Annotated in this window: 52 protein-coding genes and 1 pseudogene (1 of these 53 only partly in view); 24 read left to right on the forward strand and 29 right to left on the reverse strand. The window is 45.7% G+C overall.

Annotated features, from left to right (window positions below; all coding sequences use genetic code 11):
• The first annotated feature begins 146 nt into the window (after positions 1 to 146).
• The gene (gene tatC, locus QT998_RS09110) at positions 147 to 914 is read left to right on the forward strand and encodes a twin-arginine translocase subunit TatC (protein ID WP_333088407.1); all 768 of its coding nucleotides are present in this window, start codon (positions 147 to 149) and stop codon (positions 912 to 914) included.
• Positions 915 to 1,083: 169 nt separating this feature from the next.
• Here tatC and QT998_RS09115 read toward each other — a convergent pair whose 3' ends face one another.
• The gene (locus tag QT998_RS09115) at positions 1,084 to 1,392 is read right to left on the reverse strand and encodes a carbon dioxide-concentrating mechanism protein CcmK (protein WP_106149684.1); all 309 of its coding nucleotides are present in this window, start codon (positions 1,390 to 1,392) and stop codon (positions 1,084 to 1,086) included.
• Positions 1,393 to 1,734: 342 nt separating this feature from the next.
• Positions 1,735 to 2,052 (reverse strand): DUF3067 family protein, encoded by a 318-nt coding sequence (locus QT998_RS09120; protein WP_194009313.1) that lies wholly within the window; start codon positions 2,050 to 2,052, stop codon positions 1,735 to 1,737.
• A gap of 206 nt (positions 2,053 to 2,258) precedes the next feature.
• Here QT998_RS09120 and petC point away from each other — a divergent pair, with 206 nt between their 5' ends.
• From petC to QT998_RS09160, 8 genes and pseudogenes are all read left to right on the forward strand, one after another.
• Positions 2,259 to 2,801: a cytochrome b6-f complex iron-sulfur subunit gene (petC, locus tag QT998_RS09125; protein ID WP_333088026.1), complete on the forward strand. Its 543-nt coding sequence runs from the start codon at positions 2,259 to 2,261 to the stop codon at positions 2,799 to 2,801.
• A 158-nt stretch (positions 2,802 to 2,959) separates the two neighbouring features.
• A complete protein-coding gene (gene petA / locus QT998_RS09130; protein WP_333088029.1) occupies positions 2,960 to 3,949 on the forward strand; it encodes a cytochrome f in 990 nt (329 codons plus the stop codon).
• Positions 3,950 to 4,181: 232 nt separating this feature from the next.
• Positions 4,182 to 5,033 (forward strand): alpha/beta fold hydrolase, encoded by an 852-nt coding sequence (locus QT998_RS09135; RefSeq protein ID WP_333113909.1) that lies wholly within the window; start codon positions 4,182 to 4,184, stop codon positions 5,031 to 5,033.
• 58 nt (positions 5,034 to 5,091) lie between these two features.
• Positions 5,092 to 5,565 (forward strand): annotated as a pseudogene (gene psbQ / locus QT998_RS09140) (photosystem II protein PsbQ); the annotation flags it as partial.
• A gap of 148 nt (positions 5,566 to 5,713) precedes the next feature.
• Entirely contained in the window at positions 5,714 to 6,766 is a 1,053-nt protein-coding gene (locus tag QT998_RS09145; protein ID WP_333113911.1) for an NAD(P)/FAD-dependent oxidoreductase, read from the forward strand.
• A gap of 51 nt (positions 6,767 to 6,817) precedes the next feature.
• Positions 6,818 to 7,300, forward strand: coding sequence for a hypothetical protein (locus QT998_RS09150; RefSeq protein ID WP_333088039.1), 483 nt, complete (start codon positions 6,818 to 6,820; stop codon positions 7,298 to 7,300).
• A 26-nt stretch (positions 7,301 to 7,326) separates the two neighbouring features.
• Positions 7,327 to 7,476 (forward strand): hypothetical protein, encoded by a 150-nt coding sequence (locus QT998_RS09155; protein ID WP_333088040.1) that lies wholly within the window; start codon positions 7,327 to 7,329, stop codon positions 7,474 to 7,476.
• Positions 7,477 to 7,577: 101 nt separating this feature from the next.
• The gene (locus QT998_RS09160; RefSeq protein ID WP_333113913.1) at positions 7,578 to 8,408 is read left to right on the forward strand and encodes a HEAT repeat domain-containing protein; all 831 of its coding nucleotides are present in this window, start codon (positions 7,578 to 7,580) and stop codon (positions 8,406 to 8,408) included.
• A gap of 21 nt (positions 8,409 to 8,429) precedes the next feature.
• Here QT998_RS09160 and QT998_RS09165 read toward each other — a convergent pair whose 3' ends face one another.
• Positions 8,430 to 8,759 (reverse strand): hypothetical protein, encoded by a 330-nt coding sequence (locus QT998_RS09165; RefSeq protein WP_333113915.1) that lies wholly within the window; start codon positions 8,757 to 8,759, stop codon positions 8,430 to 8,432.
• A 274-nt stretch (positions 8,760 to 9,033) separates the two neighbouring features.
• Here QT998_RS09165 and QT998_RS09170 point away from each other — a divergent pair, with 274 nt between their 5' ends.
• Positions 9,034 to 9,660: a HEAT repeat domain-containing protein gene (locus QT998_RS09170; protein ID WP_333088043.1), complete on the forward strand. Its 627-nt coding sequence runs from the start codon at positions 9,034 to 9,036 to the stop codon at positions 9,658 to 9,660.
• Here the strand turns inward: QT998_RS09170 and QT998_RS09175 are convergent.
• Positions 9,649 to 9,942: a DUF2103 domain-containing protein gene (locus QT998_RS09175; RefSeq protein ID WP_194009322.1), complete on the reverse strand. Its 294-nt coding sequence runs from the start codon at positions 9,940 to 9,942 to the stop codon at positions 9,649 to 9,651. The genes QT998_RS09170 and QT998_RS09175 overlap by 12 nt on opposite strands.
• Positions 9,943 to 10,042: 100 nt before the next feature.
• Positions 10,043 to 10,513: a response regulator gene (locus tag QT998_RS09180; RefSeq protein WP_333088045.1), complete on the reverse strand. Its 471-nt coding sequence runs from the start codon at positions 10,511 to 10,513 to the stop codon at positions 10,043 to 10,045.
• A 352-nt stretch (positions 10,514 to 10,865) separates the two neighbouring features.
• Between QT998_RS09180 and QT998_RS09185 the strand changes: the two genes are divergently transcribed.
• The gene (locus tag QT998_RS09185) at positions 10,866 to 11,192 is read left to right on the forward strand and encodes an antibiotic biosynthesis monooxygenase (protein WP_194066796.1); all 327 of its coding nucleotides are present in this window, start codon (positions 10,866 to 10,868) and stop codon (positions 11,190 to 11,192) included.
• 440 nt (positions 11,193 to 11,632) lie between these two features.
• On the opposite strand, the gene QT998_RS09190 is transcribed toward QT998_RS09185, so the two are convergent.
• Both QT998_RS09190 and QT998_RS09195 read right to left on the reverse strand, forming a co-directional pair.
• Positions 11,633 to 14,998 carry a response regulator gene (locus tag QT998_RS09190; protein WP_333113917.1) on the reverse strand — a complete coding sequence of 1,122 codons (3,366 nt, stop codon included), beginning with the start codon at positions 14,996 to 14,998 and terminating at the stop codon, positions 11,633 to 11,635.
• A 681-nt stretch (positions 14,999 to 15,679) separates the two neighbouring features.
• A complete protein-coding gene (locus QT998_RS09195) occupies positions 15,680 to 16,762 on the reverse strand; it encodes a class I fructose-bisphosphate aldolase (protein WP_194009326.1) in 1,083 nt (360 codons plus the stop codon).
• 225 nt (positions 16,763 to 16,987) lie between these two features.
• Between QT998_RS09195 and QT998_RS09200 the strand changes: the two genes are divergently transcribed.
• A complete protein-coding gene (locus tag QT998_RS09200) occupies positions 16,988 to 19,606 on the forward strand; it encodes a M1 family metallopeptidase (RefSeq protein ID WP_333113919.1) in 2,619 nt (872 codons plus the stop codon).
• 360 nt (positions 19,607 to 19,966) lie between these two features.
• Positions 19,967 to 20,443: an NUDIX hydrolase gene (locus QT998_RS09205; RefSeq protein WP_228049859.1), complete on the forward strand. Its 477-nt coding sequence runs from the start codon at positions 19,967 to 19,969 to the stop codon at positions 20,441 to 20,443.
• Positions 20,444 to 20,692: 249 nt separating this feature from the next.
• On the opposite strand, the gene QT998_RS09210 is transcribed toward QT998_RS09205, so the two are convergent.
• The 5 genes from QT998_RS09210 to QT998_RS09230 form a co-directional block, all read right to left on the reverse strand.
• A complete protein-coding gene (locus QT998_RS09210) occupies positions 20,693 to 20,992 on the reverse strand; it encodes a phycobilisome linker polypeptide (protein ID WP_194066801.1) in 300 nt (99 codons plus the stop codon).
• 202 nt (positions 20,993 to 21,194) lie between these two features.
• Positions 21,195 to 22,064: a phycobilisome rod-core linker polypeptide gene (locus QT998_RS09215; protein WP_194066802.1), complete on the reverse strand. Its 870-nt coding sequence runs from the start codon at positions 22,062 to 22,064 to the stop codon at positions 21,195 to 21,197.
• A gap of 243 nt (positions 22,065 to 22,307) precedes the next feature.
• Entirely contained in the window at positions 22,308 to 23,123 is an 816-nt protein-coding gene (locus QT998_RS09220; protein WP_194066803.1) for a phycobilisome linker polypeptide, read from the reverse strand.
• 151 nt (positions 23,124 to 23,274) lie between these two features.
• Positions 23,275 to 23,763: a phycocyanin subunit alpha gene (cpcA, locus tag QT998_RS09225; protein ID WP_194061202.1), complete on the reverse strand. Its 489-nt coding sequence runs from the start codon at positions 23,761 to 23,763 to the stop codon at positions 23,275 to 23,277.
• A gap of 110 nt (positions 23,764 to 23,873) precedes the next feature.
• Positions 23,874 to 24,392: a phycocyanin subunit beta gene (locus tag QT998_RS09230; protein WP_193972088.1), complete on the reverse strand. Its 519-nt coding sequence runs from the start codon at positions 24,390 to 24,392 to the stop codon at positions 23,874 to 23,876.
• A 1,225-nt stretch (positions 24,393 to 25,617) separates the two neighbouring features.
• Between QT998_RS09230 and QT998_RS09235 the strand changes: the two genes are divergently transcribed.
• The 4 genes from QT998_RS09235 (at position 25,618) to QT998_RS09250 (ending at position 32,552) form a co-directional block, all read left to right on the forward strand.
• On the forward strand, positions 25,618 to 28,440 hold the full coding sequence (locus QT998_RS09235; protein WP_333113922.1) for a cation-translocating P-type ATPase: 2,823 nt from the start codon (positions 25,618 to 25,620) through the stop codon (positions 28,438 to 28,440).
• A gap of 252 nt (positions 28,441 to 28,692) precedes the next feature.
• On the forward strand, positions 28,693 to 29,925 hold the full coding sequence (locus tag QT998_RS09240) for a DNA replication/repair protein RecF (RefSeq protein ID WP_333088056.1): 1,233 nt from the start codon (positions 28,693 to 28,695) through the stop codon (positions 29,923 to 29,925).
• Between the two features lie 197 nt (positions 29,926 to 30,122).
• Positions 30,123 to 30,521 carry a photosystem II protein Psb27 gene (gene psb27, locus QT998_RS09245; protein WP_333088058.1) on the forward strand — a complete coding sequence of 133 codons (399 nt, stop codon included), beginning with the start codon at positions 30,123 to 30,125 and terminating at the stop codon, positions 30,519 to 30,521.
• A gap of 381 nt (positions 30,522 to 30,902) precedes the next feature.
• Positions 30,903 to 32,552, forward strand: a complete 1,650-nt coding sequence (locus tag QT998_RS09250; RefSeq protein ID WP_333113924.1) for a hypothetical protein — start codon at positions 30,903 to 30,905, stop codon at positions 32,550 to 32,552.
• Between the two features lie 35 nt (positions 32,553 to 32,587).
• Here the strand turns inward: QT998_RS09250 and QT998_RS09255 are convergent, their stop codons facing one another.
• On the reverse strand, positions 32,588 to 33,292 hold the full coding sequence (locus QT998_RS09255) for a Uma2 family endonuclease (RefSeq protein WP_333113925.1): 705 nt from the start codon (positions 33,290 to 33,292) through the stop codon (positions 32,588 to 32,590).
• Positions 33,293 to 33,393: 101 nt separating this feature from the next.
• Here QT998_RS09255 and QT998_RS09260 point away from each other — a divergent pair, with 101 nt between their 5' ends.
• The 3 genes from QT998_RS09260 to QT998_RS09270 all read left to right on the forward strand — a co-directional run bounded on the left by QT998_RS09260 (position 33,394) and on the right by QT998_RS09270 (position 36,442).
• Positions 33,394 to 34,290, forward strand: a complete 897-nt coding sequence (locus tag QT998_RS09260; RefSeq protein ID WP_333113927.1) for a polysaccharide deacetylase family protein — start codon at positions 33,394 to 33,396, stop codon at positions 34,288 to 34,290.
• A 124-nt stretch (positions 34,291 to 34,414) separates the two neighbouring features.
• Positions 34,415 to 35,038 (forward strand): restriction endonuclease subunit R, encoded by a 624-nt coding sequence (locus QT998_RS09265; RefSeq protein ID WP_333113929.1) that lies wholly within the window; start codon positions 34,415 to 34,417, stop codon positions 35,036 to 35,038.
• A gap of 132 nt (positions 35,039 to 35,170) precedes the next feature.
• Positions 35,171 to 36,442: a bifunctional sterol desaturase/short chain dehydrogenase gene (locus QT998_RS09270; protein WP_194066811.1), complete on the forward strand. Its 1,272-nt coding sequence runs from the start codon at positions 35,171 to 35,173 to the stop codon at positions 36,440 to 36,442.
• A 178-nt stretch (positions 36,443 to 36,620) separates the two neighbouring features.
• Here QT998_RS09270 and QT998_RS09275 read toward each other — a convergent pair whose 3' ends face one another.
• Entirely contained in the window at positions 36,621 to 37,220 is a 600-nt protein-coding gene (locus QT998_RS09275; protein ID WP_194009340.1) for a glyoxalase-like domain protein, read from the reverse strand.
• A 120-nt stretch (positions 37,221 to 37,340) separates the two neighbouring features.
• Here QT998_RS09275 and QT998_RS09280 point away from each other — a divergent pair, with 120 nt between their 5' ends.
• Positions 37,341 to 37,745 (forward strand): gamma-glutamylcyclotransferase family protein, encoded by a 405-nt coding sequence (locus QT998_RS09280; RefSeq protein WP_333113931.1) that lies wholly within the window; start codon positions 37,341 to 37,343, stop codon positions 37,743 to 37,745.
• 19 nt (positions 37,746 to 37,764) lie between these two features.
• Here QT998_RS09280 and QT998_RS09285 read toward each other — a convergent pair whose 3' ends face one another.
• Together QT998_RS09285 and QT998_RS09290 are read right to left on the reverse strand one after the other, a co-directional pair.
• Complete coding sequence (locus QT998_RS09285) at positions 37,765 to 38,484, reverse strand: response regulator transcription factor (protein ID WP_333113933.1); 720 nt, start codon at positions 38,482 to 38,484, stop codon at positions 37,765 to 37,767.
• Between the two features lie 54 nt (positions 38,485 to 38,538).
• Positions 38,539 to 38,823, reverse strand: coding sequence for an ATP-binding protein (locus QT998_RS09290; RefSeq protein ID WP_333113937.1), 285 nt, complete (start codon positions 38,821 to 38,823; stop codon positions 38,539 to 38,541).
• Positions 38,824 to 39,349: 526 nt separating this feature from the next.
• Between QT998_RS09290 and QT998_RS09295 the strand changes: the two genes are divergently transcribed.
• Entirely contained in the window at positions 39,350 to 41,818 is a 2,469-nt protein-coding gene (locus QT998_RS09295) for an NACHT domain-containing protein (RefSeq protein ID WP_333113939.1), read from the forward strand.
• Between the two features lie 169 nt (positions 41,819 to 41,987).
• Here QT998_RS09295 and QT998_RS09300 read toward each other — a convergent pair whose 3' ends face one another.
• The 4 genes from QT998_RS09300 to QT998_RS09315 all read right to left on the reverse strand — a co-directional run bounded on the left by QT998_RS09300 (position 41,988) and on the right by QT998_RS09315 (position 44,601).
• Entirely contained in the window at positions 41,988 to 42,593 is a 606-nt protein-coding gene (locus tag QT998_RS09300; RefSeq protein ID WP_333088069.1) for an anti-sigma factor family protein, read from the reverse strand.
• Positions 42,594 to 42,929: 336 nt separating this feature from the next.
• Complete coding sequence (locus tag QT998_RS09305) at positions 42,930 to 43,589, reverse strand: sigma-70 family RNA polymerase sigma factor (protein WP_194012629.1); 660 nt, start codon at positions 43,587 to 43,589, stop codon at positions 42,930 to 42,932.
• A gap of 156 nt (positions 43,590 to 43,745) precedes the next feature.
• Positions 43,746 to 44,234, reverse strand: coding sequence for a molybdenum cofactor biosynthesis protein MoaE (locus QT998_RS09310; RefSeq protein WP_333088411.1), 489 nt, complete (start codon positions 44,232 to 44,234; stop codon positions 43,746 to 43,748).
• Positions 44,235 to 44,355: 121 nt separating this feature from the next.
• The gene (locus QT998_RS09315; protein WP_333088072.1) at positions 44,356 to 44,601 is read right to left on the reverse strand and encodes a hypothetical protein; all 246 of its coding nucleotides are present in this window, start codon (positions 44,599 to 44,601) and stop codon (positions 44,356 to 44,358) included.
• A 272-nt stretch (positions 44,602 to 44,873) separates the two neighbouring features.
• On the opposite strand from QT998_RS09315, the gene QT998_RS09320 reads away from it, so the two are divergent.
• On the forward strand, positions 44,874 to 45,251 hold the full coding sequence (locus QT998_RS09320) for an SH3 domain-containing protein (protein ID WP_194012624.1): 378 nt from the start codon (positions 44,874 to 44,876) through the stop codon (positions 45,249 to 45,251).
• Between the two features lie 119 nt (positions 45,252 to 45,370).
• On the opposite strand, the gene QT998_RS09325 is transcribed toward QT998_RS09320, so the two are convergent.
• Complete coding sequence (locus tag QT998_RS09325) at positions 45,371 to 46,351, reverse strand: aspartate carbamoyltransferase catalytic subunit (RefSeq protein ID WP_333088075.1); 981 nt, start codon at positions 46,349 to 46,351, stop codon at positions 45,371 to 45,373.
• Positions 46,352 to 46,991: 640 nt separating this feature from the next.
• Between QT998_RS09325 and QT998_RS09330 the strand changes: the two genes are divergently transcribed.
• Complete coding sequence (locus tag QT998_RS09330; RefSeq protein WP_006631282.1) at positions 46,992 to 47,210, forward strand: DUF4327 family protein; 219 nt, start codon at positions 46,992 to 46,994, stop codon at positions 47,208 to 47,210.
• Positions 47,211 to 47,331: 121 nt separating this feature from the next.
• Here the strand turns inward: QT998_RS09330 and QT998_RS09335 are convergent, their stop codons facing one another.
• The 8 genes from QT998_RS09335 to QT998_RS09370 all read right to left on the reverse strand — a co-directional run.
• Positions 47,332 to 47,454 (reverse strand): hypothetical protein, encoded by a 123-nt coding sequence (locus QT998_RS09335; RefSeq protein ID WP_333113942.1) that lies wholly within the window; start codon positions 47,452 to 47,454, stop codon positions 47,332 to 47,334.
• Positions 47,445 to 48,686 carry a protein kinase domain-containing protein gene (locus QT998_RS09340; protein WP_333088079.1) on the reverse strand — a complete coding sequence of 414 codons (1,242 nt, stop codon included), beginning with the start codon at positions 48,684 to 48,686 and terminating at the stop codon, positions 47,445 to 47,447. Before QT998_RS09340 ends, QT998_RS09335 begins: the two co-directional genes overlap by 10 nt.
• A gap of 465 nt (positions 48,687 to 49,151) precedes the next feature.
• Positions 49,152 to 51,437: a serine/threonine phosphatase gene (locus QT998_RS09345; protein ID WP_333113943.1), complete on the reverse strand. Its 2,286-nt coding sequence runs from the start codon at positions 51,435 to 51,437 to the stop codon at positions 49,152 to 49,154.
• Between the two features lie 333 nt (positions 51,438 to 51,770).
• Entirely contained in the window at positions 51,771 to 54,335 is a 2,565-nt protein-coding gene (locus tag QT998_RS09350; RefSeq protein WP_333113945.1) for a single-stranded-DNA-specific exonuclease RecJ, read from the reverse strand.
• Between the two features lie 478 nt (positions 54,336 to 54,813).
• The gene (locus QT998_RS09355; RefSeq protein WP_333113948.1) at positions 54,814 to 55,629 is read right to left on the reverse strand and encodes a PD-(D/E)XK nuclease family protein; all 816 of its coding nucleotides are present in this window, start codon (positions 55,627 to 55,629) and stop codon (positions 54,814 to 54,816) included.
• 205 nt (positions 55,630 to 55,834) lie between these two features.
• Positions 55,835 to 56,503 (reverse strand): Uma2 family endonuclease, encoded by a 669-nt coding sequence (locus QT998_RS09360; protein WP_333113950.1) that lies wholly within the window; start codon positions 56,501 to 56,503, stop codon positions 55,835 to 55,837.
• 197 nt (positions 56,504 to 56,700) lie between these two features.
• Positions 56,701 to 57,285 (reverse strand): PAP/fibrillin family protein, encoded by a 585-nt coding sequence (locus tag QT998_RS09365; RefSeq protein ID WP_194068823.1) that lies wholly within the window; start codon positions 57,283 to 57,285, stop codon positions 56,701 to 56,703.
• Between the two features lie 243 nt (positions 57,286 to 57,528).
• Positions 57,529 to 57,671, reverse strand: the end of a protein-coding gene (locus QT998_RS09370) for a glycosyltransferase family 4 protein (RefSeq protein WP_194068821.1). 1,537 nt of this gene lie beyond the right edge of the window; only the last 143 of its 1,680 coding nucleotides appear in the window; the start codon falls outside the window, past its right edge; its stop codon occupies positions 57,529 to 57,531.

Raw genomic sequence — 57,671 nt, forward strand, 5'->3', positions numbered from 1 at the left:
GCATTGCACTCATCGCCGATGATTTAGTGGATGTCAGTAACTTAGAAGATAAAAAAGTTAGAGCTAAAAATAGCATTGCATCCATCGCCGATGATTTCGAGGGTGTCAGTAACTTAGAAGACAAAGCAGTTATCCCGGAAAATAACATTGCACTAATCGCCGACAGTTTTCTGGGTTCCCGCAACCTAGAAAACGAATTTTTAGACGAACTTCCTGACGAAGTTGAAATGTCTTTATTCGACCATTTAGAAGAATTGCGGCAGCGACTTTTCTACTCGCTAATTGCCGTAGCAGTCGCTGTAGTTGGTTGCTTTTTAACAGTTAAACCGATCGTACAATTGCTAGAAGTACCCGCCGGGCCAGTCAAGTTTTTGCAACTAGCTCCCGGCGAATATTTCTTTGTTTCTATCGAAGTGGCGGGATATAGCGGTTTGCTAATTGCAAGTCCGTTTATTTTTTACCAGATAGCGCTGTTTGTACTCCCCGGCTTGACTCGCAAAGAACGTCGGTTGCTAGGGCCCGTGTTTTTAGGATCGAGTTTCTTATTTTTGGGCGGGTTAGTATTTGCTTATATTGCTCTGATTCCGGCGGCGCTCAACTTTTTTGTTAGCTACGGGGCGGATGTTGTAGAGCAGTTGTGGTCGATCGACAAATACTTTAAATTTGTGCTCTTGTTAATGTTCAGCACCGGCTTAGCTTTTCAAATCCCGATCGTTTTAGTATTGCTGGGCGTTTTGAATATTGTTTCGTCCAAGCAAATGCTATCGGGCTGGCGCTATGTAGTGTTGGGAGCGGCTATTTTGGGAGCGGTGTTAACACCTTCTACGGATCCTTTAACGCAAAGTCTTTTGGGAGGTGCGGTGCTGGCTTTGTATTTTGGCGGTGTTGGTTTTGTGAAGCTTTTGGGGCGGTGAGGGCTCGAAAGTTTCTGGTTTGTTGGGCTGGGGGCGGGTTGTACTGAAAATATTTCTCGCTCATAAATGCGATCGACTCGCCATTAAAAAAATATAGAGATGCGATCGCCCGCGCCTCTATAATTACTAAAAGTTAAAACTCCACACCAAAGTTTTGTCAAAACTTTGTCTACATTCGGAACTGTTCGACTTCAGGTGTGTAGCCGATCGGCAAAATATAATCGAGATTCTCGTGGGGACGAGCAATTATGTGATAGGAAAGCAACTTTCCGCCATCGACCTTTTTAACTGATTCAATTCCAGCAGCAACGGCTGCTTGCACTTCAGAAATATCTCCTCGAACTATAATTGTCCAGTAGGCGCGGGTTATCTTTTCATAGCGAACTAAAGTAACTCGGGCTGCTTTCACCATTGAGTCTGCAACTTCTACGGCGGCGGGAAATCCTAAGACTTCAACCATTCCAACTGCAACACCCATTACAACATTCTCCTAAATTTCACAAGATATCTGAGGTTCATTGTATGTGAAAGTGTTGACAGAAAATGGTTCGGATGATTTTGGTCGGCTAGAAACCCGGATCGCCAAAAAAGCCGAGGCTGGCGAGCTCTAGAAGCGATCGCGCTGAAAGATGGTTCGGATTTAACTCGCAGCATCTGTGTTTTGCTTTAACGCCGTGGGATCCGCGAGCGAACTGTATAATATTTCGGAGCGGAGACAGCACTACCCAAAAAATGCTTTGCGACAAAAATAAAAATGAAATGCTCCCTGTAACTGGATTTGATATGACTGACAACAGTCAACTGACAACGGACAACGGACTCAAAACTCGTCAAGCAACCACTCCGAGGCTCTTTCGCCCAAATCCAGGGGGATGCTGACAGCTTTGCCCAAGCGCGGGCGATCGCGAGTAGTCACAATGTATTCTCTCACCTGTGCCGTGCTGCCCCAGCCGTTGAGGTAATTCGCCACCGCGTCCAAATGCTCGAAATAATCAGCCTCCGTCATCGGAAAAGACGCTTGTTCCAAATATTTCCACATCACCTGCACAAAAATCTTGCCCCGCGTCCGCCGCAATCTGATATCGTAAGACTTTCCCCATTTTTCTAGGAGTAGCTGGTGTAAATCCTTGCCCGTCATGGTTGCTCCTGAGTGAATCTCTTAAACAATAAAAGACAAAGTTCAAAAAATGTAATAATACTCTAATAAAGGCTGGAAGGCGCATTATTCAAAGGAATTTTCGCTGCCTGAAGTTGGTGCGAGCAGATTGGCTGCGACTACGCCAGTTATCTGCACGTACAAATTCCCTAACAAACAAACGTAACTTAAAACCGTAAAGGCAGGTCATGGCTCAATCTTCTGCTGGAAATCCCGATGTCCCCGATATGGGGCGTCGCCAATTTATGAATTTGTTGACGTTCGGTACAGTCACAGGTGTGGCACTGGGCGCACTCTATCCCGTTGTCCAATATTTTGTTCCTCCGTCGAGTGGGGCTGCCGGTGGCGGTGTCACGGCTAAAGACGCCTTGGGTAACGACATCATCGTTAGCGAATATTTGGCTTCCCACCCAGCGGGCGATCGTACCTTGGCCCAAGGCCTCAAAGGCGACCCCACTTATCTGGTGGTGGAAGAAGACTTATCTCTGGCCGATTACGGCATCAATGCAGTCTGCACTCACTTGGGTTGCGTCGTGCCTTGGAATGTTAGCGAAAACAAGTTTATCTGTCCTTGCCACGGTTCTCAATACAACAGTGAGGGCAAAGTGGTACGCGGCCCCGCGCCTTTGTCTCTGGCCCTGGCCCACGCCACTGTCGCAGATGACAAGATTGCTTTTACCACTTGGAAAGAAACTGATTTCCGCACCGGCGAAGAACCTTGGTGGTCTTAAACAATTTTGGATTTTAGATTTTAGATTTTAGATTGGGGTCAGCGGTGAAAATCAAAGATAATTTCATCCCTAAAACAGTCTAATAATCCCAAATCCAAAATTCAAAATTCAAAATCTAAAATTCACGCATTGTCTGACCTTTGAGATTGAATACTCTAATGCCACAAACTAATTTATCTGCGATAGTTCGCCGCAGTGTCGAGACGATCGCCAAAACTGCTTTAATTGCGATCGTCGCCGCCGGATTTTTTCTCACCAGCGACATCGCACTTCCTCAAGCAGCATTTGCTTATCCTTTCTGGGCCCAGCAAACAGCACCCGCTACTCCCCGTGAAGCCACCGGTCGCATTGTTTGCGCTAACTGTCACCTAGGTGCAAAACCGACAGAAGTTGAAGTACCGCAATCTGTTTTGCCTGACACAGTTTTTGAAGCTATTGTCAAAATTCCCTACGATGCTAACGTGCAGCAAGTTGTCGGTGACGGCAGCAAAGGCGGCTTGAACGTAGGCGCAGTTGTGATGTTGCCCGAAGGTTTCAAGATTGCTCCCGCTGACAGAATTCCCGAAGAAATGAAGGAAAAAGTCGGCGATCTTTACTTCCAACCTTACAGCGAAACCCAAGAAAATATTATTTTAGTGGGCCCGCTGCCAGGTGAACAATACAAAGAATTGGTATTCCCAGTTTTGTCGCCAAATCCCGCAACTGACAAGTCCGTTCACTACGGCAAATACCTAATTTATGTCGGCGGCAACCGCGGTCGCGGTCAGGTTTATCCTACAGGCGCTAAGAGCAACAATACTGTTTATAATGCTTCGGTAGCTGGCAGTATTTCTAAAATCACCACACCTGAAGATGGTGGTTATGAAGTGACAATCCAACCAGCAGAAGGTGCAGCGGTTGTTGATACAATTCCTGCTGGCCCAGAACTGATTGTTACCGAAGGACAAACAGTGGCAGCCGGCGAACTTTTGACGAACAATCCTAATGTGGGCGGCTTCGGTCAAAAAGATGTGGAAATTGTGCTGCAAAGTGCAGGTCGAGTTAAAGGATTGATGGCTTTTGTGGCTATAACCATGCTGGCTCAAATCATGCTGGTTCTCAAGAAGAAACAGGTCGAAAAAGTTCAAGCTGCTGAAATGAATTTCTAAGCGGGACTTTAATTATTTGGGTAAGGTACTCTAGAGCGCGTCTAAATCATTTGTACAAATATGTAGGGTACTGTCCCCGTGCCTACCTCCAACGCCAGGAGGGCAACCACGGGGCCAAGACTCCCTACAAGAATTACACAATTGATTTAGATGTGCTTTGTACACACCCAACTATTAGGTAAGTAGGGCGGGGAATACCCGCCTTATTCTTTGATAAATAATCAGTAAAATAATGTCAATAGATGAGAAAACAGTTGAAGTAGGCCCGCTAAAATGGTTTTATCGGGAAACAAATCCGGTTAACGAAAGTGATAAGCCGCCGGTGCTGCTGCTGCACGGTTTGCCGTCCCAAAGCTTTACCTGGACTGCAATCATGCCGGATTTGGCTGCTGGGGGATTTCGAGCGCTAGCGCCGGACTGGGTGGGCTACGGGCGATCGACCAAACCGGACAAACGCGACTTTGCTTACACTCCAGATGCTTTTGTAACCGCCCTGGCTGGCTTTATTCAAACTTTAGAAATAGACCGATTTTCCCTCGTAGTCCAAGGATTTTTAGCTTCGGCGGGCATTCAATACGCTTTGCAAAATCCAGATAAAATAGAACGTTTAGCGATCGTAAATACACCAGTTTCCGCCGATATCAAATTGCCTTGGAAAATGCAGCAGTTGGGACTGCCTTTTATTGGCGACATGATGACGCAAGACCCGCTTTTGGTAGACAGAACCCTCGAAGGCGGTTGTCGCAAAATCATATCAGACAGCGATTTAGATGTTTACCGCCGCCCGTTTTTGAAGAGTTCGGATGCGGGGCGATCGCTAATGAATACAGTCCGCAACATTCAATTACCGCAGTCAATGGCAGAAATTGAATCCGGCTTGCAAGGATGGACGCGCCCAACTTTATTTGTGTGGGGTTTGACCGATCCTTGGTTGAGTGTTGAACCCGCTCAAAAATTAGTCAGTTCCATGAAAAATGCCGAGTTAGTCACACTAGAACAAGCGGGGCATTATCCCCAAGAACATTGGTCGGAAAAAGTTGGCGAAGCTCTGATAACTTTTCTGCGACGTCAGGAGGTAAAATAATATTTTGTACCTAACTCTCGGTGCCTAGGGTCGGTGTCCCCGTGCCCGCCGGCAACGAGAAATCACAAATCAAAAATCAAAAATCGATATGACTCGTCCCCGTTCATTTTTTGCCTTGATGATGGCGTTTATGATGGCATTTCTGGTTAGTTGCAGCAGTGTCGAAGCCAAAGTTCCGACGACTTACACAGCAGCCCAGATCCAGCAAATTCAGCGCTATGCTCCTACCCTGACAGAATTCCGATCGCGCATGGATAACCTAGGGAACCTAATTCAAAACAGAAATTGGATTGATACCATAACTTACATTCACGGGCCTCTAGGCGACTTGCGTAACACCATGAGAGCCGTCTCAGCCACTTTGTTACCCAAATCTCAACAACAAGCTGTTGATTTGACAAAGAGTTTGTTTGCTGATTTGGTAAACATTGACAGCGCTGCTAAAGCGAATGACAATGCGAAAGTTATCGCTAGTTATCAAACAGCGGTGAATCATTTCGAGAATTTCTTGCAGCTAATTCCTCAAGACTAATTACTTGAGTTTTTAGGTGCGCGCTGCACACCGAGATGGTGCGTGCAGTTATTGTAGGGTGTGCGGTGCGCGCCCTACGAAAAAATTATATAAATTCTCAAGTCTAAAATCTAAAATCTAAAATCTAAAATCTAAAATCTAAAATTGAATGGTTCGCGTTGCAATTATTGGTTGCGGTATTATCGGGGCATCGATCGCCTTTGAACTAAGTAAATTCCCCGAACTCAAAGTCACAGTATTCGACAAACAACCGCCGGCACTGGGTTCTACAGGTGCGGCCCTCGGCGTTTTGATGGGAGTTATCAGTCACAAAACTAAGGGTAGAAATTGGCAGTTGAGGGAAAGCAGCCTTCAGCGCTACGAAACTTTAATTCCTGAATTAGAAGCAGTTACGGGGCGAAAAATTCCGTTTAACAAACAGGGAATTTTGATGCTTTGTGAGGAGGGAGAGGATTTAAGTAAATGGGAAAAACTAGCAGCAATTCGCGAATCTCAAGGTTGGAAATTAGAACTTTGGGATGTGCAACAAGTGCGCGATCGCAATCCTCACTTATCTGTCAACAATAACATAATTGCTGGGATTTATTCGCCGCAAGACCGGCAAGTCGATCCGACGGCGCTAACTTTGGCTTTGGTGGATGCTGCTGAACGCAATGGCGTAATTTTTGAGTTTGGAGTGGAAGTTGAAGGGGCCGCGATTGCTGCTAGTGGCGAGTTCGATCGACTAATTATATCCGCTGGCTTAGGTTCTGCGACAGTCACTGCATCCTTAAATCAATTAATTGACATTCGCCCGGTGTTGGGACAAGCGCTGCATTTGCGGTTAAAAAATCCGTTAGGAAACCCAGATTTTCGGCCCGTAATTACTTGCGACGACGTTCACATTGTACCTTTGGCAAATCAAGAATTTTGGATAGGCGCGACGGTGGAATTTCCCGAAAACGGCGGGGAAATTCAGGCGAATGCTGATATGTTGGAAAAAGTGATGGCGAGGGCGATATCACTTTGTCCCGCCTTAGCCGAAGCTGAAATCCTCAGAAAATGGTCGGGATTGCGCCCGCGCCCGGAAAAACGACCGGCCCCAATTATCGAGACGCTTCCGGGTAACAGCCGCGTTCTGATCGCCAGCGGCCACTACCGCAACGGTGTTCTGCTGGCCCCTGCAACCGCGCGATCGATCCGAGAAGCAATTTTGCAATAATTAACAAATGTTAATACAATCAATAAAGCAATTCATATTTTACCTCAAAAGATGTCCGACAAACCTTTAGGAAAACCCCGCTCCTTGTGGCGAGTGATTTTGCTTTCTGCAGTCAGTTTGCTGCTATATTACGGCTGGTATAAATGGATTATCCAAGAAGAATTGCGCCGCTATAACGGCACTGGTTGGTCGGGGACTCTTTGCTTGCTGCCCTTTGTTTTAGGAGTAGCCGTTCCCCAAGCTTTGCGAATTTTTGACCCCGACGTTCCCGGATGGTTTGGTTGGTTTTCCTTCGTAGGAATTGCTTGGATTTACATCGTGCAGTTCAAACTTTACAAGACAGTTAACGAACTTTACCGCCAAGAAGGAATCAAAGAACCCTTAACAGTTTGGTGGATTTTTGTCCCTGGTTTAAATTTAATTGTAGGCTTGCGGCAAATTCACTTTTTGAGCCAGTTCTGGGCGAGAAAACAGGGAATTGAAGTTAAGGACAACTTAGCAGAAAGCATTCCTTTTTTATCAGCTAATGCTTGATCGAGCAAGAATTGCTGGATTTGTGTATGTGTAGGGGTAGTGCCAAGATTGTCTACCCCCAGCATCAAGAGGACGATTCCCTAGGGGATAGCTACCCTTGGGTAACGCGATCGCGATCGCCGCGCATGGGGGTTTCCCCTACAAGAATTACACAACGGATGAACGAACTGCTATAGTTCTTTTGCCCTGATTGTGAAATGTTGGGTTTTACCTTTTTTTTGTAATTCGCCAACAGTCTTTTGAAATCATCCCCGAGTTTTCTTAATAACTAACGATTATGAATTATGACGAATCCGACTCACCGGCGGGCGTAGCTGACGGCGAGTCTTTAACAGTAGAACAGGCGATCGCAAATTTGCACTCCCAAGACTACAGTCTCCGGTATTACGCTGCTTGGTGGGTTGGCAGATTTCGAGTCAAAGAACCGGCGGCGATCGCAGCTCTTATTGATGCTTTGCAGGAAGAATCAGAACAAACAAAAATTGGCGATTATTCCCTATTGCGAAATGCGGCGCGGGCGCTGGGTAAATTGGGCGACAAACAAGCCTTACCGGCGCTGATTCGGTGTTTGGAATGTGCGGATTATTACGTGCGGGAAGCGGCGGCTCAAGCTCTAGAAATGCTGGGCGATATCGATTCCATTCCGTCGCTGATGAAACTCTTAGATGGGGGCGTGGCCAGGGCCGTGCGAGTGGCTGGTAAATCGCACTTGGTGCAGCCTTACGACTCGGTAATTGAAGCTTTGGGCACGCTGCGAGCGACAGAAGCTATACCCCTAATTGCACCTTTTTTAGAGCATTCTGTGGAGCGGGTGCAGTACGCTGCGGCGCGGGCGATGTATCAGTTGACTGGCGATCGCATTTACGGAGATCGCTTGGTAAGGGCTTTGAATGGGGATAATTTGCAGTTGCGGCGATCGGCTTTGATGGACTTGGGGGCGATCGGCTATTTGCCCTCAGCGCCAGCTATTGCTGAAACTTTAGCAGAAAATAGTATGAAATTGATTGCCCTCAAAGGAGTTTTGGAACATCACCTCAATCAACAAGAATCACTATCTTTGTCAGATGAAGCTATCCAAGTTATGAACTTAATGGATAGTCTTTTGTAAATAACCCCGGTAACTATTAACTTAATTGTTAATACCCAATCCGAGCGCTGTTTTCTTAGTAACTTCTAGGGAGGCACATATTAGCTGTTCCCCAAATTTCTTCACTTGCTCAACTAAAATATCTCCAGCACTTTCGGGGGAACCAGCATTAAAAGGTGGCGTGGGATTGTATTCTAAAAGTAACTGAATCATTTTGGCCGTTTCCTCGCCGCAGAGCTTGCCGGCAAGCACCAATCCAAAATCGATGCCAGCAGTTACGCCGCTTCCTGTAATCCGATCGCGATCGACAACAACTCTTTCGGTTCCAACTTCAACAGCATTGCTAGCTGGTCGCGAAATGCCCAATGGCAAGCAGCGCGGTATCCTTGAAGCAGTCCAGCAGCAGCGTTGGCTCTCGCACCGAGATGATAGCGCGACTTTAAGAGTTTTTGAGTGTATCTGCAATATTCCAGGACTTACACATCAAGACCAAAGAAACCGGGTTTTTTACATAATCTGCGGATTACAGCGAAGAATTTTCGCAAAAAACCCGGTTTCTGGCCATCCGTGGATCAGCCCTATATTCTTAAAATCAAAAATCTCCACTCTAAAATTTTGTGTAAACTGTTGTAAATTATATAAATCAATGGCATTAGAACTAATTCGCGCAGTCGAACAAGCAGATTCTTCCGAAGGCTTGTTAAACGCAGTCAAAGCACTGGCGGAGGCTCCTTCCAAAGAAGCAATTCCTACCTTAATTACAGTCCTCGGCTACAACAACCCCGGCGCCGCAGTTGCCGCCGTTGACGGGCTGATTCAACTCGGAGAACCCGCCGTACTCCCGCTTCTAGAACAGCTTGACGGCTACAATTACGGAGCGAGGGCTTGGGCTGTTCGAGCTTTGGCGGGAATTGGCGATCCCAGGGGTTTGGAGATTTTGCTCGATGCTGCGGCGAATGACTTTGCTTTGAGCGTGCGGCGGGCGGCGGCTAGGGGTTTGGGGACGATTTGCTGGGAACTTATGCCCGCAGAACAAGTTTTAGATGCTCAAATTCGCGCAGTAAAAACCCTGCTGCAAGCGTCCCGAGACCCGGAATGGGTGGTTCGCTACGCAGCAGCGGGGGCTTTGCAAGCTTTGGCGGTTGCTGCGACTGTTCAACCGGATTGGTTAACGGAAGTTTTGGCCCAACTTGAGGAAATTGCCCAAAGCGATGAAACTTTAGCAGTTAGAGCTCGCGCAGTGCTTGCTAAGAAAAAATTGTCACCTGGCTAGGGTTTGGGCGATCGTCTCTTCCAAGTCCCCTTGACTGAGAGTGGTTAATATAAAGACTTCTTGTACGGTTTTGCCCTGTCTGGCAATGATTTTAAATCCCCCCCGGATGGGTACTGACACTCTTAATGTCATGCGGGGGATGTGTCCTTTAACTTTGTTGATGACCCCTGGCGTAACAGTTTGAATGCCTATTTTTAGGGTGAGGCGCTCTAAAATTGGTATCAAACCGGGAAGGTGGGTAGAGTGATTCCAAACTAGGCGGCCTTTAGATTGTGGGTTCATGACTTTTGTACCAAATTCAACATACCCAGTCTAAGTCACCTCTGGCTGGAACCAATTTGAAATTCCCTCAACTTATGTATCAAGAACGTTACAGTGCCTGTCATTGAGAGCAAAGCGACGCCATCTCCAGCCGATATTTTTGATTCCGGGTGCCCAAGCTGAGATTTTCTTTACCAGAATTGTCCTGTACTTTTTGATGTTTTGGGTTGGTAATTTTCGGTTTTTCTAGTTGAGTTGCGATCGCTCGGAACATTTCTGTGGCGCTGCAAGGTTTCTTGAGATAGCCGTCGGCTTTGAGTTCGATCGCTTTTTCTATTTCTGAACCCGTCATAAAAATAAACGGAATGCTGGCGGTTGCAGGGTGCGATCGCAAAATCGCGAAAACTTCCAAACCGTTGAGTTCCGGCATCATCACATCAGACAAGATTAAATCGGGAATTTGGGCGATCGCTAACTGGATACCGACTTGTCCGTTTTCTGCGCCTATAGCTTCAAAACCGTGCAATTGCAAGAGTTCTATAACGGTTGCTCGGATAAAGTTATTGTCTTCAATTACTAATATTTTTGGCATTTATTTTAGTTGCCTCTCTACTTTATTTGTCTTGATACCTGATAATCTTTGCAGGTAAATTTTGTAAATTCAATAGGGTTATTGCAAAAAACCGCTTTTTTCGGGTAAAGCGCGATCGCAGCTAGGTGCAGTATCTCATCAATTCGCCGCTGGGATGAGCGCGCCACTCCAAAAATCACTAACCTGTTGCGGTATTTAGATTAAATTTTTAGGGCACCGCTCAAAGCAACGCCCCACTCCTTGTTTCCAGAAACATATTTGTTAAAACTAGACGCGCACCAGCTTATTCACAAATTTCGGGCGATCGGGTAAAATATAACCTGGTGTATAGCGATTTATTCAGGAACAGGATATGTCAGAATTTTTAGACTTTCTCCGACATCAGTTTGCCTACGTTGCCCTTGGCGAATTTAAACCAGGAAAATTCAAAGAAGCAGAAGAACTTTTTGAAAAAGCCGTTGCCACATATGCTACAGGTTTTAAGGGAGCGTACCTGCTGCAATTGCCCAATACAGACAAAGGTATTGCCATCATTTTTTGGGAAAGTGTAGAAGAGATGACCGCCAATCAAAGCGAAGCATATCAGGAAATATTGAAGCAGATGACTCCTTTGTTCGCCAAAATTCCCGACACAGATATTTACGAAATAGTTAGTGAAATTAAGCCGAAAAGTGCATAATTAAAAATTAGGCAACTGGCGCATCATTCCCATTCCCATCGGCATTTTTCGCCCTACTCCGCTGTCAAGTGCAAAATCTGCTAAACTATTATTTGCTTGATAGTAATCGGATCAATATAGCGGTTATCAAGCATTGTGAGGTATGCCCTATGCCCGGTTTGGCCTATGCCACATAGTACCTCCTATGAGAGCACAGAAAGGCTATATAGAAATTAGAGTCGATCTTATGTAGGAAAACGGGCCGACTGCATCCGGCGGGGAGCTAGGCAAATAAAAAATTATTTGTCTAATACCATTTTTGTAAAGATGTGCTATTGATGAAGTCTTAGCCCTGCCGAACTCGCGGGGGCTAATATCTAGCGCTACTTTATGAAATTTGTCTAACATTAATCATTGTAGCAAGACTTATTCACATTTCCATTACATTTTTGGAACTGCAATTACTTAAAATCTAAATCTGCCACACCTTCCCATCCTTCCGGCACTTCATATTGTTGATATTGCTGACAGCGTTTTACGTAAAGTAGAGCAGCCCTATCCTCATAGTTTATAACTAATATCTCTTCAAATATTGATTGAGCTAGGGCAAAATCTTGACAACTGTAAGCCCTGATTCCTTCCTCAAAAATTGCCTGAGTCTGAGTCTTTAACTGGTTAGACAATCCGAGTTCTTCATCATAAACTTCATAAACAGCAACCGATTCAGTTTTCCCTTTCACCCTCACTCTATCGAGAAAACGGGACTTAAAATTTGGTAAACCTTCCAGCCGAGATAGAGTATGTTCGCTAATCAAAATTCCCACTCCGTACAGCTTCGTTAAGCCTTCCAAACGAGAGGCCAAATTAACAGCATCAGCAATCACCGTCGTATCCATGCGTTCTGATTCGCCAACGGTTCCCAGCATTAAATTGCCTGTATGCAAGCCAATACCTATAAAAATCGGAACCTCACCTCCCAGTTGCCGCTGTTCGTTGTACAGTGCTACTTGTTTCTGCATCGCAATTGCAGCTTGCACAGCATCATTAGCTGACTCAGGAAACAGCGCCATAATCGCATCGCCAATATATTTATCAATAAAGCCTCGGTACTGCCGAATAACTGGGCTGACTTGACTGAGATAAGAATTAATAAATTGAAAATTTTCTTGAGGTGTCATCGCTTCTGACAGAGTTGTAAATGAGCGAATGTCAGAAAACATTACCGTCATTTCTTGCTGTACTTGGTCGCCAATTTGAACATCAATAATACTTTCCTTTCCTAAAAATTTGAGAAAATTGCGCGGCACAAAACGCCCGTAAGCTGAAGTTATTTTTGCCAGAGAAATATGCGTTCTGATGCGGGAAAGCATTTCTTGTTTTTGAATCGGCTTCGATAAATAATCATTAGCTCCCGATTCAAATCCCTCCACAATATCTGCCACTTGATTTTTTGCAGTCAGCATCACAATCGGAAGTTCATAAGCTGGAAACTGCTCGCGGATTTTTTGACAAACTTCATAACCGTTCATGTGCGGCATCATCAAGTCTAGCAAAATCAAGTCAGGAATAAAACCGCCTTCCATTACGGCCAATGCCTCTTGTCCGTTACTAGCTTCTGTAATGGCGTAATTGTACAGGGAAAGGTTATTGATGAGTACCTGACGGTTAATGGGTTCGTCATCAACAATCAAAACTTTGAACTGTTTTTCATGATTTATTGTCAGCGGTAACTCTTCGACCACTATTGGGATTGCTAACTCGTAAATCTGATTTTTTTGAAGCTCAGCAGACGGCTTGGATTCAGTTTCGACAGTGGAAATAGGCAAGGTAAATGTAAATTGCGAACCTTCCCCTAGTTGAGACTCAACCAGAATTTTACCGCCATGCAATTCAACCAATTTTTTGGTGACAGCTAAACCCAATCCTGTACCGCCATATTCTCTGGTGCTAGCTCCTTCTGCTTGTTCAAAAGATTCAAAAATTCTCTCAAATTGACTTTCGGCAATGCCAATTCCGGTATCAGAAATTGTCACAGCCAAGAGAGAGTTTGTAGTTTGTGATTTTGGGAAATTTACTGCCGATAGCTGAGGCTCGATAACCACTTTTGCTGACACTGTTACCGTTCCTGACAAAGTGAATTTAATCGCATTACCCACAAGGTTGTGCAAAATCTGTTGCAGGCGCTCTTCATCGGCTAAGGCGGAGGGAAATTCCGCAGGAATCGAGTTGATTAATTGCAATTTTTTAGCCGCAGCTAGGGGTTTACTCATGGTCAAAATTACATTGGTTACTGCTCGTAAGTCTACGGGTTTGAGTTGCAGTTCCAAATTTTTGTGCCTCAATTTAGAGAAGTCAAGAATATCGTTGACTAAATTAGACAAACGCCTACCGCTGGAGACAATTAAAGTGAGGTTAGCTTGAGTTCTTTGGGGAAGTTCTCCGGTTGCTCCGTCAATCAGGGATTCAGCGATGCCAATGATGCCGTTGAGGGGTGTGCGGAGTTCGTGAGATGTGTTGGCAAGGAATTCATTTTTGAGTTGATCAAGGTCTTTTAAGTCTTCATTTTGCTTTGCTAGGGCGGCAAAAGATTCTTGAAGTTGTCTTGCCATGCTGTTGAATGAATGTGCTAGTTGTCCGATTTCAACTATCCTGCTGAGCGGGACGTGCTGCTCTAAGTTTCCCGTGGCAATTTCTGCGGATGCTTGAGAAAGTTTAAGCAGTGGTTTCGCAATCCAGGCAGCGGTGAAAATACCGATAATAATTGCCACAATTAAAGTTACAATACATAGCAGGATCGTAGTTTGGTTATTGGCATCAATTTCTGCTGTAAAGTCTGATTCGGGGACAACTACGATAACTAACCAATCTAAAATACCTAATTCATCTCGAAAAGGGGCAGCTTGCAGAAAATGTTTCTCGCCGTCGAGCAGAAATTCCATCTGCTGAGGGGTATTTATTTTATTTAAATTTCCAAATTGCTCGAATAAATATTGAGTTGTTTTTCGGGTTAAATGGTCGCTAATTTTTTCGGCGTGAAGACGCTCGGTTTTACCGCTGGCAGCAACTGTAAAAGGTTTGTTGATTGTGGAGCTAGCAACTAAAAGTCCGCTGCGTTCGACGATGAAAATTTTCCCTGATTTGCCAACAGTGAAACTGTGCAGGAAGTCGCTAATTTGTCCGAGGGAAATATCGGTCAGAAAAACGCCCTGAAGTGTTCCTGTACTGTTGTAGAAGGGGTAGACTGCTGAAAGGTCTAGCCTGTCACCTAAAGCGGAAGTATCTATGGCGCTCCAAGTTGGGCCGCCGGCCCGGACAGCAGCTTTATACCAATCGCGAGTTCGAGCATCATAATTGGGTTTTTCTCGAATTAATTTGATGCGATTGCCTTGATTGTCAACTGCATATCTGCGGATGGCGTTACCAGTTGTTTCGTTCGCTATTACTGTGTAGCCTTCTGGTTTATTAGCGCCTACAAATTCTCCTTTTGGATTGGCAAAGGCGATGGTTCCAATATTAGGATTAAGGGATTGGCTTTGCTGCCAAAAATAGCCTTCTATTTGCTTAAAATTGGTGGGGTCGAGTAACTTTTGCCGAATTGTATTGATGTGAATTTGCTCAATTAAATGAGGTTTAGCTAAGTAGCTTGTTAGGTGAAGTTGGACGCGGGCTACCACTTCACGCCGCAACTGGCTGGCAACATTGTTGACCGCTTTTTGTCCGTTGCGGAAGGATAGATAGCCCACTAGCCCAACCGCTACAAAAATTTGTATTACGAAAGGAACGACGAGGGTGGCACGGAGGCCGAATTTGCCGGGATTATTACTCATAAGGGGGCGCGATCGACAAATGTGAGGCTAAAGGGGGTATAATCCATTATTACAAAAATTCATTTTTGAAGAGATACAGTTAGGGTTATAGGATTTTAGTTGGAAGAATTGAGAATTAATGATTAAGCTTGTGGTTGAGAGTTGACCTAGAGTTGCATTGTATTTTAGATATGCTATTATTTTGGTAGCGAGTTAGAAGGTAGAGGGAATCACAAATAAAAATTTATGCCTTCTATTTTATACTTACAAAATCTCTAAGATCCGAGCAATTTAATAAAAATTGACAATTTACAACTTAGTAATCGCAAAGTTTAGATTTTTTTGGGTAAATTTAGTATAAGTTATTTTAACAAAATCGGTGCATTGTAGGGGCTTGATGAAGATATGATTTGGTTTTAAACAAGGCTGTGGGGTATTTTAATACCATCTTGACAAATTGTTGCTACGGTTATTAATCCTATATAAATTATCTGTTATATCGTGTTCGGTTGCATCGGAATGATTTAACCGCAGAGAACACAGAGTACACAGAGTCCGAGAATATATATCTGAATTATTCCGATGCTACCGAATTTGATATCCTATCGTGTTCGATCTACGATCGCAACAAAAAGGGTCTGCACTACGAACCGGATAGCATCGGGTGCGCTGCACACCCTAATTTTAATAGGCTGTGAATGTTTAGGCGATCGCAATTTCGGACGACAAATAAACGTCTTGAATGGCGTGGAACAATTTTACGCCTTCTTCAAAGGGACGCTGAAAAGTTTTGCGGCCGGAAATTAAGCCGCAGCCGCCAGCGCGTTTGTTGATTACTGCGGTGCGAATGGCTTCGGCAAAATCGTTTTTTCCCGAAGCACCGCCGGAGTTGATTAAACCCATTCTTCCCGCATAACAGTTGAGCACTTGATAGCGTGTTAGATCGATCGGGTGATCCGTTGTCAAATCGGAATAAACGCGCTTGTCGGTTTTGCCGTAACTGTGGCCGCTAGCTTTAGCAACTGCTGCGTAGCCGTTGTTGCATTCGGGCAATTTTTGCTTGATGATGTCAGCTTGAATTGTCACTCCTAGGTGATTTGCTTGAGCTGTTAAATCCGCTGCTAAGTGATAATCTTTGTCTTGTTTGAAGATATCGTTGCGGAGGTAGCACCACAGAATTGTTGCCATTCCGTATTCGTGAGCTTGGGCAAAAGCTTGACTGACTTCTTGGATTTGTCGCGTCGATTCTGGGGAACCAAAATAAATTGTTGCTCCGACTGCAACTGCTCCTAAATTCCAAGCTTGTTCGACGGAAGCAAACATTATTTGGTCGGCTTGATTGGGATAAGTCAGTAGTTCGTTGTGATTTAGTTTGAGAATGAAAGGAATTTTGTGGGCGTATTTACGAGATACGCTGCCCAACACTCCTAGGGTGGTGGCGACAGCGTTGCAGCCTGCAGAAATTGCTAGTCTGATGATGTTTTCGCTGTCAAAATAAATGGGATTTGGTGCAAAAGAAGCGGCTGCTGAGTGTTCGATTCCTTGGTCTACTGGTAGGATGGATAAATAGCCGGTATTCGCCAAGCGTCCGCTAGAATAAAGTTGCTGGAGCGATCGCAAGACTTGAGGAGATCGATCGGTTTGAGCGAAAATGCGATCGACCCAATCCGGGCCTGGCAGGTGCAACAAATCTTTAGAAACTTTTGCTTGATGGGTGAGCAAGTCTTCGGCTTCGTCGCCCAGCAAAGATGCGATCGCACTGGGAACTGATACTGTAGCTGTCATGCTGATTGCCCTCTCAATTTCAATTTCAGGCTGATGATTGCAGATATTAGCCTTGCTGATATTGTAGCAAACAATTCATATTTTCGATCCAGGCAATTATCAGCCAAGTTTTTAATAAGATTAGAGACAACAGCAGCGGGACGCGCTACTCTAGAATAAGCTGGCAGTTTAGCTTTCCTCGCTGCTGCCTGCGATCGCCGATCGACACACAACTCTGCCATCATAATGTCACACACTTACTTTGATTCTGAAAACGGTCACAAATCCTTCGAGATGCCCGGTGCCAGACCCCACTACAACCCCGATCGCCCCGGACAAGTAGAGCATATTTTCCTCGATTTAGTGCTGGATATTCCCAAACAAAGTTTTCGCGGCACTTGCAGCATCCGCATCAATCCAGTCCGCAGCGGTATTGACAAATTAACCTTAGACGCTGTAAACCTGAACATTAAATCAGTCAAAATTGGCGAAACCGAACAAAATTTCGACAGCGACGGCGAAGTGCTGCAAATTCAACTGCACGAAGCAACAAAAGCATACGAACCAATTACAATCGCGATCGAATACTCGGTCGAAAAACCCCAGCGGGGTCTCTATTTTGTCGGGTCAGACAAACACTATCCCGACAAACCAACACAAGTTTGGACTCAAGGCGAAGACGAAGATTCCCGCTTCTGGTTTCCCTGTTTCGACTATCCCGGACAACTCGCAACTTCCGAAATTAGAGTACAAGTTCCGAAACAACTTTTTGCAATATCTAACGGCGAATTAATTAGCACAAAAAATGAGGGCGACGATAAGATTTATCACTGGTCGCAAACCCAGATCCACCCAACTTATTTAATGACCTTAGCTGTCGGAGATTTTGCCGAAATTAAAGACGAATGGAACGGCAAACCAGTTAATTATTACGTCGAAAAAGGCCGCGAAGCCGACGGTAAGCGTAGCATGGGCAAAACGCCCCAAATGATTGAGTTTTTCTCTAAAGCATTTGGCTATCCTTACCCTTTTCCTAAATATGCTCAAGTCTGCGTCGATGATTTCATCTTCGGCGGTATGGAAAATACTTCGACAACTTTGCTAACAGATAGGTGCTTGCTAGACGAACGCGCTAGCCTCGACAATCGCGGTACAGAAAGCTTAGTTGCTCACGAATTAGCTCACCAATGGTTCGGCGATTTAGTAGTAATTAAACACTGGTCTCATGCTTGGATCAAGGAAGGTATGGCTTCCTATTGTGAGGTGCTGTGGACTGACAAAGAATACGGCAAAGAAGATGCGGCTTATTATATGTTAGGTGAAGCCCGCAATTATTTAGCTGAAGACAGTTTTCGTTACCGCCGCCCGATTGTCACTCACGTTTACCGCGAAGCGATCGAATTGTACGATCGCCATTTGTACGAAAAAGGCGCTTGCGTGTATCACATGATTCGCGCCGAGTTAGGCGACGAACTATTTTACAAAGCAATTCACACTTTTGTGCGGGATAACGCTCACAAAACTGTAGAAACGATCGATTTGCTAAGGGCGATCGAAAAGGCGACAGGCCGCAATCTAATGTTTTTGTTCGATCAGTACGTTTATCGCGGCGGTCATCCAGATTACAAAGTTGCTTATTCCTGGGACGGCGACAGCAAATTAGCCAAAGTGACTGTCACACAAACTCAGATCAAAGATAGCAAAAAGGACAACGGTAATAGCAAAGATGTCTTCGACCTAAAAATTCCGATCGGCTTCGGTTATAAGCCGGAAAAAGATGCAGACGAGGGAAGTGCTGCTAATATAAAAACTTTCACTGTTCGAGTGCACGAACGCGAGCAAAGTTTCTATTTCCCCCTAGAAGAGAAGCCTGCTTTTATTAGTTTTGATGTCGGAAATAAATACTTAAAAACCGTTGTTTTAGAGTATGGAGTTGCCGAATTAAAAGCTCAGTTGCAGTTTGACCCTGACCCGGTTTCCCGGATTTATGCAGCTAAAGCTTTGGCGAAAAAGGGAGGACTGGAAGCTGTGAAAGCGCTGTCAGAAGTTCTCAAAAAAGATCGGTTTTGGGGGGTGCGGGCTGAAGTAGCTACTCAGTTAGTTGAAATTAAACTAGACCAAGCTTTTGAAGGTTTAGCAAGTGGTTTGAAAGATAAAGATGCTAGGGTTCGCCGCGCTGTGGTGAATGCGCTGGGCCAAATCAAGACTCACGAAACTTATAAGGCGCTGAGGTCGATCGTCGAAAAAGGCGACGACAGCTATTATGTAGAAGCGGCCGCAGCTAGTGCTATGGGCTCGATCGCAGGGGCGAATCCCGACGAAAAACCGACGGACGAACAGGTACTCAAAGAGTTAAAATTGGTTTTGAAAGAGCGTCAGGGCTGGAATGAGGTTGTGCGATCGGGTGCTATTGCCGGTTTGGCGCAAATGAAAACTTCTGAAGATGCCCTGAATCTAATTTTGAAATATACAGCCATCGGTACTCCGCAAGCTTTGCGCTTGGCTGCAATTCGCTCTTTGGGGACAATTTCAACAGGTCAAACTAAGCTTAATTTAGAACGAATTTTGCACCGATTGGCAGAATTATCTAAGGAGACGTTTTTCTTGACTCAAGTATCGGTGGTAGTGGCTTTAGGACAGATGGAAACTCGCAAAGCAATTCGGATTTTGCGTTCTTTAGCTGACCAAACTCCCGACGGCCGCGTCCGTATGATGGCTGATGAAGCTGTGCAAAGAGTGCAGAAAAATGCTGGTTCCGATGCAGCGGTGAAGCAGTTGCGGGAGGAGTTAGACCAGGTGAAGAAGGAGAATCAAGATTTGAGGAGTCGGATGGAAAATCTGGAGGCTAAGGCGAAGAAAGATTAGAGGGAAAACCGCATACTGGCGCGGATAGAGGCTGATTTGGGCGATCGGCTTTTATCTGCGCGCGAGTATTACAATATTATTTTCTAGCTGGAGTGCATCTACATTTGCTAGTTTTAACAGAGGGAAAGCAAAATATGTCTGTTCTCTACTGTGCGGTTGTCTAAAATGGTGAATTATCTATAATCAGGCGTGCAGTTTTTATTGTTTAGGAACGAAAAGTTAATAACTTAAATATCTGCCACACTCCTCCTGGTAGCGAGCAGAGCGGACTTATGCACTGGCGGTCAGAAACTGGGTTTTTTTACGAAAAGACGCGCTGTATCCCGGATATTCGGTAAAACACGCGGTTTCTTTAGTCCTATGCCTCAGTCCTATATTAATCTAGTTGCAGCAGCTTTTGCACCCACAACTATTGCCAAAATTATGAGTATAACCGCTTTATTGGTAGAGCAATCGGGAGTAATTCCCTACCGCATTCAAGACGGAAAAATTGAAGTCATGCTGATTACTTCTTCAACCGGTAAGCGCTGGGTAATTCCCAAAGGGTTAATTGAACCTGATATGACTCCGCAAGATTCTGCTGCGAAGGAAGCTTGGGAAGAAGCAGGTTTGTTGGGTAAAGTGTTGCCGGATTTGTTGGGAACTTACAAATATCAAAAGTCCGGCCATACTTGTCATGTAGAAGTATTCTTGCTACCAGTGCAAACTATTCTGGAAAATTGGCCGGAAGCTAGCAAGAGAAAGCGGCAGTGGGTAAGTATTCCGAAAGCAATTAAGCGGGTGAATGAACCGGAACTTAAACTGATTCTTGCAGATTTACCGAATCAGTTCTGGTGATTGACATATATTATCTTAAATCCGCGTTAAAAAGCCCTCGATCAAAGTCGGCGATTGAAAGAGACTGTTGGCGAATTCACGGGGGTTTTCCCTGAACTCTGGAGGGCAGGATTTCCGTTGGTTATTGGCAGTTAACTAGGTATGCGATCGATTAGACATTTAGTCCCTCACCACTAAAAATAGTGGTGAGAGGTAAAAATCTTTTGAGATGCGCCAGCAGTCTCTTTTAATCGTCCTTTTCAATCGCTCTTAATTATCATCTGAGGATGATTCATGGGACGATTCTGCAGACGATGATTCATGGGACGATTCTGCGATGGCACTTAGCGGCTGAATGCTTACAATCTTCCCGCCCATGCGAGTAATCCGCTGCATTTCTTGATTCATCCGATTGTACGGCACGGTGATAAATGTACTGCCGCTCGATCGAATCGAATAATCAATATTTTCCGTATCATCGCTTTGGCGCAAGCCCACAACTTCGTACCGAAAACAGCGACCTGCGGAAGCTGTATTGCCACTTTTTCCAGCTACAATTTGACCGAACATAAGCTTCTTGGTAATTGGTAATTCTGAGTGTTGACTGTTGACTGTTAGCTGTTGACTGTTGACTGTTGACTGTTGACTGTTGACTGTTGACTGTTAGCTGTTGACTGTTGACTAATAACAACTGCCAACTAACAACTAATAACTGCCAACTGCCAACTGCCAACTAACAACTAACAACTGCCAACTGCCAACTGCCAACTGACTAAATTGGAGTAATGCTGGCGATTTTCGCGCCCATGCGTTGAAATTTCTGCATTTGCGAGGACAAATCATCAACAGGTACGATAAACGCTTTGCTGCTGCGGCGCACGCTGGGATAGCCGCCCGTGCGAATTCCCGAAACTTCCACGCGGAAAAGCCGCCCTTCTTTGCCGTAAGCTGCGCCGCCGCCGAAACCGGTGCCGGGAGTTACGTTTCTGGCAGAAGGCCGATATGCCCAACCTTCGTTACCGCCAGAAGGTCCAACTACTGCTGTAGCGCTGTTAGTACCGAGTTCAACTGCTAAGCGAGAGTTATTGCCTTCTAGTTGAGATGTATCGCTGTTTGCGTAGCCGCGATACAGGCGGAACATCCGGGTAAAACCGACGGTTTTTTGCCCGCGCTGCGTGTTAAAGCCGCGGTAGTAGGGGACGATATTTTCGCCGAAGTTTTCTTGATACTCTACTGAATCGATGTAAGAATCGATATCAGCATCGTAGCCTTGTGTTTGGTACAAATCTAAGTGGTAAACTACTTCAGATTCGTCGTAGGGAGCGCGACCGAGCAAGTGTTTGTAGTTTAGTTCGATCGTCCTAGTTTGAAAGCTGCTGTATAAAAACTTGGTTTTGTACAGTTCCGATTTTGCCACTGCGCGCACAAATTCTCGCACTGATAAACTGCCGTCTCGCAGGAGAGATTCAGCACTTTTGAGGCGCTCGGATTTCATCAAATAATCGTTGCCCAGCACCTGACGGTAAACGGCACGAATTACTATTTCCAGGTCGTCTTTGGTGTAGTTAGGGCGCAATTCTACCTTCGGCACATCGCTCAATGCGGATGTTCCCAGCCTGGACGCTGCTGTCGTAATAGCCACCAGATTTTCTCCTAAATTAATAACAAAAATTTAAAGCAAAGCTTCGTTGCACTTGAGATTGTTAGGACTAAGCCTAATATGTGTATTGGTAGGATACACAGAAGTCGGGCGGGTTTTGCCACAATCAACTGCCGGTTGGCATATATTTTGGCTAAACCCACCCCTACAAGTATGATTTGTCCTACCTATTTACTTAGTCCTAAGTTTTTTTCTGACGCTCGCAAAAAAACGTCTTTACAAACTTTAAGCTGTGGTAATACTTACCACTTTGCCGCCACGTTTGTTGATTTGTTGCAAGCGGCTCGAAAGCTGTTCGTAAGGTACGAGATATTCGGTAGTAGTCCGCCGCACTTGGGGCGAAAACTTAGCCGCACCTTGCATTGCGGTGACTCGATAGAGTTTACCGCGATCGCCACCGGCCGCACCAGCTAGAGATTGTCCGCTAGAGGCTGTGTATATCGGCGATGCCGTATTTCTCGCGACTTCCCAAGTTAACCGCGCTTGGGTTTGGTTTTGCGAGCGATCGCTATTTGCGTAGCCGCGGTACAGTTGAAACATCCGGTTAAAACCGACGGTTTTTTGATTTCTTTGAGTCGAGAAACCGCGATAGTAAGGCACTATACTTTCGCCAAAATTTTCTTGATATTCAACGGAGTCAATATAAGAATTGATTTCAGCTTCGTAGCCTTCGGCATTGTACAAATCAACGTGGAAAGCAATTTCCGACTCGTCGTAAGGAGCGCGGCCCAACAAATGTTTGTAGTTTAGTTCGATCAACCGCGTTTGCGAGTTCGGGTAGAAAAACTTTTTCCGATAAATTTCGGACTGAGCAATTGACCGCACAAAATCTTTAACTGAAATCTGTCCTTGCATCAGCAGAGATTCAGCGCTGGTAACTCGCTCGCTGGACATTAAATACTCGTTGCCGAAAACTTGCCTGTAAGCTGCGCGAATTACTGCTTTCGCATCATCTTGCGTCCAGTGGGGGCGAAGTTCTACCTGTCCCGCTTCTTCAAATGCTTTTATTCCCAATCTTTCGGCTGCACCTAATCCCGCCATCTTTAGCTTCTCCCTTTTTTGGTTTAAAAACTGAAAACTTCTTAAAAAAAAGTATTTGGAAAACTAGGCTAAGATCGCAGATGCCCGGAATCGTAAACAACCGCTAACACTTTAGCTAACAGCAGCTTACAATTCCGGGCATCACGCAAATCTAGCTCAGGGCGTTGATTGCGTAGTCGAGGTAGGAATTAGCTTCCACTGCGGGGTCGCCGCTCAGGCCGTGGTTGCCTTTGATGTACTTGAGAGCTTCAACGTACCAGCTAGGGGACAATTCAAATGTCCGGTTGATTTCGTCGATGCCTGCAATCAGGTACTCATCCATTGGGCCTGTGCCACCTGCAACTAAGCAGTAGGTCACCATCCGCAAGTAGTAGCCGATGTCGCGAGCGCACTTGGCTTTACCGGTTGGGGTAGAAGCGTAGTTAGGGCCTTGCATTTGTTGTGTGTACGGGAATTTGTTGTACACTGCTTGGGCTGCACCGTCGATCAAGCGCTGAGAGTTGGATGTCAGAGCTTTGGCTGCTTCTAAGCTAGCGGTTGCTTGGCGGAAACGACCGAAAGCTGTTTGGATTTCGGTGCTGCTCAAGAAACGGCCTTGAGAATCTGCTGCTGTGACTGCTTCAGTCAATGGGGTCTTCATAGTGTTGCTTTCTCCCTAGTGTTTGCGGTTTTTTCTACGAATGCGATTTGTAAAAGCCCGATCGATATATCGAATCGTTGCTTTACAGATTGGGTTGCAATGGCTGGGGTTTAGCCTACTGCGGAAGCGGCGCGATCGAAGTAGCTGCCGACTTCAGACATCAGGGAGTTGCAATCTCCACGAGTTACACCGTTTGGATCGTTAGCGATCGCCAAAGCGGCTTCTTTCATTTTTTGAACGCCAGTTGCTACGGAAGCGCCGGGAGTTCCCAATGCCAAGTAGGTTTCGCGAAGGCCGTTCAAGCAACGGTCATCGAGGACGCTGGCGTCGCCTGCGAAAATCGCGTAGGTGACATAGCGCAAGATGATTTCCATGTCGCGCAAGCAAGCTGCCATGCGGCGGCTGGTGTAAGCGTTGCCGCCGGGAGCGATCAACTGAGGCTGCTCAGCAAACAAAGAGCGAGCTGCATTAGCAACAATGCTGGAAGCGTTGCTGGTGATGCGGTTGACTGTATCCATGCGCTTGTTGCTTTCTGCAACCATTTGGCTCAAGGCATCAAGTTGGCCGGTGGCCAAAAATTCGCCGCGAGCGTCTGCTTGGGAAACCACTTTTGTAAATGCGTCAAACATGAAAGAACTCTCCTACTTGAGTTAATTGAGTTTGGTTGCGGTATAAAACCGTTAAGTTAAATTTGTTCAGGCCGTTAAACCTGGAAGGGTTGAAGGTTGACGCCGGCTACTGTGCCGATCGGCTCCTTCTCTCCTTTTCCGCTACCTGTACTATTGTGACATTACAGCGGACATTTAAGAAACCTTAGAAAATTTTACACCTTTTATGAGATGCGACAAACCTTGTTAATCAGTGTTTTTGTTAACTTGCGTCTGTCGTTTCAACCTTCTTATGACATTTATACAATGCTCTCTGGCATTTGTTTATTACAAATTATTACAACAGCTTATCCCTCTGAGAAGGTAAATTGATGTTGAGCAACTCCGGGCTAATCTCCCTCCTAAGATAGATGCGAATTTACATACATAGCTCCTGGGTTTGGTTCGATTGCCCTGATTTTTACCGTGGGGCAGCACAAAATTGTCCCGCATCCCGATCGCCATTGTGCGCTTTGCCCCGAAAAAGCCTATTATTAAGAAAAGTTAAGAAAATTAAAGTTTTGCGAAAACAAGGCGGGGGAATAGGGAAAACAGCCAAAAAAGTGCCAAATCCAAGATCCACTCAGAATTGGGTGGTTGACATACTCCCCGCCGTAGAAAGGACGGAGATTGTTGACGGTTCATCGCAACCTGAGCGACTGTTGTCGTCTGACTGTCGCTCCCCGTCCGTTTCAAGTCTCCCTAGGCCCGATGGCGACTACAACAATGCAAAGAATTTGATTGTTGCAGTTATTTAGATCACAAGTTTTGGGAAAGCCTTAGAACGACAGGGCTTTAAACCCAATTTTTTGGTAAGGTAGATGAGTGCTATCAGCGTTGACATACTCCCCGCCGTAGAAAGGACGGGGATTCTTGACGGTTCATCGCAACCTGAGCGACCGTTGTCGTCTGACTGTCGCTCCCCGTCCGTTTCAAGTCTCCCCATGCCCGATGGCGACTACAATCAAATAATTTGATTGTTGAAGTTATTAGAGCACAAGTTTTGGGAAAGCCGTCGTAGAACGACGGGGCTTTAAACCCAATTTTTGGGTAAATATACCAACAGATCGAGAGAGCCTGAGATAGACCAGAGATAGAGAAGTGTCTAGCTTCCTGCTTCTTATCTCGAACCAATACCTATGCAGTATCGATCGACTGTAACTGTCCGGCCGCAACCACCTTTATGCCCCACGCTCGATCGTAATTTATGTCTTCTTTAAATTCTCCCTCTTCTTGGCACACCGTACCAATTGACAAAACTCTCAAGCAGCTAAACAGTAACAAAGACGGTGGCTTGAGCAGCCAACAGGTGTCAGAACGCTTGCAGCAATACGGCCCCAACGAACTCGAAGAAACAGGAGGCCGCAGTCCGTGGTCGATTTTTGTCGATCAGTTCACCAACATCATGTTGTTGATGCTGATGGGTGTGGCCGTGGTTTCTGGATTCTTAGACATCAAGTCCAATACTTTTCCCAAAGATGCGATCGCCATTTTTGCGATCGTCATACTCAACGGCATTCTCGGCTATTTCCAAGAACAAAGTGCTGAAAAAGCCCTCGCAGCCCTCAAAAACCTCGCTTCCCCCCTAGTCAGAGTCCTGCGGAACGGCAAAACTTTGGAAATAGCAGCCAAAGAACTCGTACCCGGAGACGTGATGCTGTTAGAGGCTGGGGTAAAAATAGCAGCAGATGGCAGGTTGATCGAAACATCAAATCTGCAAGTCAGAGAATCTGCTTTGACGGGAGAAGCAATGGCAGTTACCAAGCAAGCTGAGCTAGAACTTCCCGAAGATGCTTCCTTGGGCGATCGGCTAAACCTAATTTTTCAGGGCACAGAAGTTGTTCAGGGGCGCGCCAAGGCGATCGTCACCAACACCGGAATGCAGACTGAACTGGGCAAAATTGCCGCCATGCTTCAGTCAGTAGAAAGCGAACCAACTCCCCTGCAACAGCGGATGGGACAGTTGGGAAATGTTCTAGTCTCCGGCGCCCTAGCCTTAGTCGTAGTTGTCGTCATCGGCGGCATGATGACCTTCAACAACGGCGGCATCGGGTTAGATACCAGCAGATTTGAAGATTTGTTAGAAGTTTCTCTCAGCATGGCTGTGGCTGTAGTTCCCGAAGGACTCGCAGCAGTCGTGACAGTTACTTTGGCGCTCGGAACTAGGCGGATGGTGAAGCGAAACGCCCTGATTCGCAAACTTCCTGCTGTAGAAACTTTGGGTTCAGTGACTACCATTTGTTCCGACAAAACAGGTACTCTGACTCAAAATAAAATGGTCGTTCAGCGAGTCTCTACGGGCGACTGTACGATCGGCATCGGAGGCGACGGCTATGCCCCGATCGGAGATTTTACCGATCGCCATACCTCGACCCAAATTAATAATTTAGAAGAATATCCAGAACTCGAATCTTTATTAATTGCCTGTGCCGTTTGCAACGACGCAGTATTGCAGCACGAAGAGCAAGAATGGAAGATTTTGGGCGACCCCACAGAAGGATCTCTGCTGTCTTTAGCGGGAAAAGCAGGCATTTATAAGGAAAAACAGTGTCAATTGCTGCAGCGCACGGCCGAATTTCCTTTTTCTTCCGAACGCAAGCGGATGAGCGTGATTTGCCAAGTACCTGGCCGATCGGGACATTCAGGATTTCCAGCAGAAAACGGACAGCAGCAGAATTATTTGATGTTTACCAAAGGTTCTCCAGAGTTGACTTTGGAGCGCTGTAAAGGCATCATAATCGGCGATCGAGTACAACCTTTAAATCAGGAAATGCGCGATCGCATCCTCGCCGAAAACAACAACATGGCAAGCGAGGGTTTGCGAGTCCTCGGATTTGCCTACAAAATTTGGGAAAACCTGCCGCCCCAAGATTCTGACGCAACCAGCGAACAAGACATGATTTGGCTGGGACTCGTCAGTATGCTAGACGCCCCGCGCCCGGAAGTGCGCGAAGCTGTGGCGAAGTGCCGCGATGCAGGGATTCGGGTGGTGATGATTACAGGAGACCACCAGTTGACAGCAAAGGCAATTGCTAGTGATTTAGGTATTGCACAAAAGGGCGATCGAGTTCTCACCGGTCAAGAATTAGAAAAACTCAGCCGAGAAGAACTCAAACAGCAAGTCGAACACATTAGCGTTTACGCCCGCGTTTCCCCCGAACACAAATTGCGAATAGTCCAAGCTTTGCAAAGTTGGGGCAAATTTGTCGCCATGACAGGCGACGGCGTTAACGACGCACCCGCATTGAAACAAGCCGATATCGGCATCGCAATGGGAATTACCGGCACCGATGTCAGCAAAGAAGCTAGCGATATGGTGCTGCTAGACGACAACTTCGCCACTATTGTCGCCGCCGCTGAAGAAGGGCGAGTTGTTTATACCAACATTCGCCGCTTTATCAAGTACATTTTGGGTAGCAACATCGGCGAAGTTTTGACAATTGCGGCCGCACCATTAATTGGTTTGGGAGGAGTGCCGCTGACCCCGCTGCAAATTTTGTGGATGAACTTAGTCACAGACGGCGTTCCCGCTTTAGCTTTGGCCGTGGAACCGGCCGAACCGAACGTGATGAACAAGCCTCCTTTCAGCCCGCGAGAAAGTATTTTTGCGCGGGGTTTGGGTTCTTACATAATTCGGATCGGGATTATTTTTGCAATTTTGACGATCGGCATGATGAAATGGGCTTATGACTATACTCACGCTCCCGGACACGGCAATCCAGAGGCTTGGAAAACAATGGTATTTACAACTCTTTGTTTGGCGCAAATGGGTCACGCGATCGCCATTCGCTCTAACACTCGGCTAACTATCGAGTTAAATCCCTTCACTAATCTTTTTGTTTGGGGAGCTGTAATTGTTACTACTGCTTTGCAATTAATGCTGATTTACGTTCCACCGCTGAGAGAATTTTTCGGCACTCACTATTTGTCGCCCTTTGAATTGATGGTTTGCTTCGGTTTCAGCGCCCTAATGTTTGTCTGGATTGAAATGGAAAAAGTGTTCGTGCGCTTGTACAAATCGAGAAAATAGTGTTAACGGCTGACGGATAATGAGCGATGTTTCATTATTCGTTATACCCTTCACATTTGGCGCGAGTCTAAACACTATACATTGCGAGCACAACGCTCCGCAAAAAAGTAATTGCAGAAATTAGCCCTTGAATAGGTAAGGTGCTCTTCGGCGCACCCTACGATGACTGTATTACCAATAACCAATAACCAATAACCAATAACCAATAACCAATAACCAATAACCAATAACCAATAACCAATAACCAATATTATGTATTTGAAAACGCTGCACCTACGGCAGTTTCGGAACTACTTCGATCAAAAGGTAACGTTTGACGCTCCCAAAACCATTTTATTAGGAAATAACGCTCAAGGAAAATCTAACTTGTTAGAAGCTGTAGAGTTGCTTTCCACCTTAAAAAGCCACAGAGTATCGCGCGATCGCGATTTAATCCTCGACTCCAAGCCGATCGCCCAAATTGATGCTACGCTAGAACGTCAAACCGGAGCGATCGACCTATCTTTAACACTGCGCTCAGGAGCGCGCCGCAGCCTGAAGCTAAACGGCGAACCCCTGCGCCGCCATTTAGACTTTTTGAGCGTCTTAAATGTAGTACAATTTTCCTGTTTGGATTTAGACTTAGTGCGCGGCGGACCAGAAGGAAGGCGCAATTGGATCGATCGGCTAGTTATCCAATTAGAGCCGATTTACGCTCACATTTTGCAGCAGTACAACCAAATTTTGCGCCAGCGCAACGCTCTGTTAAAACGTTCTAAAGCAATCAGACAAGCCGAATTTTCCGAAAATATTGACAAAACCCGATTTCTGCAACTCGAAAATCCCGAACCGGAAAATATTCAATACTCGCCAATTCCCAACTCCCAATCCCCCATTCCCACTTCAGAATTAGCCTTGTGGGACGCGCAGTTGGCGACAGCGGGCGCTCGCGTGATCCGCAGGCGCGATCGAATTTTGGAGCGTTTGATGCCATTAGCTCGCAATTGGCATCGTTCAATTAGCGGTTCAGCAGAAGTTTTAGATGTGAAATACGATGCTAATATTGAAGTAAGCTCGGAATTAATTGGTAAAGACAATCTCGAAGGAGTGCGGCAAGCATTTTTAGAAAAAATTCAAAAAAGGGCGATCGCAGAACAGTTTCAAGGAACCACATTAGTCGGCCCCCACCGCGACGACATTATATTTACAATTAACAATACCCCAGCTCGTCAATACGCATCTCAAGGCCAGCAGCGAACTCTCGTATTAGCATTAAAATTAGCCGAATTGCAGCTTATTGAAGAAGTCGTAGGCGAAGCACCTTTACTATTGCTAGACGACGTACTTGCCGAACTCGATCTAAACCGCCAAAATCAACTTTTAGAAACAATTCAAGAACGATTTCAAACTCTAATTACTACGACTCACTTAGGCGCTTTCGACAGTCAGTGGCTGCGACAAACCCAAATTCTCTCCGTTGCTTCTGGACAAATCAATCGATTTTAGATTTGAAATTGATTGACGGATTGATTTTAAATTGGAGATTCATAAATCAATCCCTGTGAGATTGACAAATTGTACTTTTTATGGTATTACTGCAATAAATAATAAAAATTTGACATTATTTGACATTATTAGCTCAATTCGAGATACGATAAAGGTTAAATTTGATTGCCGCTTTCACTTCCTTTTTTCTAACCCCTATGAAGCATTACATTTCCCGTCTGTTAGCCCTCGTATTAGTTGTTGTCATCGGCGTAGCTGGCTGTACCAATGTTCCCGCCACTCTGAGTGGAGACTACAGCAAAGACACATTAGCATTAGTCAGCAGCTTGAGAACAGCGCTCACTTTACCAGAGGGCACACCGGAAAAAGCAGCCGCTCAAGCTGGTGCTCGCACAAGTATCAACGATTTTTCTGCTGCATACCGCCGCGATCCCGCTCTTGCCAAGCTGACATCTTTCACGACAATGCGGACGGCATTAAACTCTTTAGCAGGACATTATAGTTCCTATCCAAATCGTCCAGTTCCTGAAAAGTTGAAAAATCGTCTAGAGATTGAATTTCAGCAAGTAGAATCTGCTCTCAATAGAGGGGCTTAATTTCAAAATTTAAGGATAAAAGATCGATTTTAATAATTCATCTTTGATCCTTAACATTTGAGTGTTAACAATTTTTAGTAAAAATATCAACTGTTTTTAGCGCCGACTTTACCCAGGCGTTTTTTTTGCTGGATTTAGCCGTAGGATGCGTCGCGATAGACAACCCATAAATAAGGCTCGACAATCTCACAAATTTGTACCTGTGCTTGCAGGGTTGAAGTCAGTCGATTTTTGAGAAATGCTATAAGTAGGGTGCTTGTACCCGTTTTTGGGCGGAGTTAACGAGAAAAAAAGTAGAAAATTTGTAGATGTGCGTCTGGGCGATCGCAAATCCAGCGATCGCCAGCCAATTTAAACTAGAAAACCCGATTCAACTATCCCATGAAAATTGCACCAACTCGCATCGCGAACTTTCAACACCAGCGACGCTTTTTAAGTGCGGTAACTGCTGTTTTAACAAGTAGCTTCATCAGCCAACTTGTGTGGCCATTTATCGAAAATAAAGCAGCCTTTGCCGAAACATTAGCCTATTGTCAATTATCCAAAGAAGACGTAAATCAAAAAGAAGACTTGCGCCGCGCCGCCCTGTCAGGAAAATCAGAATCCCAGCAAGCATATTTTGCCGTTTTGAACAAACACGCGCGGGAAATAGCACAATGCCGCCAAAAAACTTGGCCTCAAACCCAAGCAGTTTGGCTGCGTTTGTATCCCTGCGATGTCAGGCCAGGAGAAGTCGATCGAGTATTAGACAACATTGTCAATAAAGGCTACAATGAAGTCTATATCGAAGCATTTTACGACGGTCAAGTGCTGCTTCCAGTAGCAGATAATCCGACTGTTTGGCCTTCGGTTTTGAGAAATCCCGGCTACGAAAAATACGATTTGCTGGAAAAGGCGATCGCCAAAGGCAAACAGCGAGGTTTAAAAGTATACACCTGGTTGTTTACCATGAACTTTGGCTATACCTATTCTCAGCGTCCAGACAGACAGCAAAACCTCGCATTAAACGGCCAAAACCAGACAAGTTTAACAATAATTAAAGACGCAACAATTAACGACGACTTCGGAGAAGTTCCGGGCAATCAAGCCTTTATCGACCCCTACAGTACGCAAGCGAGGCAAGACTATACTTTATTAGTAAATCAAATAGTCAAGCGCCGACCGCAAGGAATGTTATTCGACTACATTCGCTATCTACGGGGCTTCGGGCCGGCTTCAGTTGCTACCAAAGTTCAAGACTTGTGGATTTACGGCTCAGCATCGCAGCAAATGCTTTTACAGCGGGCTAACAATCAGCAAGGGCGAGATTTAATTCAGCGATATTTGACTAAAGGATTTATCAATACTAATGACGTTCAAGCAGTAGTCAAACAATATCCGAATGAGCGAGAACCTCTGTGGCAGGGGCGAATTCCGCAAGCTGTACCAGTAGCAACTCCCGCTTCTCGAAGACAGAATGACGCATCAAAAGTAGCTTCACAAACTCCCGCCACAAAATCGCCAAATACTGCAACTCCTACACCAAAACCGACACCAAAACCGCCGCTTCCCGACACGGGCATTCTACAAAAAGACCTCTGGCAACTGAGCGTTGCTCACGCAGTCCAAGGAATTTTAGATTTTTTTGGGGTGGCAACTCGGCCTGCTCAAAGCCTGGGAATTCCTGTAGGAGCGGTATTTTTCCCTGATGCAAATAAAAAGATAAATCAAGGGGGATATGATTCAAGATTGCAACCTTGGGACAGCTTTCCGGCTGCTGTAGAATTCCACGCGATGTCTTACGGAAATTGCGGGAATGTAAGCTGTATTGTGCCGCAGGTGGAGCGGGTAGTGAGTTTAGCGCCTCCGGGAGCAAAGATTATTCCTGCCATTGCCGGAGATTGGGGAAAATCTGTGAAAAATCGGCCGTCTTTGGAGATTCAAATGCAGGCAATTCGTTCGGCAACGCCGCAAATTAATGCGGTGAGTCATTTTTCTTGGGGTTGGCAAGAACCGGAGGATGAAAGGGCACGGCAGACTTGTCGCTTTTAGCGTAATTATTTATAGCGACTGCGCGAATTGCGTCTCTACAAAACGGGATTTTGGTTGGTGGGTAACTGTTGGACAAACTCTTGATGTGCGTCACTGTTTAATCCGGCTTGAAGAGTGGCGATCGCACTTGGCATATCCCCATCTATAAGTGCTGAGACTGCCAGCCACAACCCCGGAAAAACTCGGCTGCGGATAATTCCTTCAGCATCGGGGAGTAGAGAAATATATTCTTCTTCCTGCAAGGAAAACCAATCTATCCGGCGATTCATGACTTGCCAAACAAGATATTCTTTGACTCCATTGCGGCGGTAAACTCGTTTTTTGTCCCGCAGATCGATCGTAGCGGTACTTGCAGAAATTTCGGCAACAAATTCGGGTGCACCTTCAATATAGCCATCATCGCTAAGACAAGTTTGGCCGCCTCGTTGGGCATCAATTAGCAGTACAGCATCGGGTTGAGGTTCGTTATCCACATCGAGACGCACGGTGGGATTATCGCCGATCCGAGTATGCGCGGTAAAAGCAACATAGAAGCCAAGACAAGTAATTAGGCGAGCATGGGGTTCGGCGTGGGGTTCAAAGCGTAAGGGTGAAGCCATATAAACAATTCCTTCAATCAATTCTGCTTTTTTGAGTGCGGGCATGGCTGTATAGCGCCGCTCGAATTCTGCGCGGCTGAGCAAATCGCCATTTTCCAGAGGGGGAATCGTGATGCGGCTGAGATTTCCCGGAGCAATCATGGCTTTTCTCCTGTGATGATGCGTTGCTATCTTGAATTTTATCTAATTTTAGACAAAGTTGTAAGCTATCGTTATATCGTTAACAGCAAATATTACAGTTAATGAATACCAAATTTACTAAAAAATTAGCGATTAAAAGTATTATACTTATCGGAGCGATCGCCCTTTTTTCCCTGTTCCCTAAAAACCCACAAACTGCTAGCTCAAATTCATTCGCCCAAATCCCACCTTTTGACAATTCCCTGCCAAATCTGCTGAAACCTCCAAAACTCATAACACCTCCTTCTCCCCCCGCAACTCCCTCTCCTAAACCCCCGGAACAACCTTTAGTATTCGCACCGCCGGCGCAATTTCGCAGCCAGATTGTTTATAAAGCAAGTATCAGCAACTCCAAAGTTATCGCCCTGACATTTGACGATGGGCCAACTGCGGAAACTTTGAAAATATTAGCAGTTTTGCAGAAACATAATGTGGTAGCTACATTTTTTTGTTTGGGTGCAAATTTGCGAGAAAATCCAGAAATTGCGAAGCAAGTCGTAAAAGCGGGAAATGCGATCGGCAATCATACATGGCATCACTTTTATCATAATGTCACTGAGAAAACAGCCTCAAATGAAATCGATTATACAGGCATTCATATTTATCGATCGAGTGGGGCAAAAAGTTTGTTGTTTCGTCCTCCCGGCGGCCGTTTAAATAACGGTTTTGCAGATTATGCCAAAAAGAAAAATTACGTAGTTGTCATGTGGTCGATCGACACTAAAGACTTTTTGCAACCTCCGGCTGCTGCTATAACCCGCACTGTGCTGTCTCAAGCGACATCGGGGGCGATCGTATTGTTGCACGACGGCGGGGGCGATCGCCAGCAAACAGTCGAGGCCGTGTCGGCAATTATTCCCAAACTCAAACAGCAGGGATACCGTTTTGTCACCGTGCCGCAATTGCTGCAAATGCAAGCAGCCCAAAAACAGCCAAATGGCGATCTCAAGCCCAAATAAACAAAAACCTCAACAAAATCAACTCTACCCATCTGCGTTCACCTGCGTTTATCTGCCTTTATCTGCGCTTGCAATGACACTTATGCTAAAATTATTACCAATAATTTAAACTCGATAAATTATAATGCAAAAACTTCAAGCAAGAGATATTAACCTCCGCTATCTAATCGATAACTTCGGCTTGCAGCGAGTTCGTAAAGCTGATTTTTTCCCAGAATGGCAAGAAAACTTGCCGGAAGTAACAGACTCAGAAAAACAATTGCTCGATCGCGTTCAAGACATATACTTCAACTTGGTAGACACCCCGCCCGTGTTGGAAAATGCAGTCAAACTCACGATAGTCAGCCCTATTTTGTTTATTGCCGGTCTGTTTGAGTCTCCTTTTCAAGTCAAAGCCGAAAAATCGATATCCATTCAAGAGGAAGACGAAGGCAGAATCATCGAAGGCAGAATAGATATCCTAATCATGAAAGCAAACTTGTGGGTGACAGTAATTGAATCCAAACAACTTTCGTTTTCAACTGACGCAGCACTCGCACAACTCCTGACATATATGCTGGCAGATCCGGATCCCGAAACTCCTACTTTTGGCATGATTTCCACAGGTGCTAACTTCTCTTTTGTGAAGTTAGTCACAGGGGAACATCCCCACTATGCCCGATCGGCTGAATTTGTTATTTCCAATCCCGGCAATGAATTGTACCGCGTTTTGCAGATTTTAAAACGCCTAAGTCAACTGCCCGACTAGCAATAAAAGCAATTTTAAGCTTTGTTTCAAAACAGACAATATCTAATATCATGTCCGCCGATAACGACCGCGACAGAACCTTTTTTATGACCAGATATGATATAATATCTTAAATTTATAACTTCTGCGAGTATGGTAAATTACTGGATAGTCGGCGCTGTAGCAATAGCTTCTGTGTTTTGGGCAGAAATCATCCGAGACTTTTATCACGTCGCGTCTCATTATGTGCCGCCTTTGCAAAAGCTGCACAATTGGCATCACCGCGTTTTCCGCCCGAATTTGACTGCTGTCAGCGAGACAATTTACAAGCAAGCACACTGGCGTCACGACGTGCCAGAAGCTGCGGCGATGATGGTTTTGGGCTTGTTGCTGTGGGTTTTAGCTTATTTTGTGCTGCCGGCATATCACTGGGGCGCAGCAGCCGGTTGTATTTATACTTTAGGCTTTTTGTTGAGCGCGATCGCCCGCGCGTGTGGAATCAAAGGTGCAGACGAATTAACCGACATCACCCACCAACCGGGAGAATTCCAGACTATCCCCGGCAACTGGTTCGTTAATAAACCTTATCATTGGCGGCACCACTTCGACAATCAAAATGCTTACTATTGCGGTACTTTCACCTTAATAGATAAACTTATGGGTACAGCACTTTCTCTTAAAGGCAAAACTGTAGCCGTCACCGGTGCATCGGGAACTTTAGGGCGTTTGCTTCTCAAACACCTGCACAAAGCTGGTGCAAAAGTTATCGCCCTATCCTCTGGAAATGAGGAAATTACTTTGAATATAGGCGGCGATATTTTGCCTGTAAAAACTGTAATTTGGCACGCTGGCGCAGAGGCAGATTTAGCTCAATTGTTAGAAAAAATTGATATTCTCGTGATCAATCACGGGATTAATGTACAGGCTGAAAGAACCGGAGAGGCGATCGCCAACTCATACGAAATTAACACTTTTTCCGCGTGGCGGCTGATGGAGCTCTTTTTCTTAACAGTCCGAACTAACGAAAACATCGCTTGCAAAGAAGTCTGGATCAATACTTCCGAAGCAGAAGTGATTCCCGCTGTCAGTCCACTGTACGAACTCAGCAAACGCGCCTTGGGAGATTTAGTTACTTTGCGGAGGCTGGACGCGCCCTGCATCGTTCGCAAGCTGATTTTAGGGCCGTTTAAAAGCAACTTAAACCCGATCGGCATTATGTCGCCAGACTGGGTAGCGCAGCAAATTGTCAAACAAGCTAAAGCCGATGTCCGCAATATCATTGTCACCATCAATCCTTTAACTTTGATCGTTTTCCCAGTTAAAGAATTTTTTGTTTCTTTGTATTTCCAAATCTTCAGCCGCAAGGCGATTCCAGAGATTAAAGCAGCCTCGGAAAAATCCAGCGTTGAAGCCAAGATTAATTGAGAAACTAGAAATCCTGAATACCGGGCGGTTGGAAACCGCGGCTACACAGACAAAACCCGCCGACGCGGGTTAAAGACAGGCAGTTAAAATTACGTTATTTTCTTCAGTCCGCGGAGGCGGACATCGTTTGTATAGCTGCGGTTTCAACCGCCGACTCTCTTTCTGAGAAAGGCTATATCTAATTACTAACCTCGGCCATTTCAATCACGCGGCCGTCATAATCCTTGACCAAAAAATTCAGCGGCTTTTCCCGGCGAATTTTATAACTAATGCCGCGAGTTTGTACCCTCATCAATAGCTGATCCAAACAATCGCGATCGAAACAAACATGACGTTCGCGATTTTTTTCCCCTACACTGGCGCCACTAATGATGTGCAGTTGAGTATTTTTCATCAACTGATACCACAAACCTTCGGGACTCCCCATCGTTTGAGAGCTCGTTCCCCTGCCGACATTCGGCGACAAATACAGGGGGTCGATACCCGTGGTTCCCAAGGTTTGCTCGTAATTGTAGTAGTAATGCAGCGGCACTTCTGCTACGGGCAGGTTTAGCATACCTTCATAAAACTCTCTGGCTTGTCCGAGATCCGATACCATCACCGTGTGTACCTTCGGAGCACTGGTGAGAAACATCCACATCGCCCCCGCATAGGCCGCCAGCAGCATCACCATAATCCCTTGAGTCGAAAACAAGCTGTCGAGGGGCAGGTCTGGCAAAAAAGAGCTCACGTACAAGGGCTGAAGTCCAAAAGCAATAAAACTAACTGTTAGAGTCATGAATTATAAGAGAGGGTAAACAACGAAATTTATCAAGATTGCCGTCGCGATCGCCCGCGAGACTTAAACTATTAGCTTAGCCATCTATCTTAGCAAAAACTAGCGGTTAGGCCCTACCCGATGAAAGTCTTTGTCTACGGCACACTCAAACCCGGGGAGTGCAACTACCGGCGCTACTGCGAGGGAAAGGTTGTGGATGCTTGTCCGGCGATCGCCCGCGGTCAACTTTTTGCGCTGCCGATCGGCTATCCTGCGATGATGGCCGGAGACGGCACAGTCTGCGGTTTTCTCCTCTGTTTCGCAAACTCGGCTATTTTGGACGATTTAGACCGATTGGAAGACTATCACCCGCTGCGAGAACCGACACAAAACGAATATCAGCGGCAGGAAATCGAAATTTGCGATCGACACTTCAAACCTCTAGGCACGGCTTGGGCTTACTTCATGCTACCCGATCGCGTTCGTGATCTAGGAGGCATCTGGCTGCCCGATGGGACGTGGGAAAATAGGTTTTTCACAAAATAAGGCGTTAAGGCCGATGAGCTTACTCAAGTGCCATTGCTGCGGGCGAGGGCGGCTCGAACCTGTAACCAAAACCCCGAACCGTTTTAATCAACTGCGACCCAGTAGCATCAATGTGAATCATTTTCTTGCGAATCTGGCCGATATGTACGCTAACAACTTTCTCTTCTTCTGTGTTGCTGCAGTTCCAACCCCAGATTTTTTCAATTAGCTGTTGGCGACTCCAAGATTTACCGGGATGACTTGCCAAAAAATACAAAATATTAAATTCCAAGGTTGTTAACTTGATAATTTTGTCGTTGAGTGTTGCTTCTCGGCGCGCTGAATCGATCGCGAATTGATCGAATACCATACGAGATGGAGTAACACACCTCATCCGTCTCAACACAACTTGGATCCGCATTGCTAATTCCTGAAGACCAAATGGTTTGCAGATATAATCATCAGCACCGGCGGACAGGGCTTGAATTTTATCAGCTTCGTCTGTGCGGCTGCTTAGCATGACCACAAAAACATTAGTACGGCGCTGCATTTCCTGGCAAAGATGATAGCCCGTAGTATCCGGCAAATTCCAATCTAGAACTACTAGCATTGGCTTGAATTCCTCAAACAATGCTAAAGCAGTCTCGCCATCTGCTGCGGAATCTACTTGATATTTCTGATTTAAAAAGCGATGAACTAGAGTGCGGATGGAAGCGTCATCATCCACAACGAGAATTTTGGGAGTAGTATCAATAGTCATCACAAAAAAGTTTCTTTTTCTTGTCAATTTAAAGCTGGAAATTACAGAACAGCTTTAGTCAAGCATAAATTCCAGCTCGCTCCAAATAACTGGCAATTCTTCAATCAACTTAGCTTGGAGGTCAAAAGGCTCTCCCATATCCCAAATTTTGACTTCTAGGCGTTCGCTAAATACGGTTATTTCAAGGTTGATCGGAGTTTCTAAGGGCAGATTTTTGTGAGCGTGGCGAACAGCATTTGTAAACCCTTCGATCGTAGCAAGTTTGCACTGCTGCAGAACTGCTTCGGGAATCGGTAGATACTCTAAACTGCTCGACCCACCATAAAACTTTTTTAACACTATTGAGGTCAGTGTTTAGTTGAAGGTAAATTGTTTTAGTTGGCTGATTGTAACTTCGATAAAAGTGGCGATTGTGTCCTGGTTTCAATCCAAACTTAAAACTGCTTAAAAAATTAACTGCCCGCTTCAAATAACCATATTGATTCGTCTGTTGGGCTGGGATTATACCAGGATGAAAATTTTTCACAATTATTAAACAGTTTTGCTCGTCAGAAGTGCGTGTATAGCTTAGCTTGTCGGCAATTTTGCTAATAAGTTTTATGCCTATTCCGCGGGAGGGAATTTCATTTATACTATTTCTCATGTTGCTATCCTTTCTCATTATTTAATAGGTGATTTTTAGAGACACAACAGAATGGCATTCTGAAGGGTTAATTTTGCCGGATTTATGCCTGACTTTTCCCGTATGCCGTGCAGTTGTTGTCAGGATCATTTTCTCTTTGTTGCTGGGGTCTTGACAAACTCAGTTTGCGATCGCTAAACTGATCTAAAATTGACATTGACAATTAAAGAAGTAAATTATATAATGACGACCCTCAAAGCCTCTGAGGAGGGATTAGTAAAAATTAGGCAAGCTAGAAGAGAAAGGGGATCGACGATAGAAGACCCCAAATGGTTAGTAGAAGCTAGTCAAAAATTAGAACCCGATCGAACTTGGACAGAGGCCGGGCCCTATGCCGATGGCCTGTCGCTGCCAACTTGGAGGCGCTTTTTAGGAGGAAGAGAACCCATTAAAGCTAATGCTTTCAAGGCTTTTTGCACGGTTTTGCAGTTGAATTGGGAAGAAATTGTCGATCGTCCTCCTGTAGCCCCCTCTTACCAAGGGAGGGTTGGGGGGGTTAGAGATTTTTGCCAACAGCCTATTGATTCGGTAGTGGAAGGGATACGGCAAAAATGCCACAGCAAAATCCAACAGCTTTACAGCAAAATGCAACTGTTGGATATTGCACAGCCCGTCGAGGTCAGCAAGCTCTACGTTGAAGTCAACATTTTGGAGGAAATTACCAGTTGGCAGCCGGGAGAAATTCGCGATTTATTGAGAGACTTCAACCCAGATGCGGATAACTTTAACCGCTTGGGATTAGGTAAAGTATGCCAGAAACGAGTACCAGGATTGGATGCGGTGAAATCTCACTCTAAATTGATGGTACTCGGCAAACCGGGCTCCGGTAAAACTACTTTTTTGAAACACATCGCCATTCAGTGCGATCGCTCTGAATTTGAAGCAAACAAAATACCGATTTTTATCTCTCTGAAAACCTTTGCTGAAATCGCTAATCTTGACTTATTAGAATATATCAGCGACGAATTTGCCAGTTGCGGAGTAGAAGGGCGATCGCAAACTGAATTCGCACTCAGTCAAGGCAGAGGCTTGATTTTATTGGACGGCTTAGATGAAGTGCCAGAATCAGATAGCGATGCAGTCGTCAGACAGATTCGTCAGTTTGTCCAAAAGTATTACAACAATCAGTTTATAATTACCTGTAGAATTGCCGCTTCTAAGTACAGATTTCACGACGAAGCCTTTACCTGTGTTGAGGTGGCCGATTTTAAGTGCGAGCAAATAGCTGCCTTTGCGATCAATTGGTTTGTGGCATTTTCCCATAATCTGGACGCAGGGAAAGCTTTAGCATCTCAATTTGTAGAAAAGCTGAAATTGCAAAAAAATCAGCAAATTCGAGAACTTGCAGTAACGCCAATTTTACTTAATCTGACTTGTTTAGTATTCCAAGCTAAAGCTGATTTTCCCTCCAACAGAGCCAAGTTGTATGAGGAAGGCATGGAAATTATGCTCAGAAAATGGGATGAAACTAGAGGTATTCAACGGGATGAAATTTATCGCGATTTGAATTTGTGCCGCAAGAAACATTTACTTGCTTTTGTGGCAGCTACTACTTTTGATCGGGGCGATTACTTTTTTGATAAAAATCAAATCCAACAAGTGATTGCCGACTATCTGGCTAACTTACCCGATGCCACAACTAACCGCGTTCAGTTGGAGAGCGATAGTGAGGTTGTGCTGAAGGCGATCGAAGCACAACATGGATTATTAGTGGAAAGGGCAAGAGGGATTTATTCATTTTCTCATCTAACATTCCAAGAGTATTTTACTGCTACAGAAATAGTTAACAATTCTGCTCCACAAGCTTTGGAAAAACTGCTCACCCACCTGACCGAGAAGCGTTGGCGAGAAGTCTCGTTGTTAGCAGTTGGGATGTTGCAAAAAGCTGATGACTTGTTGCTGTCAATGAAGCAGAAAGTTGATGGAGTCATCGCTGACGATGAGCAGTTACAGCAGTTCCTAGTGTGGATCAACAAAAAATCCCTTTCTGTTGATTGTGCCTACAAACCTGCGGCAGTTAGAGCATTTTACTTGACCCTTGAATATCCTTTCCTTGACCGTGGCTTTGCCCTTTCTCTTGACCCTTACCTAAAAAAAGTTGTGGAACAAACTTTTGAACTGGCTCTTAACCTTGGACTTCAATGTTATATTGATCTTGCCCTGAACACCGTCCTTAAGGATGCGCTTGAGCCTACTCTTGGTTACATCAACAGCCTTACCGTTGAACGTACCCTCGTCCCCATCCTTGACCTTGTTCTTGACTGCGACCTTGTACCTGCCCTTAAGCCTGAACAAAGGCAAGGGATACAAGAACTTCTGGAACAACTGCCCGATCCAAAAAGTGACAAAGAGATATTTGAAAAATGGTGGCAAGGTAACGGTCTTGCTTGGAGTAAGTTATTAAGGCAAATGATGATTTTGTATCGCGATCTGGGTCACGATTGGCAGTTCAGCGAACAGCAAAAGTCATTGCTGAAAAATTATTACGATGCTAATAAATTGCTGGTAGATTGCCTTAATAGCGGTTGTAATGTATCTCCTGCTGTGCGGCAGGAAATTGAGGAGACATTGCTGTTGCCGATCGCCAATATCCAAAAAATCGGTGACAAGTGCGTGAAGCGAAGCTATCCCGTAGGGAATCGCCCGCTCTAATTCCACTCGCTACCTACTCGGATATCAAGATGCGATCGCCCCACAATTCGTCATTCAAAGCCGAGGAAGCGTCAAAGAATCTATCCACCTTGAAAAACTGGGAAAAACAGCAAAAAGCCCCCTTTTTTAGGGAGCTTAGCAACTTCAGTTACTGCTCAAAAATGCAATCCTACTGCACCTTTGGCAATGACTTGTGAGGGCTTGCTACATCAACTTTCGGAATATCCATCACCGGCGCATTCACCCCAAGCATCAAATCGTTGGGATTAACAATCTCCATTACCGGCTCGTTCAAAGCCACAATCAAACCGTCAGATTCAGCAGGAACAGGCGATGTCGCCAACTGAGGAGCAAACAATTGGCGGCCGCCAGCGACACCAGACACCGCCGCAATCAACAAAGCTGCGATCGCACCTCCACCCAAAACCCAATTTCGTTTCGTCTTGCGTTCAACCCGTTGCAAAACCTTCGCCGCCAAATCCTGTGCTGATTGTTCTGCAGCCGGCACCGGCATTGAGCTAAAACTTCGCTGCATACTCAAAAGTCGCGAGTACAAACGCTTCGTCGCGGGGTCATTTGTCAGCAATTCTTCAACTTCTCGGCGTTCTGTCGCCGTCACTTCGCCGTCAAGGTAGGCACTCAGTAATTCAAAGCGATCGCGCATCATAGTAGTTACATTGCCCTGGGAATAATTGTTGTTAGATGGAGTTTCACCGAGTGAATCCCCCATCGGTTGCTGATTCTGATTTTTTGCTGATTCAAAGTTATGATTCATATTTCACACCACTGGATAAAATTAGGAGAAGTACGCGATCTTAAAATGATTTACTCTTTATTTACATTATCAAATAGAAGCTTTGACGTTACAATAAACTTCATCAAATCTTCTTCACCTCTCCCAAAAACCGATACAATCTCCTGACTTATGTTCTGCAGATCTCCTAACTTTAGACTTTTGTGCGCTCTCCTTTGATTCACCGACCGGCAAGTAAATCTCAAATCTCAAACTTGTAGGACGAAATCTCAAATCTCAAACTTGTACTGAGTGACTTGTGTTGAGCGTAGCCGAAGCAAGTCGAAGTATGTACAATCTCAAATCGACTGAATTTTACTAATGACCGTCGAGATATTTTTGCAATTGCAACTGCAATCTTTGGCGAGCTCTAGCAATTCTCGACTTGACCGTTCCCAAAGAAACTCCGGTTATTTCTGCTATTTCCTCATAGGCTAAACCTTCAATTTCTCTCAAAACAATTGTCGTGCGGAAAACTTCCGGCAAATCGGCGATCGCCGATCGCAACTCGTCATAAAATTCTCTAGTCGTCAAATCATCATCAGGCCCCGGACTGTCCGCCGGAATTTCCCAATCAATCTCCCCATCTTCCAGAGCCCGGGGTACGTCGAGGGACAGAGGAGTTCGCACGCGCTTGCGCTTTCGCAACTCATCGTAAAACAAATTAGTGGCGATGCGACTCAGCCAGCCCCGAAATTTAACAGGCTCTTGCAACCGGTTAATATTGCGGTAGACACGAATCCAGACTTCCTGAGCCAAGTCGGCTCGGTCTTGCCAATCGGGGGCCAAGTGATAGAGAACCCTGTCTACGTGGGACTGATACCGCTTCAACAGTTCTGAAAAAGCTGTGCTCTCAGGTCGGCTTCCTTCCTGACATCGCAACACCAAGTCATAATTAGAGAGTTTTTCGGCTGGCAATTGCACTCTTTGAACGGTCGCCACAACCGCAGACCAGGACACGGAAATAAAGTCGCTCATGGGTGGAATTGGCTCATCGAACATTCCACAGTTGTTGACGCTGACCGATCGTCACAAGTTCCCAAACAGGGGAAGAGATGGAGACTGGGGCATGGGACACGATCCCGAAAAGCCTTGATAACAAACAACCAATAACCAATGACTAATGACTGATGACTAATGACTGACCTCGCACGCTCCAATACTAACCCAACTGCTAGAACCGTCGGCCCAATGTTCCTTTTTCCAAATCGGTACGTTGTGTTTGAGCGTATCTATGGCGTATTGACAAGCTGCAAAGGCCGAGTCTCGGTGGGGACACCCCACAGCCACCAGTACGCTGATTTCCCCCACCTGCAAGTGTCCGACGCGGTGGTGAATGACGACCCGATTGACATCGACCCACTGACGGCGGATTTCCGTAGCGATTTGCTGGAATACTCGCACGGCCATTGGTTCGTAGGCTTGATATTCTAGGGAAACTACAGCTTGACCGTCAGTTTGGTTGCGGACTGTACCGCTCATCATTACCACGGCTCCGTTGGCGTGGTCATCTGCCAAAGTGTATATTTCTTCTACAGATAACGGCGCTATGGTAACGGCGAAGCTGTCTGATTCATGACATTGAGGTATTGTGCCGATCGCAAGTGCAGAAATAGAGTTCATTGCCAAAGAGGTGATGCTGGAGAACTCGATCGATCTTGACACAAATCCAGTCGCGATCGATTTATCTTGCATCATGTCACGCATACATAAAAATCAATTTTTAGCAATATAGTTGTGAAGCCTAGCTATCTCTCTTCGGGAATCTGCCCGAATAGTTGTAGCAGTGCGATCGGCCCAAATATAACTCACCAGAATCAAATTCCGACAGTGGTGAAAAGCGAGGAGCCTGTTTGCGCGATCGCCCATAGCTATCTATCGGCAATCGCAAATCAATCAGCAAGCACAGCAAAATAAGTCCTATTATGCCAGAGTCGCGGCAAGGAATTTCACAACCCAAGCGATGATTGCGTTCGCTTTTTGATGACACAGTTAACTTTCATTCGGCGCTCATACCGAGCCACCCCGTCCAAAGTTATAGGAAAAAATGTAAACTTTATTTATTTTTTGTTCCCGAAAGCTGGTTAAATGGCATGATGTACTTGTGCAGATTTCAGGCTAAGCAAGCGAATACTCGGCAAAGCAAGACTGTAACGCCCTTTTGTACCTTTTTTTACCCACAAATTAATGGTTTGGGCTGTTAATCTAACGTTTTGACCTGAGTCTGCATCAACAACTGTTAACAATAATCATGAGGAAACTATGGAAGCACTAGCATTGAATCATTCTTTTGTTGCTTATGAATCTCCAGAGTCCGAACTCCAACTGGAACTGAAAGTTCCTACTTCTGCATTGGTAGGCGTTGCAGGTATGGCAGTAGCCTTATCTGTTATGGGAGTCGCTGGCGAAGCGCAGGCCGGTTGCTACAAACAACGCTGCGGCGGCGGTCATGGCTATAACCGCTACGGCGAAGTTGCCACCAACGGCGGTCGCCTAAATATCCGCCACCGCCCCAATGGCTGCGCTCGTGTCATCGGCAAGCTATACAATGGAGATAACGTGGCATTGACAGGTCGTTACAGACACGGCTGGGCCCAACTCCAAGGCGGCGGCTGGATTTCTACTGCCTGGATCAACTAATTCTTAACTAGATAAATTTACATTTTCTAGAAAGAATTTTAATCGTTACCCGGGCTGACCGGGTAACGATTATATTTTAAAGAGGCGATCGCTCCTGAGAATCACTAACAGCCCACCACCTAAACTTTACCGCCGCCGATCAGATACAGTAAGGCCATCCGCACCGCTACGCCGCTGGTAACTTGCTGAGAAATCAGGCTAAATTGGGGATCGTCCATCAAATCCGAGCTAATTTCCACGCCGCGGTTAACCGGGCCTGGGTGCAAAACCTTCACATCCGGCTTGCAGAGTTTGAGCCGATCGCGCGTCACCCCATACAAAGAATGATACTCTCGTAAACTCGGTAGCAAATGCTGGCTCATCCGTTCCTTTTGCAGCCGCAAAGTCATCACAAAATCAGCATCAGCCAAAGCAGGTTCAAGCTGCCAGTGCAAAAATAACTTACCTGGACGAACATCGCCGCACTCAGCAAACAACAGGGGCAGCAAAGTCGGCGGCCCGGCTAAATGAACCTCAGCCCCAGAAGCCGTAAGACTCCAAATATTCGACCTCGCCACCCGCGAATGCAAGATATCCCCCACCACAGCAATTTTTTTGCCCGCTAAAAGTTCCAGCCGCGGGCCTTCGCTATCTAACAGAGAACAGATAGTAAATAAATCTAGCAAACCTTGGGACGGGTGTTCGTGCTGGCCGTCTCCGGCATTGAGAACGCTGACTCTCGAACCCAACCGATCCATTTCCGAAGCAATTGTGCTCGGAACTCCAGCTTGTTCGTGGCGGACTACCATCAAATCCGTTCCCATCGCCAGATAAGTCTTAGCTGTATCCAGAATAGTCTCCCCCTTGGTCAGAGAAGAACTACCAGGGGTAAAATTCAGCGTATCGGCCGACAGCCGCTTCGCCGCCAATTCAAAACTGTTGCGAGTCCGGGTGGAGGGTTCAAAAAACAAATTCGCGACCACTTGACCCTGCAGGGCCGGCACTTTCTTCGTGCGGCGGCCGAGCACCTCGCGAAAACTGGCCGCAGTTTGCAGCACCGTGTCGTATTCGTCGGAGGTAAAATCAGCTAGAGTGAGAATGTGTCGCCTTGTCCAAGTCATGCAATTTTAGATTTTAGATTTTAGATTTTAGATTTTAGATTTAGTGCATTAGGACTATGGGTTGGGAACTTGCTGGCACGCCTGCGTCGGGCGGCCTAGAATGTTCTACCGACAGTCGCGCGGATTCCGATCAACATTATCTAACAATTTTTGACCGCCTTTGCCCTCAATAGAGCTATAATTAGTTTATGCAGTTGAGTCCCAACTCTGGCAGCTTTCACTAGCGCCGAAGTTGAAACGAATGCTTGACTCGCCCGAAAGCGGAAATTAGACTGTAGCAGCGAAAGAGTAATTTCAGTCGATCGCCAAATCAGCCTTGTCAAAAATCAGCCGAACGCAGCCTTTGCAGCATATGCTATGATATGTGGAAACAATCGAGGCCGCAAACTTCCCACGGCCGCTCGACAGCATATAGCGCGACATTTTGAAAGATGATTAATTCTTTGAAGTCAATCTTGACTCTTCAGTCTTGCTTATAGGCCCTTGTCAAAACGAACTGTGTTAAGATACAAGTTGAATATGTAGCTTCCCGAAAAAAATCTACACGTATCTTGGCTAGACGGTTCTTGGCGAAACTGCGATAAAGAGTGTGCGCTGGGAAGTGGTAATTACACAAGATTTAAACAATTCAAGAGGTATTATGAGCCAGCAGGTTATACAGCCGATGGTTAAGTTCCAGCGTCAGGTGCATTCTCTCGTCACGTCTGACATTATCAAGCCGACAGACAGTATTTGGAAAATAGCTTTGCTTTATGGGGACGAATGGCCTTACTGGAAACAGCAACTCCTAGAGTTTGATTTTTCTATGCAAGACCCCGTTAGCGAGTTGATCGCTGTAGAAGCTTGGGACGAGGAATAACAGCCCAGACGGAGGACTTTGGTATCTGGGAGAAATTAACAGGCGATCGGGTAAATTGATCAATAAATTTGCCGCTTCTAACTTCTTCCCTCTTTCCTCTTCCTTCTTCCTTCCTTCTTCCCTATTCCTTCTTCCTTCTTCCTTCTTCCGACGGACTTACATCCGTTACATCCGTTACATCCCGTACATTGCTCGTTGCCGAACTTCCTTCTTCCTTCTTCCTTCTTCCTTCTCTTAAAGGCAAGCTGCTAAAGCTCTAGCTAATTGTTTAGCGGTTTGAAAACGATCGCCCGGTTTAGTTGCAGTGGTTCGCAAAATGGTCTCGCGCAACGAACGTGCGATCGTCGGAATATTTTCCAGCTTAAACCCGTAACCTTGAGTTATTTTGCCATAAAACTTTTGAGGGCTTTCGCCCGTCAGCAAAAAAATTAAAGTAGGCCCGATCGCATATAAATCAGACTGAGGGAGAGGTTGTCCCCGGTCTTGTTCCGGTGCGGTGTAGCCTTCCACGCCGATGCGAGTGCCCGGTGGAGTGCCGATTTCTTTAACCGCACCAAAATCCAGCACTGTAATGCCATTGTCGCGGTGGCGCACCAGCAAATTAGCAGGTTTAATATCCCGGTGGACGATCGGGGGTTTTTGAGAGTGAATGTAATCCAAAATTTCACAGGTTTGGATCATCCACTCGATCGCCTGTTTGGGAGCAACAGGGCCGCGGTTGTAGATGCGTTTTTCTAAATCCTCGCCGTGAAGCATTTCCATTACTAAATATTTTTTCCCCCCTTCGACAAAAAAGTCAAAAAACTGAGGAATTCCCGGATGGTGGAGGGCCTTGAGAGTTTTAGCTTCGCGTTCAAACAGTTCTTGAGCTTTACCTATTTGAGCCATATCAGCATTCATTTCTTTGAGGACTACCAAAGAAGCTGCGGGAGAACTTCCGGGTTTTTGAACTTTGGCTTTCTCTCGATCCCAAGCTAAAGTCGTTGTCCCCATACCGCCTTGGCCCAAGGTTCGCAGCACTTGGTAGTGACGGATAGTGCGATCGACTTTAATCGGTTCGCCACAGTGGATGCAGAATAAATTCCCCGGCGGGTTTCCCGCGTGGGTACACCTCGGGGTGGCAGTATGGGCGGTAGGGATCGCCTCAATTTTGCCGCCGAATTCAATCGTGACAGCTTGGAAATGCAGAGTTGGGCCGCCCCGCGCCAACTGGATCAGCACACCGTCGGAGATCCAACCCTGAGACATGAGAATACCGTTAACAAAAGTGCCATTTGTTCCCGAATTGACTAAGTACCACTGACTGTCGGTGCCGCTTTTAACTCTTTGCAATTCCAGGTGTTCGCGCGACACAAGAGCATTGGGGATCACAACGTGATTTTCAGGAGAACGGCCGATGCGGACAATGGACTCGCTCTCGAAACTCCACTGTTGCAGGGGGGTCTGTTTTTCTGGATCTAAAAGAGTCAGCAGCATTTTCGATTCATAGGATTAATTCTGCCCGGTAAGATTTAGATAAGATGGACAAGACTGACATCAAGGACACATTTGAAACTTATTTTATTTCCTGCTTCTGTTTCGGGAGTCGGTTGCTTCCAGTCTACAGGCACGAATTCAGAACGGCGTATCCTTACTAACCGATAATAATGGAAATGAGAGAGCGAATAATCGCTGCGTTTTCCCGATCGAGCAAAAGATTGTCAGACTCACAATCAAAAACTCGTTTTTTTAGCAGCATTGGTTGCCGATGACCGGAAGCACAACAAGTTTTTGATCGTAGATAGATTAAGCATTCACTTAATTAAATCGCAATTCAGGTAAGAGGACAGAAAGTCAAGCCTTGCCCGGAAAAGGCCGTTCCTGTTCCAGATAGCCCAACAATTACAGTTTTAACCTAGCGGGCCAGGGCGCTGCTTTGGAACAGTGGACAGCATCCAAAATCTAAAAGCGAAATGCGCCTACTTGGGCGCGAATGATAATTGCCGTCAGGTTGTCGTGACCGTTGCATTTGTTGCCTAATTCAATCAACTCGGCAACTCCGCGCTCCAGATTAGTCTGGGGATTCAACAGGGGTTCGAGAGTGCTTGGCCAATTAGTTTCGAGCAAATCATTATCTGTCAGACCGTCGGAGGCCAAAATCAATAAAGTATCTTCGCACAAGTCTAAAAACTGCACGTCAGGCTTGAGAAAATTACCGTCTCGCGGGCCGAGGGCTTGAGTTAGTTGATAGGCGTCGGGACGGGAATAAGCAGTTTCCGGGTCAATCCCGCGCTTAATTTCGCGCTGTCCGACTTCGTGGTCTGAGGTAATTTTTTCTAGGGGCTGGCCTTTTCTGAGTCGGTAGAGGCGGCTGTCGCCGACGTGGGCCACGGCGAATTTGGTGTCTTGAACTAAGACTGCCACTAAAGTTGTACCCATGCGGGCGCTGCCGGAGCGTTTGTCGTTTTGATTGATTTCAAAGATGGCTTTGTTGGCGAGGATCACTCCTTCGCGGATGGTGTCGGCCTGGGGGAGTTGATTTTCCCAACAGTTTTGAAAGAAGTCTCTGAGGGTTTCAGCCGCTAGTTGACTTGCTACTTCTCCGCTGTCGTGTCCGCCCATCCCGTCGCAGAGAATGTAAAGCCCTTTGGTTTGAAAGATGCGACCGAAGCAGGTTTCGAGTTTGTCTATCTGAGTCCAGATGCTGAAGAAGTCTTCGTTGTGGTCGCGGGTGCGGCCGACATCGGTGAGGCCTGAGTCTTCTAAGCTGTACATCTGGACTGGCATGGGCTGCGTTAAGACTTCGCCAGCGTCGGAGGGCGAGTTGTCGGGGATGCTATTTTGGAAACGGGTGGGGGTTAGGGTTAAGGTTGCTGCTGGTGGGGTTTGGAGTTCGAGGGGAACGGTTTCTAGGCGCGATCGCAATTCTTCGATGGTATCAATGTCGCCTCGGTACATTTGTTGCAGCAGTTCCAGCAATGCGCCAAACTGAGTGCGAGCGGACTGGTTAAATATCGTCTCCCACAATTGCCCCAAATCTATTAGTTGCAGGTTTGAGCCGGCGGGTTCGGGATAGAGGTATTGCATCCGCAAAGAGGCAAAGGAAAAGGAAGTGTCGGGGTTGACTCGCAAATTTGTCAGTTCCAGCAAGCTTTGCCGACAGCGCCAAGGTTCTAGGGCTGCCCACAGTTCTGTCATTTCGTGCAGCCAGTACACAATTTGCTGGATGGATGTTTCCGGCTGACTCCACCGTTCTACCAGCAGCGGCCATTGGGAGCAGTTTTCTAGCAGCAGCACTGCCTGTTTGTTGTCTGACCAGCTATCGTGAATGACTGGCAGGTTGTGAGAGAATTGCCAGCGGAGTGCTAGATAAGGTTCGGCTATGCCTTGGCAAAGCTCTGCTAAGGCCGAATTGGTCGAATTGTCTCCGTCTTGGATTGCTTTGTAGGGTGAAGTTCGTTTGGCGACGCTGGCAGAGTTGGCTGCTAGCATTGCTTTGAGCGGTGACAGTTGCAGCGGCTGAGTGTCTAATACTTTTACTGCTACTGTGTCTGAGGGTTTTCTCGCCGGCAGGGTTTCTAGGAGTTGGTAACGCTGCTGGCTGTCTAGATAATCTCCCGCAGGCTGGGAAGAAATTAAATATTCGGAATTGGGGACGGGGATTTCTGGGGATTGGGGAGATGCGACCTCGGGGTTCTCTGTTGTTTGTGGGGGCGGAGCTGGCTGTTGTGCGGTGATGAAATTGCTTTCAGATAAGGTTATTTCGCGCTCTGGTGCTGTTATGGAGCTTTTTTGGTCTGTTTGCAAGGATGCGGGGAAGATCGCCTCGACGATGTTTTCTGGGTCAATATTTTCTGGGCTGCTGAATTCGGCGGCATCGGGCTGCGGAGAAGTTGCTGCGGCGGCTGTTGCTGCGTCGGCGGTAATTTCTGTTTTAATCGGGTTGGCGATCGGTTCGGGAGAGTTTTGGGCTGATGCGGTTTCTAGAAGGTTGTCGCTTTTTTGGGCAAATTCGGCTGGGGGTATGGTTGATTGGTCTGGCGGGACTGCTAGAAATTTCGACGGACTGCAGATAATTGCCCGCCACACTTGACCTGTTGCGGCTCCGCAATTTTGACATAATGCGGCGCTAACAGCGACTTGGGCTCCGCATTCATGGCAAGGTTTGTAAATTAGGGAATTTCCGCATTGTTGACAAAACTTGTTTAGATTGGGATTTTCAAATTGGCAGCGGGGACAGAGGATCATAGGGCTTTTAAATTGGAGATGTGCGATCGACTCAAAGCGGTGGGGAAGTTTTTGGTTTTGGGCTGTGAGTTATGACTTTTGAGTTTTTGGGCGTGACTCGCAAGGGATAACTCCCATTGTCCTATGCCTTATTTTATCGGCATCAATTGAGAACTAAGATATTTCTTAGAACTGAGTTGTTGTACCGGCGTCAGGAATCGGTCTGTCAAGCGATCTCCACAACAAAGTTTTTCGCTTCACAACCTTTGGAACCCCGCGCCACCAGCGCAAGCGTGAACTCATAGCTAGAAAAAGCCCGAAAGCCCTTGTTTAACAAGGGTTGCAAAGATTAGGTTAAAAGAAATTTTCTGTATAATCTTCTTGGATAACGGTTTCTCGGGCGATCGACACAATGGTGGAAAGGGGTACTTCACAAAAATATTTCCTGCGGAATTGTTCTTCGGAGACTGCTGCTAGGAATTGCGCTACAAAACCGACTGCTGGCGGAAAATTGGGCTCGTCGAATTGGGTTGAGGGACTAGAAAATAAGGCTTTGGAGATTTTCTCTCCCTTTTGTGCAGTTTCCGGTTGTCTGGTGATGTGAAAAGCTCGATCGCGATAATTGACTTGGAAACCGAGATTTTTTAGGGTTGTGAACCCCCATCGCAGGGGTGTGTCGCCGATGCCTAGTTTTTGAGTTAGTTGGTGTCTGGTGACTGGTTTGTTGGTGCGGCTGAGGTATTTGGCGATGCCGATAAGCTGTTGGCAGATTTGCTGTGGGGGCAATGGTGGGGGTAAACTGTAGGCGATCGCCAGTTTTTGCTTAGTCTGCTGCGCTTTCCGAAACCAGATCCGCAGTTCGTCCCAGCTTGCTGGACATTCTTTGAGGATAATTGAGTTTTCGCGATCGGCTATTTCCAAATAGTCGGGATTTTCTGCCAGCATTTGAGATCCCAAGTTTCTGCTAGCTGCTAACAACTCTTCATCGTTATTTCTATTCCGCCAGTCTACAATCCAATCTATTTTTGTCTGGGGATTAACTTGTTTCTCATCCCTGGATTCCTGCACAGAAATCAACCGCACTTCATAGTCCGACGTGTAAGTATTGAAATCAAGTTCGACAGTTGCATCGCACCGCCCTTGGGGAACTTCGTCTCGGTAGTGTCCCCACCAAATGCCGGGAAATCCTCTATCGCTAGATTCATCCCAAACTTCAAAAGAAGTTTTGATATACTTTACTTGGTTTCCTTTTAAATCTTGAATATTCTTATTTTTGATATTCTGAAACCAGCAGTTTTCCACCAGCAATTTTGGTGCTGGGTTGCCCATACCGCAGGGTTCGAGCAATTTGAGTTCTTGAAATAACTCTTTCCCTAACTCGGCTACAGTAATTTTTAAATCTGCTTGAACGGAGGCTGCTGTTAAACTATCTGGGCTGTATTGTTGTCGGAGTTGTTGATTTACGGCATCGGTAAATATAGGAATATTTTCAACAGGGAGACTCAATCCGGCGGCGAAGGGATGACCGCCGAATCTGTCCAATAAATGCGCTTGGTCTTTGACTAATTGGTAAAGGTCGATTTGATTGGCGGAACGCGCCGAACCCCTGGCCATTGGGGATTTGGAATTTAGGATTTGGGATGGAGAAAGTGTTGCCAAATCCGGGTTTAAAGAATCAATTACTTGTGTTTCCGCAAGACTGGGGTTAATTTTTTCGCTTCCTTCTGTGCAGAATAAAATTACGGGTCTGCCGTATTCTTGGGCGATTTGTCCTGCGACTAATCCTAATACTCCTACGGGCCATTGGGGGTCGCTGAGGACAATAACGCTAGTAGTTGAAAGGTCGAGTTTGGCGAGTTTTTCGGCTGCATCTTTGGCAACATCTTTCTGTAAAGATTTGCGTCTGGTGTTGGCAATTTCGGTTAAATTTGCTAGTTCTTCGCAGCGTTTTTTGTCGCGGCTGGTGAGAAGTTCTACGCAGAATTTGGCGTCGCCTTGAATGCGGCTGACGGCGTTGATTCTGGGGCCGATACCGAAGGAAATGTCGGTTGGGCGATCGCCCGTTCTTTTGCACAAATCGAGCAATTTTGCAACTCCCGGACGGGTGGGATTGTTGATTTGTTTTTGCAGTTGTTCTATGCCGATTTGTGCTAGATAGCGGCTGTCTCCTGTAAGTTGGACTAAATCGGCAATTAAGCCGATCGCCACTAACTCCAATAAATCTGTGAGCGGGCGCTGCGGAATATCCGGCAATGTGTGATATAATGCTTCGATTAATTTGTAAGCTACCGCAACGCCAGACAGGTTAAACAGTTGGTGGTTGGCCGGAAAGTAGCGGGGATTGATGATTGCTGTCGCTGGCGGGCGATCGTCCGGTAATGTATGATGATCCGTGATAATTGTATCGATATTTAAGCTAGTAGCATATTCGATTTCAGCAATATTTGTACTGCCGGTATCGCAGGTAATAATTAAGCTAATTCCAGATTCATGTAATTTATCTATGCCGGGAATATTGAGTCCGTGAGATTCAGTTAAACGGTTAGGAATGTAATAAGTTAATTGGTCATTTTGAGTAAAAAACTCTCCCATTCCGTCCCAAAGTACCGAGGTTGAAGTTATGCCATCGGCATCGAAATCTCCCCAGATTGCGACTTTCTCGCTGTTGTTTATTGCTTGCTGAATTCGTGCGATCGCCCAGTTCATTTCTAGTCCGAATTCAAAGGGACTTGCTGGCTGGTAAAGTTGGGGGTTTAGAAAACCAGGGATTTGTTCTGGATTGTCAATCCCTCTGTGCCAGAGAAGTGCCGCCGCATAATTTCCGGGAAGTCCTGGCGCGTGTTTTCTAACAGCTTGGATTAGCCAATCTGGGGGTTGGGCTATGGGTTGATTTTGCCAATCTTGAGCTAATTCGACCATTTGATTTTAGATGTTTAAATTGATTTTTTGAGTAGCTAAGTTAACCATAACTTTGTAAGGGAGGGTTTACCAACAATCTTTAATTCAAATCCACAATATAGCCTTTCTCAAGCGTGGTGAGGTATGCCCTATGCCCTATGCCCTATGCCCTATGCCCGACAGTACCTCATCTTTGGCTTGAAAGGCTATATCTATAAACCCGCCCCTCGCTTGCTAACAAATCAGAAACCCGTTTTCTTCCTAAATTTCTCGTTTATAGCCGCCAAAATTCGTAGAAACCGGGTTTGTAGCATCCCAATGCGTCCAAGATTGAAACTGTCCGAAGATTTTGCATAGTAAAAGGTTTAATTATATCGCGTCCTGTCGGTTGACTGCAATAAAATTGGTTCGCAGCATCGCACAGAAGTCGTGTGAAACTGCGGATTTAAGTCCGCACTACAAACTATTTTTAATTATGGTCGATCGACCGAACATAATATTAAATAGATATTTCCTCGATTATAGCAAGATTTGGCAGCCAATTTGCGGGAGTTTCTGCCGGAAGGTTTAGTGAGGAAATTTGGGTGTCTTGGGTGCGGTTACATCTAGTGGCGAATTGACAGGAATCGCACAGATTGGCACTAATTTCTACTTGCGGGAAGAATTCGCCGCCTTCGGTATAGCGCTGTCGCCAGTCGGTTAGCTGCTGCAATATTTGGGTTAAATCTTGTTTTGTGCGATCGTGTTCTGTTTGATTGTAAGAAAATGTGAGTTTTTGCGGCGGTTCTTTTCCTTGGAATTGGACGAACCAGTATGTCATAGAAACTTGTTCGGGGGAATAATCGCTGGTTTCGACTAAGACGTATAAATAGAGGCGAGTTTGCCAACTTTCGGCTATCCATTTAGATTTTTGAGGGCGGGGATAGGTTTTCCAGTCGAGGATTTGGGCTGTGTTGGGTTCGGCGATTAATAAGTCGTAGATAACTGTGAATAGATAGTCTTGAAAAATTAAGATGCGCGGATGTTCGGCTTGGCGGAAAATGCGATCGCTATTTTCTGAGTTTGCGAAAAGTTCGGGGGCGGCGTTGATAAATGCTGCTACACAGCGCCCCAGTTCGGGGTCTTGTTGGATGATGGATTCAATGGGAAGTCCGAGTTCTCGCTGCTGCATCAAGAGGTGAAAGTGGCTACCCAATGTGAGTTTTTCTTTGTGTTCTGGGGATGCGGTGGTGGCGAGGAGTTCTAGGTAGCTGTATTGAAATTTGCGGGGGCATTCTTCGAGGATTTTGAGTTGGGTTTGGGAGAGTCGGAGCATTTTTATTTAGGAGATATTAAGGATTTTTGGTAAAGTTTTGTTGTGCAAATTATAAAATTTATGATTACCCAGCCTGGACGGTTTGAAGAAACGTCTCAAAAATCAATTTCAATCGCTATCAAAACTGAGATACTCCCACCCACCATACCAAATATTGTTGTATTTTTTTTGAAACTGGTACAACATTTGCATTTGTTTAAACTGCCTACAAATTCCCAATTTGTTGAGCAAACCACATCGCCGCCGTTCCATTTCCTTCATTCAAAAGTTTCAAAGTCTCCGACAGCAAAGCAATCGGCAATCCCTCCAGCGCGCCAGAAATTTCGCATTCCTGATACTGCCCATTTTCCTGCAATCGAAATGCCAAAACTCTTTCGCCCTTAATATCTACTACCCAATATTCAGGAATTCCCAAAGCAGCATACAAGCGCTTCTTTCCATCTAAATCGCTTGCCAAAGTAGTATCGGAAATCTCTGCGACTAAATCGGGAACTCGTGAATTATTGAGGTTAATGCGTCGCGGTTCTCCTTTTTCGGATTGGTGGAAGTCTCCGCCAATGTATAAAACTTTATCGGGTGCACCTGAACCCACTTTAGGTTTTTCAATGACACAACCGCTAAGAGAATCAAAATTTTGTCCTGCTTTGGTGGTAAACCACACAAAAAATATGATTGTAAAAAGATCGTTAAATCTGGCGTGCTGAGGCCCTTCGTTACCCATGTCTATCCAAAGATATCCTTCATAAAAAAATATTCTGGCTTCTTCCAAAGACGGAGCTTCGCAAGCAGCCACATAATCTTCCCATGTTGCTGCTTGCCATTGGGGAATTTCACCCACTTGAGACACAATGAATTTTGCAGTTGTAGAAGTCATAATTCAAAACCAAATTGAGGATAACTTTGTCCTAAATGAAGTTGATATTTATCTGCTGGGAACCCAGAAACCCGGTTTTTGCTGAAAAGACACGTTACAAACCGCAAAAACCGCAAAAAAGCTGATTTCTTTATCATTTTAGATCGATCGCAACTTTCAAGCAAAAGATCTATCGCACTCAATCGCACATCACAAAACTACTCTTTTGTCAAGACAAAGACACTTCCTTCATTGCCACGCCCGATCCGCAAATCGCCATCCAAATAAGTAATATCCAGCCATCCCTGCTGTTCGCGAGTATCCAGCTTGAAATCTACAGCAGCAAACTTTTTCCCCGACTCAATCTCATCGATATATTTTGCCGGAGATTCATAGCCAATCAACCTGCTTAAACCCAAAATCGATCGCTCAAATTTTACCTGCACTCGCCGTTCCGAGGTAGCCTCAAATCTCGCAGCTACGCTGACAATTCCTTCTAAATAAGGCAATCCGTAAACTTCGGCAATGTTATAAATTTTTGATTCTTTGACGCGGATAGATTGATAAATTTGACCTAATTTTAACAGTGGAAAACTGTCAATATTCAACAGGGCGCGGCTGCTGGTGTACAACAACCGCCAATCACCTTCTAAAAGCTCTGCGGCTTCGACGGGGCGAGATGTGGGGTTGTAATCTTCCAATTGGGCGATCGCACTTAAAATCGCCTGTTTGTCGTTTGGAGTCGCCAGCAAACCGCGATTTTTACCAGCAATTATCTCTAATAGTCCAGATTTTTTAAGCATAGTTTTTTAAGAGTCAGTAGTCAGTAGTCAGTAGTCATTAGTCAGTAGTCATTAGCATTTTTTAGGGGCGGGTTTAGCTAAGGATATATGATACAAATGACTTAAAAAATGGCAAAGCCCGCCCTCTTCTTCTCTGTACGTAGTGCGAACCCTAGATTTATTTTAATCTTCAGTCTAGCCGCGAAAATCGTTTGATAAGGAGTGGTTTCAACCGCCGAATCTTATTCGATTTAACATGAACCATTACCGATTCCCAATGACTAGCACGCCAAATTTTACGAGATAGAGTAGCGTCCGATACAGGTGTGCTAATTCTTGCTCGTTTTTGGCATAAAGCCTGAGAATCTCGCCCGCGCTAACAGTGCCTTTTTGCTCGATCGCCTTTA

The sequence above is a fragment of the Microcoleus sp. S1D4 genome (assembly GCF_036700765.1).
GTDB lineage: Bacteria > Cyanobacteriota > Cyanobacteriia > Cyanobacteriales > Microcoleaceae > Microcoleus.

Bases quoted from the DNA above. Each gene is read 5' to 3' on its own strand.
- QT998_RS09115 (WP_106149684.1), bottom strand. From the start codon at position 1,392: ATGGGTGTTGCAGTTGGAATGGTTGAAGTCTTAGGATTTCCCGCCGCC.
- QT998_RS09120 (WP_194009313.1), bottom strand. From the start codon at position 2,052: ATGACGGGCAAGGATTTACACCAGCTACTCCTAGAAAAATGGGGAAAG.
- petC (WP_333088026.1), top strand. From the start codon at position 2,259: ATGGCTCAATCTTCTGCTGGAAATCCCGATGTCCCCGATATGGGGCGT.
- petA (WP_333088029.1), top strand. From the start codon at position 2,960: ATGCCACAAACTAATTTATCTGCGATAGTTCGCCGCAGTGTCGAGACG.
- QT998_RS09135 (WP_333113909.1), top strand. From the start codon at position 4,182: ATGTCAATAGATGAGAAAACAGTTGAAGTAGGCCCGCTAAAATGGTTT.
- QT998_RS09145 (WP_333113911.1), top strand. From the start codon at position 5,714: ATGGTTCGCGTTGCAATTATTGGTTGCGGTATTATCGGGGCATCGATC.
- QT998_RS09150 (WP_333088039.1), top strand. From the start codon at position 6,818: ATGTCCGACAAACCTTTAGGAAAACCCCGCTCCTTGTGGCGAGTGATT.
- QT998_RS09155 (WP_333088040.1), top strand. From the start codon at position 7,327: ATGTGTAGGGGTAGTGCCAAGATTGTCTACCCCCAGCATCAAGAGGAC.
- QT998_RS09160 (WP_333113913.1), top strand. From the start codon at position 7,578: ATGAATTATGACGAATCCGACTCACCGGCGGGCGTAGCTGACGGCGAG.
- QT998_RS09170 (WP_333088043.1), top strand. From the start codon at position 9,034: ATGGCATTAGAACTAATTCGCGCAGTCGAACAAGCAGATTCTTCCGAA.
- QT998_RS09175 (WP_194009322.1), bottom strand. From the start codon at position 9,942: ATGAACCCACAATCTAAAGGCCGCCTAGTTTGGAATCACTCTACCCAC.
- QT998_RS09180 (WP_333088045.1), bottom strand. From the start codon at position 10,513: ATGCCAAAAATATTAGTAATTGAAGACAATAACTTTATCCGAGCAACC.
- QT998_RS09185 (WP_194066796.1), top strand. From the start codon at position 10,866: ATGTCAGAATTTTTAGACTTTCTCCGACATCAGTTTGCCTACGTTGCC.
- QT998_RS09190 (WP_333113917.1), bottom strand. From the start codon at position 14,998: ATGAGTAATAATCCCGGCAAATTCGGCCTCCGTGCCACCCTCGTCGTT.
- QT998_RS09195 (WP_194009326.1), bottom strand. From the start codon at position 16,762: ATGACAGCTACAGTATCAGTTCCCAGTGCGATCGCATCTTTGCTGGGC.
- QT998_RS09200 (WP_333113919.1), top strand. From the start codon at position 16,988: ATGTCACACACTTACTTTGATTCTGAAAACGGTCACAAATCCTTCGAG.
- QT998_RS09205 (WP_228049859.1), top strand. From the start codon at position 19,967: ATGCCTCAGTCCTATATTAATCTAGTTGCAGCAGCTTTTGCACCCACA.
- QT998_RS09210 (WP_194066801.1), bottom strand. From the start codon at position 20,992: ATGTTCGGTCAAATTGTAGCTGGAAAAAGTGGCAATACAGCTTCCGCA.
- QT998_RS09220 (WP_194066803.1), bottom strand. From the start codon at position 23,123: ATGGCGGGATTAGGTGCAGCCGAAAGATTGGGAATAAAAGCATTTGAA.
- cpcA (WP_194061202.1), bottom strand. From the start codon at position 23,763: ATGAAGACCCCATTGACTGAAGCAGTCACAGCAGCAGATTCTCAAGGC.
- QT998_RS09230 (WP_193972088.1), bottom strand. From the start codon at position 24,392: ATGTTTGACGCATTTACAAAAGTGGTTTCCCAAGCAGACGCTCGCGGC.
- QT998_RS09235 (WP_333113922.1), top strand. From the start codon at position 25,618: ATGTCTTCTTTAAATTCTCCCTCTTCTTGGCACACCGTACCAATTGAC.
- QT998_RS09240 (WP_333088056.1), top strand. From the start codon at position 28,693: ATGTATTTGAAAACGCTGCACCTACGGCAGTTTCGGAACTACTTCGAT.
- psb27 (WP_333088058.1), top strand. From the start codon at position 30,123: ATGAAGCATTACATTTCCCGTCTGTTAGCCCTCGTATTAGTTGTTGTC.
- QT998_RS09250 (WP_333113924.1), top strand. From the start codon at position 30,903: ATGAAAATTGCACCAACTCGCATCGCGAACTTTCAACACCAGCGACGC.
- QT998_RS09255 (WP_333113925.1), bottom strand. From the start codon at position 33,292: ATGATTGCTCCGGGAAATCTCAGCCGCATCACGATTCCCCCTCTGGAA.
- QT998_RS09260 (WP_333113927.1), top strand. From the start codon at position 33,394: ATGAATACCAAATTTACTAAAAAATTAGCGATTAAAAGTATTATACTT.
- QT998_RS09265 (WP_333113929.1), top strand. From the start codon at position 34,415: ATGCAAAAACTTCAAGCAAGAGATATTAACCTCCGCTATCTAATCGAT.
- QT998_RS09270 (WP_194066811.1), top strand. From the start codon at position 35,171: ATGGTAAATTACTGGATAGTCGGCGCTGTAGCAATAGCTTCTGTGTTT.
- QT998_RS09275 (WP_194009340.1), bottom strand. From the start codon at position 37,220: ATGACTCTAACAGTTAGTTTTATTGCTTTTGGACTTCAGCCCTTGTAC.
- QT998_RS09280 (WP_333113931.1), top strand. From the start codon at position 37,341: ATGAAAGTCTTTGTCTACGGCACACTCAAACCCGGGGAGTGCAACTAC.
- QT998_RS09285 (WP_333113933.1), bottom strand. From the start codon at position 38,484: ATGACTATTGATACTACTCCCAAAATTCTCGTTGTGGATGATGACGCT.
- QT998_RS09295 (WP_333113939.1), top strand. From the start codon at position 39,350: ATGACGACCCTCAAAGCCTCTGAGGAGGGATTAGTAAAAATTAGGCAA.
- QT998_RS09300 (WP_333088069.1), bottom strand. From the start codon at position 42,593: ATGAATCATAACTTTGAATCAGCAAAAAATCAGAATCAGCAACCGATG.
- QT998_RS09305 (WP_194012629.1), bottom strand. From the start codon at position 43,589: ATGAGCGACTTTATTTCCGTGTCCTGGTCTGCGGTTGTGGCGACCGTT.
- QT998_RS09310 (WP_333088411.1), bottom strand. From the start codon at position 44,234: ATGAACTCTATTTCTGCACTTGCGATCGGCACAATACCTCAATGTCAT.
- QT998_RS09320 (WP_194012624.1), top strand. From the start codon at position 44,874: ATGGAAGCACTAGCATTGAATCATTCTTTTGTTGCTTATGAATCTCCA.
- QT998_RS09325 (WP_333088075.1), bottom strand. From the start codon at position 46,351: ATGACTTGGACAAGGCGACACATTCTCACTCTAGCTGATTTTACCTCC.
- QT998_RS09330 (WP_006631282.1), top strand. From the start codon at position 46,992: ATGAGCCAGCAGGTTATACAGCCGATGGTTAAGTTCCAGCGTCAGGTG.
- QT998_RS09340 (WP_333088079.1), bottom strand. From the start codon at position 48,686: ATGCTGCTGACTCTTTTAGATCCAGAAAAACAGACCCCCCTGCAACAG.
- QT998_RS09345 (WP_333113943.1), bottom strand. From the start codon at position 51,437: ATGATCCTCTGTCCCCGCTGCCAATTTGAAAATCCCAATCTAAACAAG.
- QT998_RS09350 (WP_333113945.1), bottom strand. From the start codon at position 54,335: ATGGTCGAATTAGCTCAAGATTGGCAAAATCAACCCATAGCCCAACCC.
- QT998_RS09355 (WP_333113948.1), bottom strand. From the start codon at position 55,629: ATGCTCCGACTCTCCCAAACCCAACTCAAAATCCTCGAAGAATGCCCC.
- QT998_RS09360 (WP_333113950.1), bottom strand. From the start codon at position 56,503: ATGACTTCTACAACTGCAAAATTCATTGTGTCTCAAGTGGGTGAAATT.
- QT998_RS09365 (WP_194068823.1), bottom strand. From the start codon at position 57,285: ATGCTTAAAAAATCTGGACTATTAGAGATAATTGCTGGTAAAAATCGC.